The sequence below is a fragment of the Phenylobacterium sp. genome (assembly GCF_004297125.1).
Taxonomy (GTDB): domain Bacteria; phylum Pseudomonadota; class Alphaproteobacteria; order Caulobacterales; family Caulobacteraceae; genus Phenylobacterium.
In genome coordinates this window covers 1-56,122 of sequence record NZ_SCVD01000003.1, presented here as the reverse complement: position 1 = coordinate 56,122, position 56,122 = coordinate 1, and the positions used below count along the sequence as shown (strand labels likewise).

At 68.8% G+C, this 56,122-nt stretch carries 50 protein-coding genes, 2 tRNA genes and 1 riboswitch; of the genes, 19 read left to right on the top strand and 33 right to left on the bottom strand.

What is annotated here, in order from left to right; translation table 11 throughout:
* Positions 1-117 precede the first annotated feature (117 nt).
* Together EPO51_RS02450 and EPO51_RS02445 are read left to right on the top strand one after the other, a co-directional pair.
* Complete coding sequence (locus tag EPO51_RS02450) at positions 118-1,326, top strand: acyl-CoA dehydrogenase family protein (protein WP_293345619.1); 1,209 nt, start codon at positions 118-120, stop codon at positions 1,324-1,326.
* Positions 1,327-1,347: 21 nt separating this feature from the next.
* Positions 1,348-2,898 (top strand): AMP-binding protein, encoded by a 1,551-nt coding sequence (locus EPO51_RS02445; RefSeq protein WP_293345617.1) that lies wholly within the window; start codon positions 1,348-1,350, stop codon positions 2,896-2,898.
* A 5-nt stretch (positions 2,899-2,903) separates the two neighbouring features.
* On the opposite strand, the gene EPO51_RS02440 is transcribed toward EPO51_RS02445, so the two are convergent.
* From EPO51_RS02440 to EPO51_RS02420, 5 genes are all read right to left on the bottom strand, one after another.
* Positions 2,904-3,650, bottom strand: coding sequence for an SDR family NAD(P)-dependent oxidoreductase (locus EPO51_RS02440; RefSeq protein ID WP_293345615.1), 747 nt, complete (start codon positions 3,648-3,650; stop codon positions 2,904-2,906).
* 89 nt (positions 3,651-3,739) lie between these two features.
* Entirely contained in the window at positions 3,740-4,540 is an 801-nt protein-coding gene (locus EPO51_RS02435) for an SDR family NAD(P)-dependent oxidoreductase (protein WP_293345613.1), read from the bottom strand.
* 79 nt (positions 4,541-4,619) lie between these two features.
* Complete coding sequence (locus EPO51_RS02430) at positions 4,620-4,850, bottom strand: lipoyl domain-containing protein (RefSeq protein ID WP_293345611.1); 231 nt, start codon at positions 4,848-4,850, stop codon at positions 4,620-4,622.
* 9 nt (positions 4,851-4,859) lie between these two features.
* Positions 4,860-5,852 (bottom strand): alpha-ketoacid dehydrogenase subunit beta, encoded by a 993-nt coding sequence (locus EPO51_RS02425; protein WP_293345609.1) that lies wholly within the window; start codon positions 5,850-5,852, stop codon positions 4,860-4,862.
* Positions 5,849-6,850 (bottom strand): thiamine pyrophosphate-dependent dehydrogenase E1 component subunit alpha, encoded by a 1,002-nt coding sequence (locus tag EPO51_RS02420; RefSeq protein WP_293345607.1) that lies wholly within the window; start codon positions 6,848-6,850, stop codon positions 5,849-5,851. Before EPO51_RS02420 ends, EPO51_RS02425 begins: the two co-directional genes overlap by 4 nt.
* Positions 6,851-7,057: 207 nt before the next feature.
* On the opposite strand from EPO51_RS02420, the gene EPO51_RS02415 reads away from it, so the two are divergent.
* Both EPO51_RS02415 and EPO51_RS02410 read left to right on the top strand, forming a co-directional pair.
* Entirely contained in the window at positions 7,058-7,906 is an 849-nt protein-coding gene (locus tag EPO51_RS02415; protein WP_293345605.1) for an enoyl-CoA hydratase-related protein, read from the top strand.
* 142 nt (positions 7,907-8,048) lie between these two features.
* Positions 8,049-8,690: a TetR/AcrR family transcriptional regulator gene (locus EPO51_RS02410; RefSeq protein ID WP_293345603.1), complete on the top strand. Its 642-nt coding sequence runs from the start codon at positions 8,049-8,051 to the stop codon at positions 8,688-8,690.
* Between the two features lie 5 nt (positions 8,691-8,695).
* Here the strand turns inward: EPO51_RS02410 and EPO51_RS02405 are convergent, their stop codons facing one another.
* Genes EPO51_RS02405 through EPO51_RS02395 form a run of 3 tightly spaced genes read right to left on the bottom strand, consistent with a single transcriptional unit; the run spans position 8,696 to position 12,600 of the window.
* Complete coding sequence (locus EPO51_RS02405) at positions 8,696-10,120, bottom strand: MFS transporter (protein ID WP_293345601.1); 1,425 nt, start codon at positions 10,118-10,120, stop codon at positions 8,696-8,698.
* Positions 10,121-10,170: 50 nt separating this feature from the next.
* Positions 10,171-11,325 (bottom strand): alkene reductase, encoded by a 1,155-nt coding sequence (locus EPO51_RS02400; RefSeq protein ID WP_293345599.1) that lies wholly within the window; start codon positions 11,323-11,325, stop codon positions 10,171-10,173.
* 48 nt (positions 11,326-11,373) lie between these two features.
* Positions 11,374-12,600: a cytochrome P450 gene (locus tag EPO51_RS02395; protein WP_293345597.1), complete on the bottom strand. Its 1,227-nt coding sequence runs from the start codon at positions 12,598-12,600 to the stop codon at positions 11,374-11,376.
* A gap of 215 nt (positions 12,601-12,815) precedes the next feature.
* On the opposite strand from EPO51_RS02395, the gene EPO51_RS02390 reads away from it, so the two are divergent.
* A complete protein-coding gene (locus EPO51_RS02390; RefSeq protein WP_293345595.1) occupies positions 12,816-13,322 on the top strand; it encodes a nuclear transport factor 2 family protein in 507 nt (168 codons plus the stop codon).
* 37 nt (positions 13,323-13,359) lie between these two features.
* Here the strand turns inward: EPO51_RS02390 and EPO51_RS02385 are convergent, their stop codons facing one another.
* Entirely contained in the window at positions 13,360-14,109 is a 750-nt protein-coding gene (locus EPO51_RS02385; protein WP_293345593.1) for an SDR family NAD(P)-dependent oxidoreductase, read from the bottom strand.
* Positions 14,110-14,150: 41 nt separating this feature from the next.
* Positions 14,151-16,679, bottom strand: a complete 2,529-nt coding sequence (locus EPO51_RS02380; RefSeq protein ID WP_293345591.1) for a TonB-dependent receptor — start codon at positions 16,677-16,679, stop codon at positions 14,151-14,153.
* Between the two features lie 317 nt (positions 16,680-16,996).
* On the opposite strand from EPO51_RS02380, the gene EPO51_RS02375 reads away from it, so the two are divergent.
* Entirely contained in the window at positions 16,997-17,749 is a 753-nt protein-coding gene (locus EPO51_RS02375) for an SDR family NAD(P)-dependent oxidoreductase (RefSeq protein WP_293345589.1), read from the top strand.
* A 66-nt stretch (positions 17,750-17,815) separates the two neighbouring features.
* On the opposite strand, the gene EPO51_RS02370 is transcribed toward EPO51_RS02375, so the two are convergent.
* Positions 17,816-18,307: a nuclear transport factor 2 family protein gene (locus tag EPO51_RS02370; RefSeq protein WP_293345587.1), complete on the bottom strand. Its 492-nt coding sequence runs from the start codon at positions 18,305-18,307 to the stop codon at positions 17,816-17,818.
* 9 nt (positions 18,308-18,316) lie between these two features.
* Positions 18,317-20,284 (bottom strand): oxidoreductase, encoded by a 1,968-nt coding sequence (locus EPO51_RS02365; RefSeq protein WP_293345585.1) that lies wholly within the window; start codon positions 20,282-20,284, stop codon positions 18,317-18,319.
* Between the two features lie 257 nt (positions 20,285-20,541).
* Here EPO51_RS02365 and EPO51_RS02360 point away from each other — a divergent pair, with 257 nt between their 5' ends.
* Positions 20,542-21,444, top strand: a complete 903-nt coding sequence (locus EPO51_RS02360) for an NAD-dependent epimerase/dehydratase family protein (protein WP_293345583.1) — start codon at positions 20,542-20,544, stop codon at positions 21,442-21,444.
* A 40-nt stretch (positions 21,445-21,484) separates the two neighbouring features.
* Here the strand turns inward: EPO51_RS02360 and EPO51_RS02355 are convergent, their stop codons facing one another.
* From EPO51_RS02355 to EPO51_RS02345, 3 genes are all read right to left on the bottom strand, one after another.
* A complete protein-coding gene (locus EPO51_RS02355; protein ID WP_293345581.1) occupies positions 21,485-23,458 on the bottom strand; it encodes an oxidoreductase in 1,974 nt (657 codons plus the stop codon).
* 23 nt (positions 23,459-23,481) lie between these two features.
* The gene (locus tag EPO51_RS02350) at positions 23,482-24,480 is read right to left on the bottom strand and encodes an NADP-dependent oxidoreductase (RefSeq protein WP_293345579.1); all 999 of its coding nucleotides are present in this window, start codon (positions 24,478-24,480) and stop codon (positions 23,482-23,484) included.
* Between the two features lie 436 nt (positions 24,481-24,916).
* A tRNA-Leu gene (locus EPO51_RS02345) sits at positions 24,917-24,999 on the bottom strand.
* Between the two features lie 156 nt (positions 25,000-25,155).
* Between EPO51_RS02345 and EPO51_RS02340 the strand changes: the two genes are divergently transcribed.
* Positions 25,156-26,388 carry a glycosyltransferase gene (locus EPO51_RS02340; protein ID WP_293345577.1) on the top strand — a complete coding sequence of 411 codons (1,233 nt, stop codon included), beginning with the start codon at positions 25,156-25,158 and terminating at the stop codon, positions 26,386-26,388.
* On the opposite strand, the gene EPO51_RS02335 is transcribed toward EPO51_RS02340, so the two are convergent.
* The 3 genes from EPO51_RS02335 to EPO51_RS02325 are packed head-to-tail and all read right to left on the bottom strand — an operon-like array spanning position 26,385 to position 28,622.
* A complete protein-coding gene (locus EPO51_RS02335) occupies positions 26,385-26,717 on the bottom strand; it encodes an I78 family peptidase inhibitor (RefSeq protein WP_293345575.1) in 333 nt (110 codons plus the stop codon). The genes EPO51_RS02340 and EPO51_RS02335 overlap by 4 nt on opposite strands.
* Entirely contained in the window at positions 26,714-27,172 is a 459-nt protein-coding gene (locus tag EPO51_RS02330; protein WP_293345573.1) for a DNA polymerase III subunit chi, read from the bottom strand. Before EPO51_RS02330 ends, EPO51_RS02335 begins: the two co-directional genes overlap by 4 nt.
* Before the next feature lies 1 nt (position 27,173).
* A complete protein-coding gene (locus tag EPO51_RS02325) occupies positions 27,174-28,622 on the bottom strand; it encodes a leucyl aminopeptidase (RefSeq protein ID WP_293345571.1) in 1,449 nt (482 codons plus the stop codon).
* A gap of 126 nt (positions 28,623-28,748) precedes the next feature.
* Between EPO51_RS02325 and lptF the strand changes: the two genes are divergently transcribed.
* The 6 genes from lptF (at position 28,749) to rsmA (ending at position 36,743) form a co-directional block, all read left to right on the top strand.
* Positions 28,749-29,891 carry an LPS export ABC transporter permease LptF gene (lptF, locus tag EPO51_RS02320; RefSeq protein ID WP_293345569.1) on the top strand — a complete coding sequence of 381 codons (1,143 nt, stop codon included), beginning with the start codon at positions 28,749-28,751 and terminating at the stop codon, positions 29,889-29,891.
* Complete coding sequence (locus EPO51_RS02315; protein WP_293345567.1) at positions 29,888-30,991, top strand: LptF/LptG family permease; 1,104 nt, start codon at positions 29,888-29,890, stop codon at positions 30,989-30,991. Before lptF ends, EPO51_RS02315 begins: the two co-directional genes overlap by 4 nt.
* Before the next feature lie 196 nt (positions 30,992-31,187).
* Positions 31,188-33,500 carry an LPS-assembly protein LptD gene (locus EPO51_RS02310; RefSeq protein ID WP_293345565.1) on the top strand — a complete coding sequence of 771 codons (2,313 nt, stop codon included), beginning with the start codon at positions 31,188-31,190 and terminating at the stop codon, positions 33,498-33,500.
* Positions 33,501-33,542: 42 nt separating this feature from the next.
* Entirely contained in the window at positions 33,543-34,904 is a 1,362-nt protein-coding gene (locus EPO51_RS02305) for a peptidylprolyl isomerase (protein WP_293345563.1), read from the top strand.
* 13 nt (positions 34,905-34,917) lie between these two features.
* Entirely contained in the window at positions 34,918-35,922 is a 1,005-nt protein-coding gene (gene pdxA / locus EPO51_RS02300; protein ID WP_293345561.1) for a 4-hydroxythreonine-4-phosphate dehydrogenase PdxA, read from the top strand.
* Positions 35,919-36,743, top strand: coding sequence for a 16S rRNA (adenine(1518)-N(6)/adenine(1519)-N(6))-dimethyltransferase RsmA (rsmA, locus tag EPO51_RS02295; protein WP_293345559.1), 825 nt, complete (start codon positions 35,919-35,921; stop codon positions 36,741-36,743). Before pdxA ends, rsmA begins: the two co-directional genes overlap by 4 nt.
* A 47-nt stretch (positions 36,744-36,790) precedes the next feature.
* On the opposite strand, the gene EPO51_RS02290 is transcribed toward rsmA, so the two are convergent.
* The gene (locus EPO51_RS02290) at positions 36,791-37,747 is read right to left on the bottom strand and encodes an alpha/beta hydrolase (RefSeq protein ID WP_293345557.1); all 957 of its coding nucleotides are present in this window, start codon (positions 37,745-37,747) and stop codon (positions 36,791-36,793) included.
* Positions 37,748-37,963: 216 nt separating this feature from the next.
* Positions 37,964-38,089 (bottom strand): hypothetical protein, encoded by a 126-nt coding sequence (locus EPO51_RS02285; protein ID WP_293345555.1) that lies wholly within the window; start codon positions 38,087-38,089, stop codon positions 37,964-37,966.
* 75 nt (positions 38,090-38,164) lie between these two features.
* Between EPO51_RS02285 and EPO51_RS02280 the strand changes: the two genes are divergently transcribed.
* From EPO51_RS02280 to EPO51_RS02270, 3 genes are read left to right on the top strand one after another with little or no spacing between them, the layout of a single operon-like run.
* Positions 38,165-38,833, top strand: coding sequence for a DUF969 domain-containing protein (locus EPO51_RS02280; RefSeq protein WP_293345553.1), 669 nt, complete (start codon positions 38,165-38,167; stop codon positions 38,831-38,833).
* The gene (locus EPO51_RS02275) at positions 38,830-39,783 is read left to right on the top strand and encodes a DUF979 domain-containing protein (RefSeq protein ID WP_293345551.1); all 954 of its coding nucleotides are present in this window, start codon (positions 38,830-38,832) and stop codon (positions 39,781-39,783) included. Before EPO51_RS02280 ends, EPO51_RS02275 begins: the two co-directional genes overlap by 4 nt.
* Positions 39,764-40,783, top strand: coding sequence for a DUF2891 domain-containing protein (locus tag EPO51_RS02270; protein WP_293345549.1), 1,020 nt, complete (start codon positions 39,764-39,766; stop codon positions 40,781-40,783). The genes EPO51_RS02275 and EPO51_RS02270 overlap by 20 nt, the downstream gene beginning before the upstream one ends.
* On the opposite strand, the gene EPO51_RS02265 is transcribed toward EPO51_RS02270, so the two are convergent.
* The 8 genes from EPO51_RS02265 to lon form a co-directional block, all read right to left on the bottom strand.
* Positions 40,780-42,705 (bottom strand): flavin-containing monooxygenase, encoded by a 1,926-nt coding sequence (locus EPO51_RS02265; RefSeq protein ID WP_293345547.1) that lies wholly within the window; start codon positions 42,703-42,705, stop codon positions 40,780-40,782. The genes EPO51_RS02270 and EPO51_RS02265 overlap by 4 nt on opposite strands.
* 81 nt (positions 42,706-42,786) lie before the next feature.
* Entirely contained in the window at positions 42,787-43,704 is a 918-nt protein-coding gene (locus EPO51_RS02260; RefSeq protein ID WP_293345545.1) for an aldo/keto reductase, read from the bottom strand.
* Positions 43,704-44,594, bottom strand: coding sequence for an alpha/beta hydrolase family protein (locus tag EPO51_RS02255; RefSeq protein ID WP_293345543.1), 891 nt, complete (start codon positions 44,592-44,594; stop codon positions 43,704-43,706). The genes EPO51_RS02260 and EPO51_RS02255 overlap by 1 nt, the downstream gene beginning before the upstream one ends.
* A gap of 44 nt (positions 44,595-44,638) precedes the next feature.
* Positions 44,639-44,715, bottom strand: a tRNA-Val gene (locus EPO51_RS02250).
* A 35-nt stretch (positions 44,716-44,750) separates the two neighbouring features.
* A complete protein-coding gene (locus EPO51_RS02245) occupies positions 44,751-46,148 on the bottom strand; it encodes a peptide MFS transporter (protein WP_293345541.1) in 1,398 nt (465 codons plus the stop codon).
* A gap of 25 nt (positions 46,149-46,173) precedes the next feature.
* Positions 46,174-46,755 (bottom strand): TMEM165/GDT1 family protein, encoded by a 582-nt coding sequence (locus tag EPO51_RS02240; RefSeq protein ID WP_293345539.1) that lies wholly within the window; start codon positions 46,753-46,755, stop codon positions 46,174-46,176.
* A 90-nt stretch (positions 46,756-46,845) separates the two neighbouring features.
* Positions 46,846-46,945: riboswitch (yybP-ykoY riboswitch) on the bottom strand.
* Positions 46,946-47,033: 88 nt separating this feature from the next.
* Positions 47,034-47,309, bottom strand: a complete 276-nt coding sequence (locus EPO51_RS02235) for an HU family DNA-binding protein (protein ID WP_293345537.1) — start codon at positions 47,307-47,309, stop codon at positions 47,034-47,036.
* A 198-nt stretch (positions 47,310-47,507) separates the two neighbouring features.
* Positions 47,508-49,904, bottom strand: a complete 2,397-nt coding sequence (gene lon, locus EPO51_RS02230; RefSeq protein ID WP_293345535.1) for an endopeptidase La — start codon at positions 49,902-49,904, stop codon at positions 47,508-47,510.
* 350 nt (positions 49,905-50,254) lie between these two features.
* On the opposite strand from lon, the gene EPO51_RS02225 reads away from it, so the two are divergent.
* Positions 50,255-50,998, top strand: a complete 744-nt coding sequence (locus EPO51_RS02225) for a class I SAM-dependent methyltransferase (RefSeq protein ID WP_293345533.1) — start codon at positions 50,255-50,257, stop codon at positions 50,996-50,998.
* 288 nt (positions 50,999-51,286) lie between these two features.
* Entirely contained in the window at positions 51,287-52,252 is a 966-nt protein-coding gene (locus EPO51_RS02220; RefSeq protein ID WP_293345531.1) for a zinc-dependent alcohol dehydrogenase family protein, read from the top strand.
* 25 nt (positions 52,253-52,277) lie between these two features.
* On the opposite strand, the gene EPO51_RS02215 is transcribed toward EPO51_RS02220, so the two are convergent.
* From EPO51_RS02215 to EPO51_RS02195, 5 genes are all read right to left on the bottom strand, one after another.
* Positions 52,278-52,664: a VOC family protein gene (locus tag EPO51_RS02215; protein WP_293345529.1), complete on the bottom strand. Its 387-nt coding sequence runs from the start codon at positions 52,662-52,664 to the stop codon at positions 52,278-52,280.
* A 24-nt stretch (positions 52,665-52,688) separates the two neighbouring features.
* Positions 52,689-53,276 carry a 2-hydroxychromene-2-carboxylate isomerase gene (locus tag EPO51_RS02210; RefSeq protein WP_293345527.1) on the bottom strand — a complete coding sequence of 196 codons (588 nt, stop codon included), beginning with the start codon at positions 53,274-53,276 and terminating at the stop codon, positions 52,689-52,691.
* Positions 53,276-53,998, bottom strand: coding sequence for an SDR family oxidoreductase (locus EPO51_RS02205; protein WP_293345524.1), 723 nt, complete (start codon positions 53,996-53,998; stop codon positions 53,276-53,278). Before EPO51_RS02205 ends, EPO51_RS02210 begins: the two co-directional genes overlap by 1 nt.
* Positions 53,999-54,037: 39 nt before the next feature.
* Entirely contained in the window at positions 54,038-55,363 is a 1,326-nt protein-coding gene (locus EPO51_RS02200; RefSeq protein WP_293345522.1) for a DHA2 family efflux MFS transporter permease subunit, read from the bottom strand.
* A 119-nt stretch (positions 55,364-55,482) separates the two neighbouring features.
* Positions 55,483-56,122: AAA family ATPase (locus tag EPO51_RS02195; protein WP_293345520.1), on the bottom strand; the 640-nt coding region annotated here is incomplete at its 5' end.

Sequence of the window (56,122 nt, the reverse complement as noted above, 5' to 3'; positions counted from 1 at the left end):
TATTATTTGGTTGGTGCGAGGTCGGCCGGACGCTAGATGTCCGATGGTGGGTCGGTGTCGCACCGACCGGGGCCTGCGGCCGCGCCAGCGGCGTGCTCCCGAGGAAGGAATGAGGGTATGGCGTTGAGATCCTCGGACGACGACGAGGCGTTCCGCGACGAGGTGCGGGCGTTCCTGGAGGCGAAGTTCACGCCCGAACTCCGCGCGCTGACCGCCCGTCAGGCCGGCGTCTTCGCCGATGGCGACCTCGCCCGGCGCTGGCATCGGATCCTGTTCGAGCGGGGTTGGATCGCGCCGGCCTGGCCGACCGAGTACGGCGGCCCGGGCTGGACCCCGCGTCAGGGCGCCATCTTCCAGGAAGAGTGCGCGCGGGCCGGAACGCCTCGCTTGCCGGGCATGGGTCTCAGCCTCTGCGCGCCGGTCATCATGCGATACGGGACCGATGCGCAGAAGGCCTTCTTCCTGCCGCGCATGCTCTCCGGCGAGCACTATTGGTGCCAGGGATATTCCGAACCGCAGTCCGGTTCGGACCTCGCCTCGCTGCAAACCCGCGCGGTCCGTGACGGTGACGACTACGTCGTGAGCGGATCGAAGATCTGGACGACCCACGCCCAGTTCGCGAACTGGATCTTCCTGCTGGTCCGCACCTCGACCGAAGGCAAGCCGCAGGCGGGCATCTCGTTCCTGGTCTCGCCCATGGATGCGCCGGGGATCTCGGTGCGCCCCATCATCTCCATGTCGGGCGAGCACGAGGTCAACCAGGTCTTCTTCGACAACGTCCGCGTGCCGGTGGCCAACCGGATGGGCGCGGAGAACGAAGGCTGGACCGTCGCGAAGTACCTGCTCGAGTTCGAACGCGGCGGCGGCTCCTCCGGCGTGCCGCTGTCCGTGGCGCTGGAACGCCTGGTGGACATCGCGCGGAACCAGCCGGCCGACGGAGCGGCGTCGCTCTATGAGGACCCGGTCTTCCGCCGTGACCTGGCGCGGCTCGAAATCGAGGTCATGGCCCTGGCCTGGACCGAGCGCCGCCTCGCCGGCCGTCGCCGGGACGGGGAAAGCATCGGGAACGCCGCCGCGTCGCTGAAGAAGCTCTGCGCGAGCGAGCTGGGGCAGAAGATCGAGGACCTCAGCATGCGCGCCCTGGGGCTCTACGCCCTCCCCGACCAGCGCGGCGCCCTGGGGACCGGGGCCAATGAGTCCCCCATCGGTCCGGAATACGCCGTCACCCCGACGGCGCGGTTCCTGAACGGCCGCGCGAGCACGATCTTCGGCGGCTCGAGCGAGGTGCAGCGCAACATCCTGGCCCGGGTCGCCCTGGGTCTTTGAACGAACGCAGGACGGTCCATCATGTCACTCGCAGCCGCGGAGAATGCGCGCCGCAAGCCCCAGGAAATGGCCCTGGCGGACGAGCGTTTCTCCCTTACCTGGTCCGACCTCGACGCCACGTTGAACCGCGCGGTCAACGGCCTGCTCGCACGCGCCGCCGGCCCCGCCGGCAGGATCGCCGTCTTTGCCCCGAACAGCGCCGAAGGCGTGATCGCCTATCTGGCCGCGCTGCATGCCGGCGTGTCCAGCGTCCCGGTCAACTTCCATTTCACCGCCGATGAAGTCGCCTACATCCTCGAGGATTCCGGCGCCGACACGCTGTTCGTGGGGCCGGAAACCGCTGAAGTGGGCCTCGCCGCGGCCGCCAAGGCCGGCGTCGGGATGGTGATTGGCTGGCGCACGCCGCCCACGCCAGGTCTGGTCTCCTGGGACACCTGGCTTGCGGAAGCGTCAGATGCGGAGCCGCCGGCGGACATGCCGCCTCGTCCCCACCTGCACTACACCTCCGGCACCACCGGCCGGCCCAAGGGCGCCGAGACGCCCCCCACGATGTTCCCCGCGGGCGTCACGGTGGCCGAGGTCATCGGAAAGCTCCAGGCCCAGGTCGCGGGTTTGGGCGACCGCGCGCCGGGGATGGTCGTCAGTCCCCTGTACCACACGGGCCCACTCGGCTCGGTTCGCCTGCTGGCCGGCGGCATCTCTCTGGTAGTGCTTTCCCGCTTCGACCCCGAGCAGGTCCTGCGCGCCATCCAGGACTTCCGGGTCCGCAGCACCCTGATGGTGCCCACGCACTTCCAGCGCCTGCTGTCCCTCCCCGAGGCGATCCGGCGCCGGTACGACGTGTCCAGCCTCGTGGCGGTTTCGCACACCGGCGCCGCCTGCCCGCGCGACGTGAAGCGTCAGATGATCGACTGGTTCGGGCCCGTCCTGATCGAGGCCTATGGCGCCACCGAGGCCGGGACCACCAACATGATCACCTCCGAGGAGTGGCTGCGAAAGCCGGGTTCGGTCGGCAAGACCCTCGCCCCGTTCGAGCTGGTCGTGGTCGCCGACGACGGCGAGCGCCTCGGCGTCAACGAGGTGGGCCAGCTCTATTTCCGCGACACTACCGGCCGCGGGATCGTCTACCACAATGACCCGGAGAAGACCCGCGCGGTCCACCTCGAGCCCGGGGTCTTTACCCTTGGCGAGGTCGGCTACTTCGATGAGGACGGCTACGTCTTCATCACCGATCGCGTATCGGACATGATCGTCAGCGGCGGAGTGAACATCTATCCCGCCGAGACCGAGCAGGCGCTGCTGCAACATCCGGAGGTGGCGGACGTGGCGGTCATCGGCGCGCCCAACGCCGAGATGGGCGAAGAGGTGAAGGCGCTGGTGATGGCGCGCGATCCCGGCCAGCCGCCGTCGCCGGAGGAGCTGGACCGCTTCTGCCGCGATCGCCTGGCGGGGTTCAAATGTCCAAGGTCGTACGAGTTCCTCGCCGACATCGGCCGCAACGCCATGGGCAAGGTCAACAAGCGCGAGCTGCGGCGAAGCTATTGGCCGACGGAACGGACGATCGGCGGCTGACGCCCTCAAGCCAGGGTCGGGAACGGTGGGCTGACCGCCTGTGCGGGAGCGTCGGCCTTGAGCTTGAGACGCGTCTCGCCGGTGGCGCCCGTCAGCAGCAGGTCCACGACCTCGGCCGCCATCTGCTCCGCCGACATGGTCGCGGCCGTCCGGAATTCCGGGGGAAGCAGCGGACTGGCAAAGCCGCCCGGACAGATGGCGTTGATCCGCGTGCGGGCGTTCGCATAGGCCAGGGCGAGGCTCCGCACCAACCCGATCACGGCGTGCTTCGTCAGCGCGTAGACCGGATCGAACGGGATCGGGACGAGACCTGCGGCGGAGCTGGTGACGGTCACCGCCTCACCGGCGGCGGTGTTCATCCGCGGCAGCAGCGTCTGCAGCCCGAAGAAGACGCCGTCCACGTTGACCCCCACGACCTGCCGATAGCGATCCGGGCTCAGGGACTCCACGTTCGCCCCCGCCAGGCTCTCGCCCAGCCCTTGGGTCATGACGCCGGCGTTCAGGTGGGCGTAGTGGATCGGGCCGAACTCGCGCTCGATGTCGGCGACCACGTCCCGCCACGCCGACGGATCGGCCACATCGAGCCGCCAGAACCTTCCGCCGACCGCCGCGGCCGTCTTCCGGCCCTCGGCCTCGTTGACGTCCAGAACCGCAACCCTGGCTCCGCTCGCGGCGGCCATCGTGGCGACCGCTCGGCCCAGGCCGGTGGCGGCTCCCGTGACGAGCAACGTCTTCCCTGTGAAACCAGGCATGTGACCTCCACTTGGCGCTTGCGGGCGAACCGCATCCAACGCTGCGACACGCCGCTCATCCCTTGAGCGGGCGCAGGGCGACCCACGGGCTATTGCGCGAGGAAGCCGCCATCCACCACGAGGCTCGTGCCGCTCACGTAGGCGGCGTCGGCGGAAGCCAGGAACACGGCGGCGCCGACCACATCTTCCACCGCGGCAAGGCGGCCGAGGGGGATGCGCTCCCGCCAGCGGCTGATGAGGGGCGCCTCGTCCGTGATCACATGCTCGCTGATGGCCGTCGCCACCACGCCCGGCGCCAGGGTGTTCACCCGGATCCCTTCGCGCCCATAGTCCGCGGCGGCCGTCTTGGTCAGCCCTTCGATGGCGTGCTTGGCGGCCACGTAGTGGGCCGCGGAGTACTGGGAGCCCGTCGCCAGCGCGACCTGCCCCAGGACAGAGCCCATGTTGATGATGCAGCCGCCATCGGCCTGGGCCTGGAACTGCCTGATCTCGTGCTTCATGCAGAGCCACACGCCGCGGAGGTTGGTCGCAAGCACGCTGTCGAACTCTTCCTCGGTCAGCTCGGCCAGCTTGGCGCCCGCGGCGCCGAGCCCCGCATTGTTGACGGCGATGTCGAGACGGCCGAAGGCGGCCACGGTGCGGGCGACTAGGTCGCGGACCTGTTCGCCGTCGGCGACGTCGCACGTCACGAAGACGGCCTCTCCGCCCGCCTGCCTTATATCCTCGGCGACGGCTTGCCCGACCTCCTCACGCCGGCCGCAGATGGCCACCTGCGCGCCCTGGCGGGCGAACCCCGCCGCGATGGCCTGACCCAGACCGCTGGTGGCCCCCGTCACGAGCGCCACGCGACCCGCAAGCCGGCCCTCGCCCGCACCGCTGTTGTTCGACATCGGCATCCCCTTCGCGAGGGAACATCCCCCTTTGACCAGAAACTTCGGCGGCGACGCCTCGGCGGGTTCGCCGCCCGGTTCAGCCGATTGTCCCGATCAGCTCGCCGACCGGGTAGATCTCCTCCTCGACGCCGATGATCTTCAGGACGCCGTCCGCCGGCGCGTCGACGTCCTGGGCCGTCTTCTCGCTCTCGAGGGTGTAGAGGAGATCGCCTTCCCGCACGGCGGCGCCGTCCTTCACATGCCAAGCGACGAGCTTGCCCTCACTCATGCCCGCGCCGAGGCCAGGGATCCGAATTTCAAAGCTCATGTGGTTTCTTCAGCCCAGGGTTTTGCGAATGGCGGCCGCGATCTCGTCGCGGCTGTAGAGCCAGGCCTGCTCGAGCGGCGGCGAGAACGGGACCGGCGAATACTTGGACCCGACCCGTCCGACCGGCGCCTTCAGCTGGCTGAACAGCTCCTCATGGATCCGCGAAGACACCTCGGCGCCCACGCCGAACGCCTTGACGGCTTCGTGCACGACGACGGCGCGGTTGGTCTTGGCGACCGAGTTCAGCACGGTCTCGGCGTCGAAGGGGGCGATGGTGCGCAGGTCGATGACCTCCACGCTGACCCCCTCCCCGGCCAGGGTCTCCGCGACGGCGGCGACTTCCAGGACGGGCCGGCCGTAGGTGATCACGGTGACGTCGGAGCCCTCGCGCACCACCTTGGCCTTGCCGAGCGGGACCTTGTAGCCGGCCTCCGGCGGCGCGCCCTGGGCGGCGTACATGGCCACGTTCTCGATGAAGAGCGTGGGATCGTCGTCCTCGATCGCCGACAGCAGCAGGCCCTTGGCGTCGGCGGGGTTCGAGGCGGTCACCACCTTCATGCCCGGCACATGGGCGAACCAGGCCTCCAGCATGTCGGAGTGCTGCCCGCCGAAGCCGACGCCGGCGCCGGTGCCGCAGCGGATCGTCAGGGGGACGGACGTCAGGCCGCCCGACATGAAGCGCAGCTTCGCGGCGTGGTTGACGATCTGGTCCATGCAGACGGTGAGGAAGTTCATGAACATGATCTCGGCGACCGGCCGCATGCCGGTGATCGCCGCCCCCACGGCGGCGCCGATGATCGCCTGTTCCGAGATCGGCGTGGAGCGGACCCGGCTCGCGCCGTACTTGGCCGACAGGCCAAGCGTCGCCTTGAAGACTCCCCCGCCCTGCTCGTCGGCAACGTCCTCGCCCAGGACGAAGACGTTGGGGTCGGCCGCCATGGCCTCGTCGAGGGCCATGTTGATCCCTTGCGAGAAGCTGATCGTCTTGAGGGGCGCGTTCACGCGGCGATCTCCTGGCCCAGTACGTCTTTGCGGATCTCGCCGATGTCCGGATAGGGACTGGAGAGGGCGAACTCGACCGCTTCGGCGATCACGCCGTCGATGGCCTGCTCGATCCCGGCGAGGGTGGCCTCGGGCACCTGCAGGTCGAGCAGCTTCTGGCGCAGCCTGGGCACCGGGTCCTCGCGGACCGCCTCCTCCTGAAGCGCCTTCGGAACATAGCTGGCGTTCGAGCCGAACACGTGGCCCAGCATGCGGTAGGTCATCGCCTCGATCAGTGTCGGCCCACCGCCGGCGCGGGCCCGATCCACGGCCGCCTTGGCCGCCGCGTACATCTCGGACGCGTCGTTCCCGTCGACGCGGACGGCGTTCATGCCGTAGCCCGGCGCGCGATCGACGATCCGGCCGGCGGACGTGCTATCGGCGAAGGCGGTATGCTCGCCGTAGCGGTTGTTCTGGCACAGGAAGACCACCGGCAGCTTCCAGATGGAGGCCATGTTCATGGCTTCGTGGAAGGCGCCGATGTTGGTGGACCCGTCGCCGAAGCAGACGACGGTGACGCGGCCGTCCCCCTTGAGCAGCGACGAGAGCCCGAGGCCATTGGCGATCGGCAGGCCCGAGCCGACGATGCCCGTGGTGACCATCACGCCCGTTTCCGGGTGGGTGATATGCATCGGGCCGCCCTTGCCCTTGCAGGCGCCCGTGGCCTTACCCGTGAACTCCGCCCAGAGAATCTTGGGCGGGATTCCCTTGGCCAGCTGGTCATGCACGCCGCGATAGGTGGTGACCAGATAGTCGTCGGGGCGCAGCGCCGTCATCATGGCCGCCGAAACGACTTCCTGGCCGCGGACCGGGTAGTAGACGAGCCGCAACGTCCCGCTCATCAGCAGGGCGCGGAACTTCTCGTCGGTCCGGTTGATCAGCGCGGTGCGGCGGTAGATCTCGAGCAGGGTGTCGGTGTCGACATCCGCCGCATCCGATGCGGCCTTGGCCAATCCCATCGCGTTTCCCCTACAGCATATTGAGCGGCGCTTCCGCCCTCCAGGCGACGGCGCGCCGGCATCCCGAGAGGGCCAAGTTTGCCTTTCCTCGTCAAGGCAAAAGATGCAACCTGCACTAAATTTGAGACGCCAGCGGCCACTTCGAGCTTGAGCTCGCTGCGGATAGCGGCGCACGTTGAGCGGGGGCGAGATGAGGACGACAGCAGCATGACCGAACAGCGCGACGCCGAGGCTCCCCTGCTGCTCACGGACACGCCTGCGCCGCTGGTCAGGCGCCTGACCCTCAACCGGCCGCACAAGCGCAACGCGCTCTCCAACGCCCTGCGCGGCGAACTGTTCGCCGCGCTGGAGGCGGCCGACCGCGACCCCGACGTGCGCGTGATCGTGATCCGGGGCGCCGGGTCCTGCTTCTCCTCCGGCTACGACCTGGCCGGCGTCGGCCGGACGCCGTTCCATACGGCCGGGGGCCAGGGCCACTGGGCCCGTCACGTGGTGGAAGGCTGCTTCCGGATGTGGGACCTGTCCAAGCCGATCATCGCCCAGGTCCACGGCTGGTGCCTGGCCGGCGGGTCTGAACTGGCGGTGGCCTGCGACCTGGTCTACGTCGCCGAGGACGCGCAGATCGGCTATCCGGCCGTGCGCACCATGTCCCCGCCCGACAATCAGTACCATGCCTGGCTGATCGGCATGCGGGCGGCCATGGAACAGATGCTGACCGGGGACGCGATGTCGGGCGTCGAGGCGGTTCGCCTGGGGTTCGCCAACCGCGCCCATCCGGAGGACGAACTCGAGGCCGCGGTTCTGGCCATGGCCGAGCGGGTCGCCAAGCTCGACCCCGAACTGGCTCAACTCAACAAGCGGCTCGTCCACCGCCAGATGGAGGCCATGGGGATGCGCGCCGGACTTCGCGCCGGCGCCGACCTCCACGCACTGGGATGGCACACCCCGGCCAGTCGCGCCTACATGGCCGAGCTTCGCCAGGGCGTCACCAAGGCGCTGACGTCGCGTGACCAGACGTTCGGCGACTATCGCACCGAACAGGCGCCGGATCGCTGAGGGGATTCCCGGAACCCGCGTTGACAGGCGGCTCGCGGGCGGCAACCTCAGCCGGATGGCACGCCGGCTACCCGATTCGGAACCCGCCGCTGAACCCGACAGCGCAGAGGAACCACCCCGCCGCAAGTATGCGAGCGCGCTCATGCGCGACCGGCGGGACCGGATCCTCGCGGAGGCCCAGCGCCTGCTCGACGAGATGGGGGTCGAGGGGTTCACCATTCGCGAGCTCAGCCGACGGGCCGATGTGGCTCAGCGCACGCTCTACAACGTGTTCGGCAGCAAGGAGGAGATCGTCGCCGCCGCGATCGACGAGCATTTCGCCGAGCTGGTGCGCGAAGTGCGGCCGACGCCCGCCGACACCCTGGAAGAACAGCTGGTGGGCATCCGCGACATCGCCCGCGCCACCATCAGCCTCCGGCGGTACGCGACCGCCATGGTCGGGGTCTTCTTTTCGCCGACGGTCGACCGGCGGATCTACGATTCCCTCTACCGGATTTCCCAGGGGAGCGGCGACGGCTGGAGCGGCCGCGCCGAGAAGAGCAAGCTGGTCGTGAAGATGGCGCCCGCCAATCGCGCGCGCCTGAACAACCTCATCGTCAACCAGTCCTACGCCAACGTCACCGACTGGGCGGCGGGGCGGATCGGCGACGAGGAGTTCGTCGTCCGGGCCCAGCTCTACTTCCTGAGTTGCATACGCGCGTACCTGCGCGCCTCGCACCGCGCGGAAGCCGACGCCCTGATCGCGGAGCTGCTCAAGGACGACGGCGCTCCCACTGCCGCCTGACCGCCTCAGGGCTTGCTGGCGCCGGGCTCCACCGCATGGACCTCCGCGGTCATGGTCTGGAGGATCGGGGCTTCCACATAGGCGGCCTCCCGCGCGTCGAGGGCCTGCTTGATCTCGGCGTGTCGCTCGGCGGTCAGGCGATAGCCGAGGCAGCAGAAGGCCCCCAGCATCACGAAGCCCACAGGCCCGGCGATCGAGGCGATCTCGAGCCCGCGCAAGGCCGCCGCGTCGTTCAGGCTGCCGGCCTTCGCGTCGTAGCCGATGCGGTCGAGAACGGTGAAGGTCAGGAAGATCGAGAACGCCCCCGCGGCCTTGGTGGTGAGCGTGGTGATCGCATAGAGCAGGCCCGCGCGTTCCTGCCCCTGTTCGAGCCGCAGCTCGTCGCTGACGTCGGCCGTCATGGCCCTCAGAAGCGCGGAAAACGCGGCGTTGAAGAAGCCCATCATGAACATCACCACGATGGCCTGCGGCATGGCGCCCCTGGGCGACACGACGATCGCGCAGAGGGTGACGGCATAGCCCACCGCCGCGACCATCAGCGCCCGATGCTTGGACCAACGCACGGCCAGCCGGCTGACCAGCGGGGCGCCTGCAAAGCCGGCCGAGATCGACAGGGCCAGCAGGATGTTGGCCTGGGCCAGGGAGAAGCCGCGCGCATCGATCAGGAAGAAGAGCACCGTCGCGCTCAGCCAGCCGGGTCCCAGGGACAGGCAGAAGTCCGCGACGATGATCCGAAGCATGCTGGGCCTGGACACCAGGTCCCAGTAGTCGCGCAGCCGGAAGTGTCGCGCCTCCAGGTTCGGTCGGATACGTTCGGGGATGCTGACCGCCATCAGGCCGACGGTTATCGGGGTGGCGAAGATGATCATCCACCCCATCGTGCTCACGGCCTCGGCGTCGGAGCGGCCCGCCGCTTCCAGCGCGACGGGCGCCAGGAAGACCGAGAGCGACCCCGCGATCCCCAAGGCCGCCATCAGGCCGAACAGGCGGGATCGCTCGTGGTAGCTCGGCGCGATCGTGGCGGCCCAGGCGGCGTGCGCGAGCTGCAGCGTGGACATGCCCAGGTAGAGGACCAGGAGCCAAACGATCAGAGTCACCATGGTGACGCCGGCAGGATCCACGAACAGCATGTAGACGGCCAGCAACACGATGGGGATGCCGGCGAGCATCCACGCGCGGTAGCGTCCGAGCACCGTGCGCGTGCGGTCCATGGCCAGGCCAAGGAGGAGGTCGACCGAGATGTCGAGCAGCCGCACGATGGCGAACGCTCCGCCGACCGCCGCCAGGCTGATGCCGACATGGCTTGCGAAGTGACGTGGCAGGTAGATGGCGATCGCCGTGGCGATGGCCGCGACGGGCATGCCGGCCGCCGAAAAGAGCAGGACGCGCGGCAGTGTCAGAGCACGTCCGGCGGGGCTCGCGGTCGACATTCGTCATTCCTCCCGGGCGCTCTTGAGGCGCCTATGGCTTTACAGGGCTCTCAGAACGGGGTCGGGTACTCGTCGACCGGCACGACGCCTTCCAGGGGGCTGTCCTCGTAGCGCGGGTAGTCGGTGTAACCCTCCGCGCCCTGCGTGTAGTAGGCTTCCAGCCTGGGCCGCTCGAGGGGCCAGCCGTTCTCGTAGCGGCGTTCGAGGTCCGGATTGGCCATGTAGCCCTGGCCGAAGCCGATGAGATCTGCGGCGCCGCTGGCCACGGCTTGCGCGCCGCGCGCCCGCGTGAAGCCGACGACCGCCATGAGCGGCCCGTCGAACGCGGCCCGCATCGTCCCGAAGACGTCCCACTGGATGCCAAAATTGCCCACCTGAAGATAGGCGATCTGCCGCTTGGAAAGCTCGCGACCCACATGGGTGTACGTGCCGACGGGATCGTCGTCGAACACGTCGTGAAAGGTCCAGCCGGGGCTCACCTTCACGGCGACGAAGCCGGGCCCCTTGACCTCCGACATGGCGTCGACACAGGCGAGCAGGAAACTCGCCCGCTTCTCGATGCTGCCGCCGAATTCGTCATCCCGCTGATTGGTGTTCGGCGTGAGGAACTGCATGGGCAGATAGCCGCTCGCGGCATGGATCTCCACGCCGTCGAAGCCCGCGCGATCCGCCATCTGGGCGCAGCGCTTGTAGTGGTCGATCACGTCGTAGACTTCGCGGGCGCCGAGTGCGCGGGGCGTCGGGTACGGCCGTTTCGGGCGCGGGCAGCTTACCGTGTAGTGGCGCGCCGTCGGGTCGGGTCGAACGGCCGAGGCGGAGATTGGCGTGGCGCCGCCGGGCAACATCAGCGGATCGCTGAGCCGCCCGACATGCATGATCTGGGCGAAGATCGCGCCGCCCTCGGCATGCACCGCGTCGGTGACGCGCCGCCAACCCAGGACGTGCGACTCCGTGCAGAGGCCCGGGCTGAACAGATAGCCCTTGCCCATGTCGTCCGGGTAGATGCCCTCGCTGACGATGAGGCCCGCCCCGCTCCGCTGACGATAGTATTCGACGTTGAGATCGTTCGGCGTCCCGTCGAGGTCGGAGCGCTGCCGTGTGCAGGGCGCGAAGGCCAGGCGGTTCCGGACCTGGATGCGGCCGACCTGCAGCGGCTTGAAGAGCTCCTCCACGGGAGGCCGTGCAAGCGATCCGATGCCGTTCATCCCGGCGTTCTCCCTCAGTGCCTTTGCCGATCCGGCGTCCGTGCGTGGTCAGACGTCCCAAGCCACCGGAAGCGCCCGGATGCCCTGCAGGACCGGGATCCGGGTCTCGGGGGTGGGTTCGCCGTCCAGGCGCAGGTTCGGAAGACGGTCCATGAGCACCTCGAGGAAGAGCCCTCCCTCGATGCGCGACAGCGGCGCGCCGCGGCAGATATGGATGCCGTAGCCGAACGCGAGATGCTTGCGGATCTCCGACATCTCGCGATCCAGGTCGAACTTCTGCGGCTCGGGGAACACGTTCGGATCGAGGCTGCCCGCGCTCCACAGCATCATCACCTTCGTGTCCGGCTTCAGCTTCAGCGGACCGATCTCGGTCGCCTCGTTGTTGGTCCGGAAAAGGCCGTGGACCGGGGCGTCCACCCGCAGGCATTCCTCGATGGCCACCGGGATGAGGTCGCGGTCGGCCTTCACGCGCTCGAACAGCTCCGGCGCCTGCAGAAGCCTGTGGAGCAGGTTCGACAGCATGATCGTCGTGGTGCCGCTGCCGGCGGTCAGGAGGAAGCTGCAGAAGCCGAGGATCTTCTCGTCCGTCAGCCGCCGCCCATCGAGTTCGGTGGTGATGAACTTGGTGAGCAGGTTGTCGTCCGGCTTGGCCTCGCCGCTTGCGAGCCTGCGCCGGGTTTCCGCAAGGTGGTCCGCCAGGAAGTGGGTGGACTCGTTCGTGCGCACCGCGGGCGCCTCGCGGCGCAGCATCTGGCCGACGCCGACGACGAAGCCCTCGCGGAAGCTGGTCATGAAGTCGGCGTCGATCTCCTTGCCGAACATCTTGAAGATCACCCAGAGCGGCAGCGGCTCGGAGATCTCCTTGTGGATGTCGCAGCCGCCCTTGGCGAAGACGGCGTCGATCCGTTCGTTCAGGTACGCGCGGATTCCCGGGATGAAGGATTCGAAGTAGGCCTTGCTGAACGCCTTCCCGACCAGCTTGGCCTCGAAGGTGTGCTCCGGCGGATCGACGCTGACCAGCACGCCCGGCGTCTCCGGCGACTGATACTGCAGACCCGGCCCGTACTTGCTGCTCCACTGCTGCGACTTCACGCAGGCTTCGACGATGTCCTTGTGGGCCGCCAGGGCGAAGAAATCTCCGTCCGTCGAATGGGCGTAGGGGCAACCGCTCTCGTGGAGCTCGCGGTAGATGCTCTTGTAGTTCCGGGCAAATTCCTCGGAATTGAAATCCAGCTCCCTCACGCCCTCGACGGGACAGGTCTTCAGGTCTTCCATGTCGCGTTCCTCTGCGTGCTCTATCGACCACGGCGCACCCTGCCGCAGCCTGGCGAGTTGAATCCGAGGGCCCGGACGGGCCGGAACTCCGTCGCTGACAGAACTAAAAACTATCACACGTGTCAATGTCTAAGCCTGCTTTAAGCTTGCAGCACGTGCTATTTTTGTTTCAATGGCGAATGGCCCAAGCGCCCCTAGAAGCCGGAGGAACCCGAATGTCCGCACGCGCCCCGCTCGACCTTGAAACCCTCCTCGCCCGCGCGGAGATCAGCGACGTCGTCCTTCGCTACGCCACCGGCATCGATCGCCGCGACTGGCCGCTGTTCCGCTCTTGCTTCACGGATCAGGTCGAGCTGGATTTCACGAGCTGGAGCGGCGGCGAAGTCCGATCCTCCGACGCTGACGAGTGGGTCGCCGGCGTCGCGGCCGGCCTCTCCGGCTTCGACGCAACGCAGCACATCAGCAGCAATCACGTCCACGAGATCGACGGGGATCGGGCGACCTGCGTCTCGTACATGATCGCCCATCACCATGCCGTGGATGCGGGCGAGCGCCTCATGCACAAGATCGGCGGCTACTACACGAACCGGCTCCGCAGGGGCTCCGACGGCTGGCGCATCCACGCCTGCAAGCTCACGGTGACCTGGGAAATGGGCGACCGGGCCAAGCTCTTCGGGATCTCCCAGCAGAGGTGGCAGGCGCGGAACGCCGCCCCGGCTTGAGGACGGCGTCAGGGGCGAGCGGCGCCGGCCGCCGCCCTCACCAGTTGTGCATGCCGCCGTCCGCGTAGAGCACCCCGCCAGTCATGTAGGAGGCGCGGTCGGACGCGAGGAACGCCGCCACGGCGGCCACCTCCTCCGCCCTCCCCCGGCGCTTCAGGGCCGTGCGTTGCGCCATCAGGTGGTCGAAGCCCTGAACGGACTCCGGCGTCGACTGAAGCCGCTCCAGAAGCGGTGTCTCGGTCACCCCCGGCGACAGGAGGTTGACCCGCACCCCGCGGGGCGCGAGATCGCTGGCCCAGGTCCGGACGAAGGCGCGCAGCGCCGCCTTGCTCGCGGAATAGACGCCGCCGCCCGGCAGGACGATCGTGTCGGCCACCGAGCCGATGACGATCACGGAGGCGCCCTCCCGCAGAAGCGGCAGCGCCTTCTGGGCCGTGAAGAACACGCTCTTCACGTTGAGGTCCATTAGGGCGTCGAAGGCCTCCTCCGTGCAGCTGTCCAGCGGGCCCCCGCCCGTGGACCCGGCGCTGCAGACGAGGATGTCCAGCCCGCCGAACTGCTTGCCGACCTCCCCGAAGGCGCGCTCCAGGTCGGTCATTCGCGTGACGTCCGCGGGGATGCCGATCGCGCCGGCGCCCACCGCGGCGGCGGCGGCGTGGACCACCGCCTCCCGCCGGCCCACCACCGCGACCCTCGCCCCTTCCTGCGCCAACGCCTGGGCGATGGCGAGGCCGATGCCGCTGCTGCCGCCGGTGACGACCGCCGTCTTGCCTTCGAGCATAGACATACTGTCCCTCGACTCCCTCACTGCGGCGGCAGCCTCGCCCCTTAGAACCGACGCGTCAGCTGCAAGGTGACCTGGCGCGGCGGCTGCAGGACCGATTGCAGGTCGCCGGAGGTCGCCGTGAACAGGCCGAAAGGCTTCTCGGTGGTCGGCACGGGGAACCAGATGTCATTCGCCAGGTTTGTCCCGATGAGCGCCGCCTCCCAAAGCTTGTCCGGCGAGGTGACCCGGACCGAGGCGTTGAACACGGAGTGGGCGTCGCCGCCCAGGGCGTAGCGGATCCGCCGCGGCGCCCGGCTGTAGAAATACCAGTCCGCGGTGGCGTCGAGCTCCCAGCCATTGGTGAGGGTCTGGCTATAGGTGGCGCCCAGGTTCGCCTGCAGCGGAGCGCCTCCGTAGCGGGTGCCGCTCAGATACTGCTCGCCCGAGGTTGTCCCGGGGATGGCGTAGCAGAGGTATTCCTGGCGTTGCGCGGTGGGGACCGTGGCGAGGATCGGGCTCCCCTGCGGGCAGGGGCCCGACGAGTAGGTCGTGTACTTCAGATCCGTGTAGGCGATCGAGCTGCGCAGCTGCAGGCGCTCGGTGGCCCGGTACTGCAGCTGGAGTTCGGCGCCCTTGCTCTTCGATCCGCCCGCGTTCTGGATGAGGAACGACAGCGTGGTCGGGTCGAAGGTGGTCACCTGGAGATTGCTGAACTTGTAGCTGTAGACCGCGAAGTCCAGCAGCAGGCGGCGATCGAAGAGGAAGCCCTTAAACCCGCCCTCGAAGCCCTTCACCTTCTGGGCGTCATAGGTGAGCAGATCGTTCTCGCATCCGATCACATTGGTCGGAGCGCGGGTCTGGCAGATGCCGTGATAGTTGACGACGTTGCCGGGGTTCTGGATCCCGGACGAGAGGAAGCCCGTCTTGTAGGCCGCGTAGACTGTGAGGTCGTCCTTAGGCTTCCAGCTCAGCGTCACTTCGGGCGAGACATTGTCGTTCTCGACCTCGGGATGGTAGCGGTAGCCCGCAGGCGAGAAGGACGCGATGCGGTTCATCACCGAGCCGATGTCCGTCTTCTTGTGCTCCTCCGTCCAGCGGGCCCCGCCGGCGAGTTCGAGCTCCGGCGTGATCTGCCAGCGCGCCTGGGCGAACAGCGAATAGACCGTGACGAGGTTGCGGGCCGTGAACAGGGCGGAATTGTACTTGCCGACGTAGCCTGACGGGTCGACGCCGGGCGCGACCACCAGGGGCGCCTGCGCCGCCGTGATCGGGCCCAGGGGCGCGATCTTGTCGGTGTTCATCCAATCCCGGAGTTCGTACTGGTAGAGGCCGCCTACGGAGAAGTTGAACGGGCCGTCGAAGCTCGAGACCGCCCGGAATTCCTGTGAATACTGGCGGTGCTCGTCGCGCTGCCCGTCCGTGGCCTGGGCCCAGACTGTCCCGTCGTAGTTATCGTAGGCCTTGTTCAGGCTGTAGTAGAAGCCGGTGACCGAGGTGAAGGCGATCGAGCCCCGCACGTAGTTGAGCTGGACGCTCGAGACGATGTTGTCGGTCTGCTGGGACGCCTTGTCGCCGAACGCGTAGAGGAAGTTGTTGGTGATATCGGCCGGCGACGCGCCGTTGGTCCTGTGACGGTCGGCGACGCAGTTGGCTTGCGGATCCGCCACGCCGAGGGCGATCGGGTTGGGCGGTCGGCCGCATTGGACCACTTCGTTGTACACGGACCCTCCCTGGTCCCATTCGCGGGAACCCAGGAGCTTGAAGGTCGCGTTGAAGTTCTCGGTCGGTTCGTAGGCCAGGGTGAAACGCGCCACCTTCTGGCGCGTGCCGGGCCCCTTCCGATAGTCCGCGCCAGGCAGGGTCAGGTTGCGCGCACCCCCGGCCGCGGGGTTGGGATCGAAGGGATCGGCGATCGGACTGGCGTCGTTGTAGATGTATCCGCCGTACATGTGGCTCCAGCGGCCCGCGAGCCGCATCGACAGCACGTCGGAGATCGGAACGGTGACGGCCCCCTCGATCTGGGGCGTCTCGGTCCGAAACTCGTATCCCGCCCGGACATAGCCCTCGAATTCGCGCCCTGGGGTCTGGCTCGTCACCGAGACCACGCCCGCCGGGCTGTTCTTGCCGAAGAACAGGGCTTGCGGCCCCTTCAGCACTTCGACCCGTTGAATGTCGAACAGTCCGACCGTGGCGATCCGGCCGCGGGTGATCTGGACGCCATCGATGTTGATCGCGACGGGTTGCTCGTTCCCGTAGTCCGACGCCAGGTTGCCGACGCCGCGGATCGAGAAGGCCGCCCCGTTGCCGCCGCCGCCGGCGCGCGACAGGGTGACCCCCGGCACATTGGCGGCGACCGTCGCCAGGTCGGTCGAATTGTAACGCTGGACCCCCTCCGCATTGAGCGAACTGGCGGCCACGGGCACGTCGATCAACCGCTCTTCGCGCTTACGCGCCGTGACGACCACCTCCTCGACCTGAAGGCCGGTCGACGCGCTGGCCTGCGCCAATGCGGGCGTCGCAGCGAGCAGGCCTGCAACGCTACCGCCGCAAAGCAGGGCCGTGCGGATAGAGATCGCCAGGATGCGAGTCACAGTTTTCCTCCCCTTGCCCCTTTAGGGGCGGATGCCGTGCCTGCGGGACGTTTCGCCCGTCAGACGCTACGATTGCCAGCGAACTACGCCGCCTGAAAGTGTATCGTGTGCTACAATCTGCGTCGCGGCTCCGCTGTCAAGCATTTTGCAGCGTGTAGCAGATTGTGATCCTCCCCCCGGCTTCCCGGCACGACAGGCTTTGGATCTCATAAATTAGCACATATGCTACTCTTGTGGTTGACCCGCGACGGTCGTTCAGCCTGAATGAGCCCCCGAGCGCGATGTCAAACCGGCCGCCGCGACGAAGGAGGAAATCGATGGACATTCACGGGCGCAGCGCGCTGGTTTCAGGCGCGGCGGCGGGCATCGGGCGGGCGACGGCCGTCGCCCTGGCCGAAAAGGGCGCCGCCAAGATCCTCCTGGTGGACATCGACGAAGCGGGCCTCAAGCAAACCGCTCAACTCGTCGAAGGCGCGGGGACCAAGGCCGTCATAAGAGTCGTGGATGTCACGGACAGCGAAGCCCTGGCCAAGCTGTTCGGGGACGCCGAACAGGACGGGGGCCTCGACATCGTGTTCAACAACGCGGGCATCCTGTCAGGACCGCCGGCGTTCCCGGACACCCCCCTGAAGCGCATCCAGCTGTTGATCGCCATCAACTTCACGGCGGTCCTGGAAGCGACCTGGCACGCCATCCAGATGATGAAGCGCAAGGGCGGCGGAGGCGTGATCATCAACACGTCCTCGACGGGCGGCCTCAACCCCTACCTTTCCGATGCGCCCTACGCCGCGACCAAGGCCGGCGTGCTGATGTTCAGCCGGTCATGCGGCCCCCTGATCGAGACCGACGGCATCCGGGTGAACGCGGTCTGCCCCGGGGTGACGAACACGCCGATCCTGGCCAAGACCGGCGGCGACAAGGTCGCCGATTGGCTCGAGCCCCTGCTGGCGCAGATCAAGGTCTTGCAGCCGGAAGATATCGCCGACGCCGTACTTGGACTGATCGAGGACGACACCCAGAGCGGCGAGTTCGTCGTCGTGCAGAACGAACGCATCGCGGAGACCGCCTGAGGGCGCGGGGTAGCCGGGCAAGGTTCGCGGGACGGTTCGGCATAGAACCGTCCCAAGACATCCTCTTCAGGGGCGCGCCGAGGGATCGTCCTCGCGTCGGCCGCCCGCCGGGAAGTAGGCCGCGCCACGCCAGTCCGGCGCGCGGCCGAGCGCGCGCGACACGTCCAGCACCACCCGGCGATCCGCGATCAGCCAGACCCCGTCGCGGCGTTCGAAGCGGTCGAGATAGCGGCCGCACACGAGCGCGTGGGCGGGACCTGCGTCCGTCGCCTCCGGATGAAAGGCGATGAAATAGCTTTCGACCTCGGCCTGATCGCCGACGCGTTCGATCAGGATGTTGGTGATGTGGTGCTGACCGATCAGGGGCACCTGGTCCATGTTGGGGACCAGATAGGCGGCGAACTCTCTGCCAGGCCCGGTCCAGGCGCCGTGCGCGTCCACCGCGTCCGGATGGTAGACGCTGGCGATCAGACCCGTGTCTCCCCGGTCCACGCCGCGGCAGTAGCGGAACAGCACCTGCTGGATCTGCAGATGCGCGGAGATTTCTTCCAGGTCCACTCGATCCTCCTAGGCGATGGCTGCGGCCGCGCGATGGCCTTCATGCACGGCGGCTTCCAGGAACCGCGGGGCGTTGGCGTCTCCGACCACCGAGACCATCGCCGCGCCTCCGACAAGGTCGTCATAGAGGGTTCGGTTCGGGCGGTTGGGCGACACGAAGACCACGATGTCGGCCGGGACGATCTCCAACCGATTGTGGGCGGCGGCCAGATAGGTCGGCGCGAGCGAGACTGTGCGTCCCTCGAAGGCGACCGCACGCGTGCGAAGCCGCAAGGTGAAGTCGCCCTTGCTCAACCGCTGCAGCGCGGGCTCCGGCATCAACGCCGTCTCCACGCCGGGCGCGAAGCTGGCGTGGCGCGAGACATAGGTGACGGCAAGCCCCTGGCCGACGAGATGCTCGGCGGCCGACACCCCTTCGTAGTGACCGACGTCATCGACGACGACGGCGGCCTGGCCCCATTGGCCACGCCCCTCGGCGAAGAGGTCGCTGGACGAGACGACCCTTGGGTCTTCCGCGCCGCGCATGGGCTCTCCCGGGTTCGACGCCTGGACGCCATCGAGCCGGGGCGTCGATCCCGCCGCGACGATCACCGCGTCCGGCGCGAGCGCGCGCACATCATCGGCGTCCGCGAAGGTGCTCAGCCGGACCTCGACGCCGAGCCGGTAGACCTCGGACTCGAGCCAGCCGAGGTAGTCGCCCAATCCGTGCCGGGTCGGGGCCCGCGCGGCGAGCCTGAGGGTTCCACCGAGCGCAGGCTGGGCCTCGAGCAGGACGACGGCGTGGCCGCGCAAGGCGGCCACGCGCGCGGCCTCCAATCCGGAGGGCCCGCCGCCCACGACCACCACGCGCCGCCGCGCCGCCGCCGGAGTCAACCGGTCGTCGCCCAGGCGAAGCTCGAAGCCTGCCCCAGGGTTCACGACGCAGGCGACCCTGTGGCGCGGGCCGAGCAGATTGCCGACGCATCCCTGGTTGCAGGCGATGCAGGGGCGCACTTGGTCGACCCTGCCCTCAAGGCTCTTTCGGACGAGGTGGGGGTCGGCGATATGGGCCCGCGTCATGCCGACCAGGTCGGCCTGGCCGGCGCGGATGACCTGGTCCGCCTCCTCCAGGGTCCTGAAGCGACCTGTCACCAGGGACGGGGCGCCGAGCTTCGCCGTCACCTGCGCGTTCTGCGCCAGCTCATAACCGGCCGGCTCGTGCATGCCGCCGATCATCTTGGCGAAGCTCTGGTAATTGCCCAGCGAGAGATCGACGAAATCGACAAGCCGCTCCGCCTCGAGCCATTGGGCCACGCGGAGCACGTCGCCGGCCCCGATTCCCCCGGCCGTCTCATCGGGCGCGAGGCGCACGCCGACGGGATATCCGGGCGGGGTGGCGGCGCGCACCGCGCGCATGATTTCCAGGATGAACCGCGCGCGGTTCTCGATCGGCCCGCCGAACTCGTCCTCGCGCGTGTTGACGGCCGGCGACAGGAACTGGGCCGGCAGGTAGCCGTGGGCGCAGTGGATCTCGAGCCCATCCAGACCCCAGGCCACACACTTGGCGGCGGCGTCGGCATAGGCCGCCACGATCTCATCGATCATCCCCCTCGTCATGGGGATCGTCGGCACGCCGGTCAGGACGCCGGGCCGATCCGAGGGACCCCAGGGCGGGGACCCGTCCAGCGGCAGGCTGTTCTGGCCGCCGTGCCAGACCTGCTGGAAGAGGCGCATGCCCGTCGGGCGAACCGCGTTCACGAGCTTCTCGTAGCGGCCCGGCATCTGCGGGTCGAAGGTGTTCAGCCCGGCCGGGCTGGTCGGATGGACCGAGAGGATCTCGATGATCGACAGGCCGACGCCGCCCTCCCCCCGTGCGAGGTGATAGGCGATCAGGTCTTCCGACATCGGTCCCATGCCGGTCGCATGGGCGGTCCGCACCACGCGGTTCTTCAATTCGACGGCGCCGATTCTGATAGGCCGCGTCACGTGCGTGAGCATCGCGCTCAGCTCCCCTCGCCTGTTCGCCGCCAGGCCGATCCGAAGTGTTCCGGCGGGCCATCCGCCGCGCGCCGGGGCGCGCGGAAACCGTGAAAAGCAGCCTAGGGGAAGTGGCCTCGCCATCAACCCATTTTTGCAACACGTGCTATTTCCTAGGTCCAGCGAGTGCGCTACGACTCCGCTTGAAGAGACGCCGGACGGGCGCAGAGCTTCGCCGCCGCGTCGTCGGCGACGCTCCGGAAATGGTGGAGGATTCAATGCGGGTTCTGGTGATCGGCGCGGGGGGATTTCTCGGCTCGGCCGTCGCGCGGCGACTGGCGGCGAGCGGGCATGAGGTCCACGCCCTGGCGCGGGACGCCGGGAAGGCCGCGGCCTTTCAGGCCAAGGAATACACGCCCGTCATCGGCGATTTCGGCAGCATCGAGCTGCTCGCAGCGCTCGAGGGCGTCGACGGCGTCGTGAACTGCTCGTCCATTCCCTTCGACCAGGAGTGGCCGTCGGTCGCCCCGATCCTCGAGCGGCTCGGCGGGTCGCGGAGGCCTTTCGTGCAGACGACGGGGACGGCGGTCCTCTCCATCGAGACCCCCCACGGAGAGTGGCGGGAAGAGACCTTCGCCGAGGACGACCCGTTCACACCGCCGGATTGGATCGCGATCCGCACGGTGACCGAGAGAAACGTCCGCGAGGCGGCGGCGCAGGGCGTCCGGGCAATGGTCGTGCGGCCGCCGATGATCTGGGGCCACGGCGGCAGCGCGCAGATTCCGGCGATGATCGAGTCCCTGAAGACCACGGGCTCGGTCTGCTACCTGGGCCAGGGCCTGAACCTCTACACCCACGTCCACGTCGACGATCTGGCGGAGATCTATCGTCTGGCCGTGGAAAAGGGGGCGGCGGGCGCGCTCTATCACGCCGTCTCGGGCGAAACGAGCTGGCGCAGCATCGCGGAAGCCATAGGCCGCGCCACCGGAAGTCCCACCCGGAGCGTTTCGCTGGAAGAGGCGCGTCAGATCTGGGGCGATTTCCGCGGCCCGCTCTTCTTCGGGGTCAGCAGCCGCTCGCGCGCTCCCCGGACCCGCAGTGAACTGGGGTGGAGCCCGACGCATCTGGATGTCCTTGCCGACGTCGAGACCGGGTCCTACCGGCAGGCGGCAGCCGCTTAGCCGGCCCGGGTCCCGGCGGCCGCCGCCACCATGGTCGCGGTCACACCAGCGACCCAGCCACGTGACCTTCGCGGATCGCGGTCGGGATGAACCGCGGCGCGTTGGCGTCGCCAACGACACGCGCATCGACGCCCGCAGCGACCAGCTCATCGTACAGGCCGCGGTTGGGTCGGTTCGTGGAGACGAAGACGACGGTATCGGCCGGAAGCTTGACGGTCCGATTGCTGCCCATGGGCAGGTACGTCGGCCCCACGACCACGCCGTCCGGCTCCACCGAGATCGCCCGGGTGCGGGTGTGCAGCGTGAAGTGGCCCTGGTCCAGCCGCTGCAGCGCCGGCGCCGTCATCAGCGCGCTTTCCACCAGGGGCGCGAAGGCGATGTGACGGGTGACGAAGGCGACGTCCACCCCCTTCGCCACCAGATGTTCGGCGGCCGCCACCGCCTCGTAGTGGCCCAGGTCGTCGATCACCACCGCACTTCGCCCCGGATCGCGCGAGCCGGCGAGGAAGAGGTCGTTGGACGACAGGACATTCGGGCGATCGATGCCCTGGACGATCTCGCCGGGGTTGGACGCCTGCACGCCGTCCAAGCGCGGGGTCGAGCCGGTGGCCACGATGACGCGGTCCGGAACCTCGGCCAGGATGTCGTCGAGTTCCATGTAGGCGCCGGTGCGAACCTCTACCCCCAGGCGGAAGATCTCGTCCTGCATCCAGAAGGTGATGTCCCTGATCCCTCCCCGGTGCGGTGCGGCGCCGGCGAGCTTGACCGTTCCGCCGAGATTGGGCTCGGCTTCGGCGAGAACCACCTTGTGACCCCTGAGAGCCGCCACCCGGGCGGCCTCCATGCCCGCAGGACCACCGCCGATCACCAGCACCTTGAGCGGCGTCGGGGCCGGTTGAAGGCGATCGTCGCCCAGCTTCAGCTCGTAGCCCACCGCCGGGTTGACGGCGCAGCCCATTCGATGCGGCGGCGCGAGCAGTTGGCCGATGCAGCCCTGGTTGCAGGCGATGCAGGGGCGAACCTCCTCGGGGCGCCCCTCGAGACTCTTCCGAACGAGGTCGGGGTCGGCCACCGTGGCGCGCACCATCCCGATCAGGTCCGCCTCCCCGGCGCGGATCGCCTGGTCGGCCTCCTCCAGGGTCCGGAAGCGTCCGATCGCCATGGTGGGCACGGTGAGCGGTCGGGTGATCGGGGCCGTCGTGACGAGTTCGAACCCGGCTGGCTCATGCATGCCGCCGATCATCTTGTGCATCGTCTGGAACGTGCCCGAGGAGACGCTCACATAGTCGACGAGGCCGGCGGCCTCGGCCATCGTGGCGACGGCGAGGTTGTCGCCGACGTCCACGCCGCCCTCGAGCAGGTCCGGCGACAGACGCAAGCCGACGACGAACGTGCTCGAGACCGCAGCGCGGATCGCCCGCAGCGCTTCGAGGATGAACCGCGCCCGGTTCTCGAAGCCGCCGCCGTAGTCGTCGTCGCGCACGTTGGCATAGGTGGACAGGAACTGCTGCGGCAGGAACCCGTGCCCCGCATGAAGCTCCGCGCCTTCGCCACCCCAACCCTCCACCGCCGCCGCAGTCCTGGCATAGCCCTCGATGACGGCGTCGATCATCGCCTTGGTCATCGGAATCGGCGGTACGCCGGACTCCGATCCGGGCACGTCGGACGCGCCCCAGGGCGGAGACCCGTCAAGCTGGCGACCGTGGTGGCCCGCATGGAAAAGCTGCTGGAACACGCGCATCCCGTGAGGACGCATCCGCTCCATCATCTTCGGATACCGATCGGCCAAGCTGGGGTCGATGATGTTCAGGGTCGAGATCGAGGATGGGTGGACCGACATCGCCTCAAGTACGGTGAGCCCGACGCCGCCCTTGGCCCGCGCCTCATGATAGGCGATCAGATCGTCGCTCAGCGTCCCCCCGCCGATGGCCGTGCTGTGCGCGGTGCGCACGACGCGGTTCTTGATCTCGACGGCGCCGATGCGGATTGGCGTGTGGACGTGCGTGAGCGCCATGGGACCCTCCCAGTGAGGCCGTTTCAGATGCGGACGATCAGCTTCCCGACGTTCTCGCCCTCGAACAGGGATGCGAACGCGGCCGGTGCATTCTCGAGACCCTCGACGACGGTCTCCTTCCAGCGGAGTTCGCCCGACTGCAGCAGCCCGATGAGGGCGGCTGCGATCTCCGGCCCGCGAGGCGCCGCCAGGCCGGCATTGAAGCCGGTGACGACCAGGCCCTTCTCGATGATGGTGAAGAAGTCGGCCGGGCCGGCCCGATAGTTGTCGTCGTTGTACTGGGAGATGGCGCCACAGAGACCGATGCGGCCGCCCGGCCGCATCGCGCCCAGGGCCGCGTCCAGGGTAGCCCCGCCCACGTTGTCGAAATAGCAGTCCAGCCCGTTGGGACACTCGGCCTTCAGGAACGCGCCGACGTCCTGACGGCGGTAATTCACCGCGCCATCGAGGCCGAGCTCGTCCTTGAGCCAGGCGACCTTGTCGTCGGAACCGGCGCTTCCCAGCACGCGCACGCCGCGCCGCCGGGCCAGTTGGCAGGCCAGCGATCCCACCGCGCCGGCGGCCGCGGAGACGAACAGGGTCTCGCCGGCGACGGGGCGGAGCACCTCTTCAACGCCGGGGTAGGCCGTCATGCCGGACAGGCCCAGCACCCCGAGATACCAGCTCGGCGAGATGTCCGAGACCGGCAGCGCCTGGAGGTCGGAGGCCGGAGCCACGAACCGGTCGCGCCAACCCTTCTGACTCAGCACCAGCGCGCCGGCGGGCATGGCCGGCGCACGGGACTCCTCCACGACGCCGACCGCCGCACCGAACATGGGGTCGCCCACGGACAGGCCTGGCCGCACGCCCTTCCGACCCGTGAGGGGAAGACGCATGTAGGGATCCACGCTCATCCACATGTTCCGCACGCGAACATCGCCGTCCTGCAGCGCCGGCAGGGGCGTTTCCGCCATCACGAAGTCGTCCGCCGAGACTCGATCGCCAGGCATCCTGGCCAGGCGGATCTCCCGCGCGAGGCTCATCCGCGAGCGCTCTGCGACCCGGCGTCGGGCTCGGCGTTCATTCCCGAGAACGATGGATGCGGCATTCGATGTTCCTGATGTGAGTGGCGCCCGGCGCCCGCCTCGGCGACAACCGCATCCGACAGAAAACTATCACGTGTGTCAATCTATAGCGCCGCTGGAACGCCCAAATCTTACACCGCGATGTGCAATTTGCGCGGGAATGAAGCCTGCGGTGGCGGGTTGCGCCTAACCGGCGGACCCGAGCTGGCGGCGCGTAACAGGTCGCGCACACACGACTTCAGCGGACAACGATCCATAGCCGCCTATAGCAGCACTCATTATTCGCATGCATTGCAACTTTACAGGAGATGACCGACGGGAACCCACCGAGGGGGGACCAGCCCTGCGCGTCGCTCGCTCCGACGGTCCCATCGTCGTCTTCGCGACACTTCGATGGTGCGGGCGGAGGGACTCGAACCCCCACGCCGAAGCGCTTGGACCTAAACCAAGTGCGTCTACCAATTCCGCCACGCCCGCACAGCGTCAGGCTCTATAGCCGGGCCGATCTCGCGCGCCAACCACGGCGCCGCGCGACCGGACGGCGGGTCCTTGGCCCATCTCTCCGGCCCGGCGAGGCGTCGCGAGCGAAGGCGGGGGCGTGACAGGCTTGAGCGCGCCGGGCAGAAGACGGCCATGTCGAGCGGCGTCCTCTTCGTCCACAACAACTTTCCCGGCCAGTTCGCGGACCTCGCCCAGGTGTTGCTGGCGCGCGGGGTTCCCTGCGCGGCGATCGGGCAAGGCCATTCGCCGGGCCTCGCAGGCGTCAGGATCGCGCGCTACGGCCTGCCGCGGGGCACCACGCCAGGCATCTTTCCGCTGGCCGTTCGGGCCGAGGCCGACCTGATCCGCGCCAGCAGCGCTTTCAGGGCCGCCCAGGCGCTGAAAGAGGCCGGCTGGGATCCGGCGGTGATCGTCGGCCATCCCGGATGGGGCGAGATGACGTTCCTGGCGGACGTCTTTCCCGACGCGAGGACGGTGGCTTTCGCCGAGTTCTACTATCACGGCCGCGGCTACGACGTGGGCTTCGACCCCGAGTTCCAGCCTTTCGACCAGGACGCCGTCCTGCGCGCCGACGCCAAGAACGGGATGATGGCGATCGCCTACGCCAACGCCGACGCCATCGTCGCCCCCACGCCGTTCCAGGCGGCCAGCCTGCCGCGCCGGTTCCGCGACGCCACGCGGATCTTCCACGAGGGGGTCGACATCGAGGCGATCCGACCGGCGCCCGCGCAGCCCTTCGAACTGCCGGACGGCCGCGTCCTCGCGCCGGGCGCCCCCGTCATCACCCATGTGAACAACCACATGGAGCCGTTGCGCGGGCTGCATACGGTGGCGCGCGCCCTGCCCCGCCTCCTGGCCGAGGTTCCGGACGCCCACGCGATCTTCATCGGCGATCCCAACAAGAAGCCCTACGGCGGGAGCCCGCCCGAGGGGATGACCTGGCAGGAGGTCTGTTTCCGGGGCGTCGACTACGATCCGGCCCGCGTCCATTTCCTGGGCCAGGTTCCGCATGCCCGGATGCTGGCGGCCCTGCGCCTGGGCGTCGTCCACACCTACTACACCTATCCGTTCGTCCTCTCGTGGTCGCTTTCCGAGGCGATGGCGTCGGGGTGCTACGTGATCGGCTCGGACACCCCGCCGGTGCGCGACGCCATCCAGGACGGCGTGAACGGCCGCCTGCTGCCGTTCTTCGACCACGACGCGCTGGCGGGCGCGCTGATCGACGCCTGCCGCAATCCCGAGGCCAAGGCGCCGCTGCGCGCCGCCGCGCGGGCGACGGCGGAGGCGATGTTCAGCCGCGCGAAGGGCCGCGAGGCCTGGCTGTCGCTGCTGCGCGAACTGGGCGTGGCGATCGCGCCGGCCTAGCCGCAGCGGACTTCCTTGATCAGGCCGGTCTGGGCGTCGAAGAAGAAGTTCAGCCGGTTCGGGTTGAAATCCATGGTCACCGCGCAGGTGGTGCAGGCCACCCGCTGCAGCTCGGGCCGCACGGGCACCGGGATCTCGGAGCGCGGGCGGCCGACCAGGTTCTGGACCTCCTTGGCCCCGCAGGAATCCGCCGAAGGTTGCGGCCCGGGGTCGGTGGGCGGCGGCGGAGCGACCGCCGGCGGCGGGGGCGGCGGGGGTGCGGACGGCGGCGCCGTGGAACAGCCCCCCAGCCCCAGCAGGACCCCCGCCATGACGGTCGCGCGCCTCATGCCTGCTTCTCCCAGCCTCTGGCCTGCTGCTTCCAGTAGGAGACCGGCAGGCCGCGCGCCTTCACGGCGCTCCACTGCGTCCGGGCGTTCCGGAGCTGGTCCTCGTCGCCGCCGTCGAACAGCACGACGCAGCGCTGGTACCCGGCAAGTTCACCCGGCTCGGCGCCATCCACCAGGAACAGGGCGTCTGCGGCGTTGGGGTTCTCGGTCCCCGTGGTCAGCAGGATCGGCTGGCGCGCCGCCCCCGGATCGTCGGCCGGGGCGTGCGGCAGGAAGCTCTCGTCGCGATAGCTCCAGAGCCAGCCGTCCAGGTGGTCGATCCGTTCGGTCATCGACGAGCGGACGATGGCCTTCCAGCCCTTTTGCAGGGTCTTCTCCAGCAGCTCCGGCAAGGCCTGGTCCAGCCCGGTGCGTTCCAGGTGGTAGAACCAGACCTCGCAGGCGCCCTCGGCCACGTCAGCCCTCGTACTTGTCCTGCACCATCCGGTTCAGCAGGCGCACGCCGAAACCGGTGGCGCCGTCCGGGCTGGTGGGGATCGACGAGGGCTTCTTCCAGGCGACGCCGGCTATGTCCAGGTGCGCCCAGGGCGTGCCGTTGACGTACTTCTGCAGGAACAGCGCCGCCGTGATCGAGCCGCCCGGCCGACCGCCGGTGTTCTTCATGTCGGCGATCATCGAGTCGATCTGCTTGTTGTAGGCGTCGGGCAGCGGCATCCGCCACAGGCCTTCGTCCTCGGCCTTGGACGCGGCCAGCAGGTTGGCGGCGAGGTCTTCGTCGTTCGCGTAGCAGCCGGCCAGGTCGTTGCCGATGGCGATGATGATCGCGCCAGTCAGGGTGGCCAGGTCGACCATGAACTTCGGCTTGAAGCGGTCCTGGCAGTACCAGAGCGCATCGGCCAGCACGAGGCGGCCTTCGGCGTCGGTGTTCACCACCTCGATGGTCTGGCCCGAGATCGAGGTCAGAACGTCGCCGGGGCGGTAGCTGTTGCCGTCCGGCATGTTCTCGACGAGGCCCAGGATGCCGACGGCGTTCACCTTGGCCTTGCGGCCCGCGAGGACGTGCATGAGGCCGGCCACGGCGCCCGCGCCGCCCATGTCCCACTTCATGTCCTCCATGTTCTCGGCCGGCTTGATCGAGATGCCGCCGGTGTCGAAGCAGACGCCCTTGCCCACGAAGGCGACGGGCTGGGCGGCCTTGTCGGCCGCGCCGTTCCACTTGATGACCGCGAGCTGGCTTTCCCGGATGCTGCCCTGCCCCACGGCCAGCAGCGAACCCATGCCCAGCTTCATCATCTCGGCTTCGCCCAGGATCTCGACCTCGAGGCCGATGTCCTCCAGCGCCTTCACCCGCCTGGCGAACTCGGCGGGATAGAGGACGTTCGGCGGCTCGGAGACCAGGTCGCGGGTGAAGCTGATGGCGTCGGCCAGGGCGGCCAGGGGCGCGAAGGCGGCCAGCGCCGCGTCGACGTCGGCGGTCGGGATCGAGGTCTTGAGGACGGACGGCTTCTTGTCCGCCGGCTCCTTGGTCCGATACTTGTCGAACCGGTAACTGGCGAGGCGCACGCCCAGGGCCGCGTGGGCCGCCAGGTCGGCGCCGCCGGCGCCCTCGACACGCAGCGTTTCCAGACCGGAGGTCTTCACGGCGTTGTAGGCGCTCGCCGCGGCGTGCTCCGCGCCGATGGCGCCGAACGCCTCGCGCTTGCCCGCGCCCACCAGCACCAGCCGGGCGGCGTCCACGCCCTGGGGCGCCAGGATGTCGAGGGTCTGGCCCTTGCCGCCGGTGAACCGGCTGGCCGACACCGCCTGGGCGACCGCGCCCTCATAGGTGTCGCCTTCGAAGACGATGCGGGCGACCGCGGCCTTGGCAGGGGCGCCTGCGCCGGTCGCGACGAATTCGATATCCATCAGTACTCTCTCTCAAGGCTCGGTCTGCGCGCCCACGGTCCGGTTGTGTGGCGCGGCGACGCATGGTTTAGAACAGGTCCGCCGCCGGGGCGCGTCTAATTCTCCGGGCTAGCCGTTTTTCGCAAGATGCGCCTGATCGACCGATATCTCCTGCGCCAGCTCCTGGGACCCGTGGTCCTGGCCACGCTCGCGCTCACCGCTGTCGCGCTGCTGAGCCAAAGCCTGGCCGGCCTCGACCTGATCGTGAACCAGCGTCAAAGCGCGCTCGTGTTCCTGAAGGTGACGCTGCTTTACATGCCGCAGCTGATCAACCTGATCCTGCCGATCGCGGTGTTCGTGGCCGCGCTGGTGGCCCTGAACCGTCTGCACACCGAGCAGGAGATCGTCGTCTGTTTCGCCGGCGGCATGAGCCGCTGGCGCGTGATCTCGCCGGCCATGCGGCTGGCCTGCACCATCGCCTTCCTGGCGCTCCTAATGAACCTGTTCGTCCAGCCGCTGTCGTTCCGCACCCTGCGGCAGGAGTTGTTCGAGGTTCGGACCGACCTGGCGGCCACGCTGGTCCGCGAGGGCGAATTCACCGAACCCGCCCCCGGGCTGACGGTCTATGCCCAGAGCGTCGATGGCCAGGGCAACCTGCGCAACCTGTTCATCCACCAGGTCAAGCCCGACGGCTCCACCACCACCTACACCGCCGAGAAGGGCCGCGTGGGCCGCGCCCAGGGCCGGCCGGCCTTGTTCATGGAGAACGGCTCGAACCAGGAGTTCTCCGGCCGCGGCGTGCTCAACTACCTGACCTTCCAGGAATACGTCTTCGACCTGGCGCCGATGGCCAACTCGGACGAGCTGATCCACTACAAGCCCTCGGATCGCTACCTGCACGAGCTGTTCTTCCCCGACCTGCAGCAGGACTGGGAGCGGCGGAACCGCCTGGAACTGCTGGCCGAGGGCAACGCCCGCCTGGCCTCGCCACTCTACAACATCGCGTTCATGGCGCTGGCCCTGGCGGCCATCATCGGTGGCGGCTTCTCGCGCCTCGGCTACGGGCGAAGGATCGTCGCCATCGGGGCGATCGCGGCGGGTGTCCGGCTGACGGGCTTCCTGGTCCAGTCGGCCTGCGAGGACAACGCCTGGCTGAACATCGCCCAGTACGCCGTGCCCCTGCTCGCCACCTGGGGCGCCATGGCGGCCATCTTCCGCCAGAAGGTCAGCCGCTACATCGACATCAGCCGGCCCCGCCCGGGGATCGCGCCGGCGGGGGTCAGGGCATGATCGGGCTGGGCCGCATCGAGCGCTACGTCGTCGGCTACATGCTGCTGGGCGTGCTGACCTGGCTGTCGGTGATCGCCTCGGTCGTGATCCTGATCCAGTTCGTGGAGCTGACGGGCCAGGTGGGAACCCGCGCCGAGGTAGGCGCCAACAGCATCCTGATGCTGACACTCCTCAGGCTGCCGTCCCTGCTTCAGATCCTGCTGCCGTTCGTCTTCCTGTTCGGCGGCATCAGCGCCTTCGTGGGCCTCAACCGGCGCAGCGAGCTGGTGGCGATGCGGGCGGCCGGCGTCTCGGCCTGGCGTTTCATCCTGCCATCGGCGGCGGGGGCTTTCCTGCTGGGCGTGATCGCGGTGGGCGGGCTGAACCCCGTGGCCGCGGCGCTCAACGCCCGCTTCGAGCTGGAGCGGTCCAGGTTGATGGCCAACTATCTCGGCGACCAGCCGCAGGACATATGGCTGCGCCAGGGTGACGACACCGGCCAGATCGTGATCCATGCCCAGGCCCGCGACACCCGCCGCGGCGTGGTGACCCTGCGCGGCGTCTCGCTGTTCATCTACGAGAAGAGCGAGCGTGGGACGCCGGTCTTCCGCCGCCGGCTGGAGGCGCGCGAGGCGACGCTGATGCCGGGCTTCTGGCGGCTGCGGGACGTGCGCGAAGCCACCGCGGGCGATTCGTCGGTCCGCTCGGATAGCCTTTCGATCCGTTCCACGCTGGATTCGGAGGCCGCCATGGAGCGGCTGGCCTCGCCCGAGGCCATCGCCTTCTGGCGCCTGCCCAAGGCGATCCAGCTCACGGAACAGGCCGGCTTCTCGGCCTCCGGCTATCGGCTGCGGTTCCACCAGCTCCTGGCGACGCCGCTGCTCTTCGCGGCCATGTCCGTCCTGGCGGCGGCGTTCTCCCTGCGCCTGACGCGCCTCGGGGGGCTGGCGGGGCTGGCCGGCGCGGGCGTGGCGCTGGGATTCGTGATGTTCTTCTTCAATCAGTTCGCCGGCGCGCTGGCCAAGGCCGACATCATCCCGCTTTTCGCGGCGGCCTGGGCCCCCGCCCTGGTCGCGCTGCTCGCGGGCGTGACCCTGCTTTGCTACACCGAAGACGGTTGAATCGTTTGCCTGCCGGGCGCTAGAGCCTGGGTCGGCAGGCTCGCTTTTCTTGCCTGAAGCGCATCCATCGCGCCAAACCGGTTTCCACTTTGGCGGGATGCGCTTTATGCATCGCAGGCCTGACACAATAGACGCCGCCGGGCGCTTCGCTTCGCGCCAGAGGGGATCGAGAGGGTTGATGAGTCCGCGCAGGCGTATGCCGCGAACCGCAGGCAAGCGCGCCCTCCTGGCCGGCGCTGCGATCGCATTCCTGTGGACCGCGCAAGGCCACGCCCAGGCGCCCGCCGCGCCGGCGACGCCCAGCGCCGACGGTCTGCAGAAGGACGAAATGTACATGGAGGCCGACGAGGTCGTCCGCGAGGACGACGCCGGCCGGACCACCGCCAACGGCAACATCGAGGTCCGCTACAACGGCCGCACCCTGCGCGCCGACAAGCTGGTCTACGACGACAAGACCGGCGTCATCCACGCCTATGGCCACATCGTCGTGGTCAATGCGGACGGCTCGTCCGAGTACGCCGACGAGATGGTGCTGGACGAGGACATGCGCGCCGGCGTCGCGCTGGGATTCTCGGCGCGCCTGCAGGAAAACGTCAAGATCGCCGCGGCCAGCGCGGCCAAGCGCAACGAGAACATCGAGGAGCTCAACAAGGCGATCTACACGCCCTGCGAGATCTGCGCGAAGGACGGCTCGCCCAAGACCCCCACCTGGTCGATCGCCGCCGAGCGGGTCGTGCGCGATAAGAAGCGGCGGATCGTCTACTACCGCAACGCCCGGTTCCGGCTGTTCGGCGTCTCGGTGCTCTATCTGCCGGTGTTCTGGCATGCCGACCCGGCGGCGGACCGGACCTCCGGCTTCCTCGTTCCCAAGGCCTCGGTGTCCGACCGGCGCGGCGTATCGTACGAACAGCCGTACTACTGGGCCTTCTCCCCCTCGGCCGACCTGATCATCAGCCCGCAGATCAACTCCAAGATCGCGCCCTTCCTGAACGGCGAGCTACGCAAGCGCTTCTATTCGGGCGATGTGGACATCCGGTTCGGCTACACCCACGCCCGCGACTTCGACGGCAAGGGCAACGAGATCGTCGGCACCAGCACCGACCGCAGCTACATCCTGGGCCGCGGCGCCTTCCGAATCGACGACAAGTGGCTCTGGGGCTTCACCGCCGAACGGTCGTCCGACGACCTGATCTTCGACAAGTACGAGGTCGGCAAGGTCTACGTCAGCCGCGGCCCCTATGTGGCCGACGACCGGCGGCTGATCTCGCAACTCTACACGATCCGCCAGGATGAACGGTCGTACTTCTCCGTCGCGGCCATGAGCATCCAGGGCCTGCGTCCCGGAACGATCGACCCGGTGACGGGCTTTGCGTTCGGCGAGAACGACCGGGTCTTCCCGGTGATCGGCCCGCTGATCGAAGGCCACTACGAGCCCGCGCCGAAGATCCTGGGCGGTCGCCTGCGGGTGCATACCAGCGCCGTGGTGCTGAGCCGCGAGCAGTCGCAGACCGACCTGACCCAGCGCCTGCCGGGCCTGGATAGCGCCCGGGCGACCGGTGAGGTGGATTGGCGCCGCGCCTTCACCTCCAGCGGCGGCCTGCGCTTCGAGCCGTTCGTGAATGTCCGCGCCGACGCCTACCGGCTGGACGACATCCTGACCGGCGTGGGCTCGGCCACGCGCAGCGACGACATGAGCCGCGCGCTCGCCACCGCCGGCGTCGACGTGACGTATCCGGTGTTTAAGCGCATCAAGGACGCGACCATCGTCCTGGAGCCTGTTCTCCAGGTGGCCGCTTCACCCAACGCCAAGCAGGTGGTGATCGGCCGCGACCCCACTACGGGCGAGAAGATCTACCTCAACGAGGACAGCGTCGCCTTCGAGTTCGACGAGACGACGTTGTTCCGGCCGAACAAGTTCCCGGGCTACGACCTCTACGAAGACGGCGTGCGCCTGAACGTCGCGGGCCGCGCCGGCGTGATGTGGGACGACGGCCGGCGGGCCAACTTCCTGCTGGGCCGCAGCTTCCGCACCGAAGAGAACGCGGTGTTCAGCGACCGCTCTGGCCTGCGCTCCAAGGCGTCGGATTGGATCGTGGCCGCGGACGCCCAGCCGATGCGCGGCGTGTCGATGTTCGCCCGCGCCCGCCTGGACAACGATACGCTCGACATCCATCGCCTCGAAGCCGGCGCCAACGTCTACAATAAGCACGGCAACGGCTTCGTCCGCTACCTGACCGACGACTTCGACATCAACGGCGTGAAGCGCGAGAACCTCGACGTCGGCGGCGAAATCTACATCGGCAAGAACTACGGCGTCAGCGTCTACGGCAACCGCGACCTGACCCGTGACGCCTGGGTGATCCGCGACTACGGCGTGTTCTATCGGGACGATTGCCTGCGGGTGGATGTGATCTATCGCCGCGAAGACACGATCATCGGTCGTCTGCTACCCAGCGAGTCGGTGTCCGTACGCCTAACGCTCGCCACATTGGGCGGCTCATTCAGGTAAGATGGCGGAACAATTGCGCCACACGAAGGAAGACTCTCGTCCATGATGCGTTATCTGACCGGTCCCACTGCGAGGAGCGCGGCCTTCGCCTGCGCCCTGGTCGCCGTGGCGGCGGCGCCCCAGGCCGTGGCGCAGCAACCGGCAAGCGAGGCGGTCGGCACAGCGCCGGCCGAGGACCCTGCCCCCGCCGCGCCGCGCGCGCCGCAGGGCCTCTCCGAATCGGTGGCGGCCGTGGTGAACGACGACATCGTCTCCACCTACGACCTGGCGCAGCGCATGCGCCTGCTGATCGCCACCTCGGGCGTGCAGCCCACTCAGGAAAACCTTCAACAGTTCCAGCGCGAGGCGCTGGTGTCCCTGGTCGACGAGCACCTGCAGTTCCAGGAACTGCGGCGCGTCGAGAAGGAACAGAAGATCGACATCCTCGCCGACGACGCGGAGATCAATGAAGAGATCGCCGAGATGGCGAAGGGCAACAACATGAGCCCCGAGCAGTTCATGGCGTTCCTGGCCTCACGCGGCATCGGGCAGGACACCCTGAAGCAGCAGCTCCGCGCACAGGTCAGCTGGTCGCGCTGGATCCAGGGCCGCTACGGCTCGCGCCTGCGCGTCGGCGACGACCAGATCGCCGCCACCCAGGCCCTGCTCACCGCCCAGGCCGCCAAGCCCCAGTACAACATCGGCGAGGTGCTGATCGACGCCAACCGGGTCGGCGGCATGCAGCAGGCCATGACCGGCGCCCAGCAACTGGTGACCCAGATGCAGCAGGGCGCCCCTTTCCCCGCCGTCGCCCGCCAGTTCTCGGCCCTGCCCACCGCGGCCAACGGCGGCGACGCCGGCTGGGTCAGCCCCGGCGAGATGCCGCCCGAGGTCCAGACCGTGCTCGAACAGATGCGCCCGGGCCAGCTCTCGCAGCCGATCCCGGTGAAGGACGGCGTCTACATCCTCTACCTCCGCGACAAGCGCGCCGGCGGCAACGCCACGCTGGTCAACCTGAAGCAGGTCGCCATCGGCCTGCCGCAGACCGCCACCCCCGACGACGAGACCGCGGCGCGGGCCAAGCTCGCGGCGATCAAGCCGCAGATCAAGGACTGCGCGGCCATGGACGCCGCGGCCAACCCCTCGCAGGGCGTCATTGCCGGCGATCTGGGCGAGGCCGAGGTCGCCGACCTGGCGCCGGCCTTCCGCGATGCGGCCGAGAAGCTGAAGGTGGGCGAGGTTTCCGACCCGATCCGCACGCCGGTCGGCCTGCACCTGATCGCCGTCTGCGGCCGCCGCTCGGCCGGCGCGGGCCAGGCCGACAAGGAGCAGATCGAGCGCCGCCTGCGCGGCCAGCAACTGAGCATGATCGCGCGCCGCTACATGCGCGATCTGCGTAACTCGGCGACCATCGAAACCAAGTGAGGCGCAGGCGGCGGTGAAGACGGGACCGCTCGCACTCACCCTCGGGGATCCCGCCGGCATCGGCCCGGAGATCGTCGTCAAGGCCTGGCGGGCGCTGCGCGCCGACGGGCCGGCGTTCTTCGTGGTCGGCGACGCCCAGGCGATCGCGTCGGCGCCCACCTCCAGCCGGGCCCTGGTGCGTTCGATCTCGAACCCGGACGAGACGCTGGCGGCGTTCCCAGACGCCATCCCCGTCCTGGACCTGCCTCTTCGCGGCCCCGTCGTGGCGGGCCAGCCGACGCCGGCCGCCGCCAGCGCCATCATCCAGTGGATCGAGACGGCCGTGGGCCTGGCGCTCTCCGGGACTGTGTCCGGCGTCGTGACCGCGCCGATCGCCAAGGCCCCGCTCTACGCCGCCGGGTTCAAGTTCCCGGGTCACACCGAATTCCTGGGAGAGCTGACCTCCGCCGCCAGCTTCGACGGCGCGCGCGGCCCGATCATGATGCTGACCGCCGCCGACCTGCGGGTCACGCTGGTCACGGTGCATGAGCCGCTCGCCAAGGTTTCCGGAAAACTCAGCATCCAGGCGATCGTCAACGCGGGCCTGGTCACCGCCCAGGCGCTGCGCAGGGACTTCGGGATCGCCAGGCCGCGCCTCGCCGTGGCCGGCCTCAACCCCCACGCGGGCGAGAGCGGGACGATCGGACGCGAGGAGGTCGAGATCGTCGAGCCGGCGGTCCGGGCGCTCAAGGACCTGGGCGTCGACGCCCGCGGCCCCTACCCCTCCGACACCCTGTTCCCGGCGGAGGTGCGCGAGACCTATGACGCGGCGCTGTGCCTCTATCACGACCAGGCCCTGATCCCGATCAAGATGCTGGACTTCTGGGGCGGGGTGAACGTCACCCTGGGCCTGCCCATCGTGCGGACCTCGCCCGACCACGGCACCGCCTTCGACATCGCCGGGCGGGGAATCGCGCGGCCCGACAGCCTGATGGCCGCCATCCGCCTGGCCGACGAGATCGCGCGGCGACGCCCTTGAGCCTCGACAGCCTGCCGACCCTGCGCGAGGCGCTCGAGGCCCATGGCCTGTGGGCCAGGAAGTCGTTCGGCCAGCACTTCCTGCTGGACCTCAACATCACCCGCAAGATCGCCCGGCTCGCCCAGGTGGGCGACGGCGACCACGTCATCGAGGTGGGCCCCGGTCCCGGCGGCCTGACCCGCGCCCTGCTCGAGACCGGCGCGCGCGTGACGGCGATCGAGAAGGACGAGCGGTTCGCCCCCCTGCTCCAGGAGGTGGCCGACGCCAGCGACCGCCTGACCCTGGTGTTCGGCGACGCGCTGAAGGCCGACGAGGCCGCCATCGCCGGGGACCAGCCCGCGCATCTTGTCTCCAATCTTCCCTACAACGTCGGCACGCCGCTGCTGATCAAGTGGCTGACCGGCCCGTGGACGCCGAGGTCACTGACCCTGATGTTCCAGCGCGAGGTCGCCGACCGGATCACCGAGGGACCCGGCGAGGACGCCTACGGCCGGCTGGGCGTCATCGTCCAGGCCACCTGCCGGGCCCAACGGGTGATGGACGCCCCGGCGCGCGCCTTCACCCCACCGCCCAAGGTGGATTCCGCCGTCGTACGGCTGGAGCCGCTCGCCAACCGGCCCAGCCCCGAACGTCTCGACGCCCTGCAGAGGATCACCGCCGCCGCCTTCGGGCAGCGCCGCAAGATGCTGCGCTCCAGCCTGAAGGTGCTGGGCGGCGAGGACCTGATCGCCGCCGCAGGCCTCGACCCCCAAGCCCGCGCCGAGGTGGTCCCGGTGGCCGGCTTCCTGGCCCTGGCCGACGCCTGGCTGACGCGCCGCTAACCGCCGCCGGCCAGGATGACGAACCTCAGGTCAGCGGCGCCGAGGGACTACTTCTTCAGGTGGCCTTCGAACCAGCCGACCATCGCATTCATGGCGTCGGTGGCGTACGCGTCGGTCTTGGCCGGGTCGCCCTTGACGTAGAAGTCGTGGTCGGCGCCCGGGTACATCTTCAGCTTGTTTTCCACGCCGGCCTTGTCGAGGGCCGCGTGCATGGCTTCGGCCTGTGAGGGCGGCACGCCCTTGTCGGCGTCGCCATGCAGGATCAGCGTCGGCGGATCGCGCGCATCGACGCTGAGGATCGGCGAGACGGACGGAAGGAGCTTGTCGTCGAACGCGATGGCGCCGCCCTTCGGGCGGCCCTGGAGGAGGGCCGCCAGGTCGGTGGGCGGGAAGTAGGCGACGACGGCTGCTATACGGTTGCCCGAACGCTCCAGCGGGTTGGCGGCCGTGGGGTCCCCGTCATCGGCCATCACGCCGGCGACGAGAGCGAGATGGCCTCCTGCGCTCGCGCCCCACGCGCCGATCCGCGCGGGATCGGCGCCGTAGTCAGCGGCGTGCAGCTTGATGTGGCGCATCCCGAGCCGGACGTCTGAGACCGCGTCCGGAACCTGGAAACGCGGCGCAGACGCGTGGTAAAGCGCGACCACGGTGAAGCCCTTGTCGATCAGCGCCTGATAGCGGGCCTGGCGTTCTTCCGGCGGGGCCCATGACGATCTCCAGCCGGCCGACACCATGTTGACCACAAGCGCGCCATTGGCCCTCTTCACCGGCTTGAAGACGTCGTAGGTCAGCGCCATGCCGTCGCGGTGGCCGTAGATGACATCCCGGACGTAGGTGGCAGTCTTTAGTTCCGCAGGCGTCGGCGCTCGCAGGGCGTTGCGAGGATAGCCGCTGAGCGGCGGGCCCGGGTCGGCGGGCGGCTGGGCCGGAACCTGCGCCACGGCGGCGGCGCCGGCGACGACCGCCAATACGAACGCGAGCGCCGCGCCCCAGAGCCTGTTCATCGACGGTCCCCCGGATGTCTTTCGTTCGAACCTAGCGGTAGCGAAGGCAGAGCGCCAACACCGTCGCGCTCATCGTCTGCCGACTTCAGGATGGAGTATTGGGCGGAAGTTCGCCGGCTTCGCCAATGGCTCAGCGCCGAGGTCCGCCAGGAACTGGATCTCTCGCCGCCCGCCTTCGGGCCTTCGCGGCTCAGAACGAGTCGGCCGGCGAGGTCGTCAGCCGTCCAGGGGGCCCTTGCGGCCGGGCGGGGTCCAGGGTGGCGGGTCGCTGGCGGGGAAGGATTCCTCGCCCGCCTCATCGACCTCGTCGTGGTCCCGGTCCGGATCGCGGGGCTGGCTCATGACCCCGGATTCTAGGCCGTTGCCCAAGCCGCCGCCAGCCGCTCCAATGGCCGCGGAATCGCTTGAGGGACCGGCATGCTGACGCTTCTGGGCGTGGCCACCGTGGTGGTCGGCTTCGCCGTGCGGCTGAACCCGCTGCTGGTCGTGACCATCGCCGCCTTCGTCACCGGCCTGGCCGCCGGCCTCTCGCCCGTCGAGGTGCTGGAAGCCTTCGGCAGGGCCTTCAACGAGAACCGCTTCGTCACCGCCGCCTACCTGGTCCTGCCGGTGATCGGGGTGGTCGAGCGCGCCGGGCTGCAGGAGCGCGCGCGGTCGCTGATCGCCCGGTTCAAGGGCGTGTCGGTCGGCCCCTTCCTGATCGGCTACCTGGCCTTCCGGCAGATCACCTCGGCGCTGGGCCTGACCTCGATCGCCGGCCACGCCCAGAGCGTCCGCCCCATGGTCGCCCCGATGGCCGAGGGCGCCGTGGAGGCGCGCACCGGCGAGCTCAGCGACCAGACCCGGCAGGACACCCGGGCCATGGCGTCGGCCACCGACAACATCGGCCTGTTCTTTGGCGAAGACATCTTCATCGCCATCGGCTCGATTCTGCTGATGGTGGGCTTCCTGGCCACCAGCGGCATCGTGATCGAGCCGCTCCATCTTTCGATGTGGGCCATCCCCACGGCGCTGGTGGCGTTCGTCCTGCACGCCGGCCGGCTGCTGCTCTTCGACCGCAAGCTGCGGCAAGGGCCAAGCGCATGATCAAGCTCTCCGCCGTCTACATCCTGTCCGGCCTGGTGTTCGGCGCCTTCGCGGTGCTGAGCGCCATGGACGCCAACAACAGGAAGCGCTTCGGCAATGCGGTCTTCTGGGGCCTGGTCGCGGTGAGCTACCTGGCCGGCGACCATCTGGGCGACCTCGGCAATGGCATCCTGGTGCTGGGCCTGGCCGCCATCGCCGGCTTCGGCCTGCTCGGCCGCGGCCAGCCCGCCACCACCTCGCTGGAGGAACGCAAGGTCCTGGCCGAGCGGTTCGGCGAAAAGCTCTTCATCCCCGCCCTCACCCTGCCCGTCGTGGTGGCGTTCGGCGTGCTGGTCCTGAAGCCGCTGGAGTTCGGCGGGACGCCCCTGCTCGATCCCAAGCAGGCGACGCCGCTCTCCCTGGCTCTCGCCGCGGTCATCGCGGTCGGCGTGGCGTTGATCCTGCTTCGCCAGCCGCTGATCAGCCCGCTGCAGGAAGGCCGCCGGCTGATGGACACGGTGGGCTGGGCCGCCTTGCTGCCGCAGATGCTGGCGGCGCTGGGCGCAATCTTCGCCCTGGCCGGCGTCGGCCAGGTGATCGGCGACCTGGTCACCACCTGGATCCCCATGGACGCCCGGTTGACGGCGGTGGCCGTCTACTGCCTGGGCATGGCCGGGTTCACGATGATCATGGGCAACGCCTTCGCCGCCTTCCCGGTGATGACCGCCGGCATCGGCCTGCCGATCCTGATCCACAAGTTCGGCGGCGACCCGGCCGTGGTGGCGTCGATCGGCATGCTCTCGGGCTTCTGCGGGACGCTGATGACCCCGCTGGCCGCCAACTTTAATCTCGTGCCGGCGGCTCTGCTGGAGCTGCCGGATCGTTATGCCGTGATCAAGGCGCAGATCCCGACGGCGCTTCCGCTGCTGATCGCCAACGTGGTGCTGATGTATGTCCTCGCCTTCCGTTAGCCGCCTCGCGCCGGAGCTGGCGTCGCAGTTCGCGCGCCTCGCGCTGGGCCACGTCGCCCGCGAATACCCGAACAAGATGGACCACGTCCTCGCCGGCCCTGAGGACGTGAAGGGTCCTCGTGACCTGCACCCGATCTTCTTCGGCAGCTTCGACTGGCACTCCTGCGTCCACGGCTACTGGACCCTGGCCACCGTCCTGCGCCTTTGCCCGCAGATCCCGGAGGCGCCCGCCATCCGCGACCTGTTCGACGACGCCTTCACCCACGCCAAGGTCGCCGCCGAGGTCGCCTACCTCCTGCGCCCGTCCGCCCGGGGCTTCGAGCGCCCCTACGGCTGGGCCTGGCTGCTGAAGCTCCAGGCCGAGCTCCTGCTCCACGAGACGCCCTGGGCGACGACGCACCGGCCCCTGGCCCAAGCCTTCGCCCAGCGGTTCCGCGACTTCCTGCCCATCGCCGCCTACCCGGTCCGCACCGGGGTACACTCCTCGACCGCCTTCGCCCTGGCGCTGGCCAGCGACTATGCGGCCGCCACCAGCGACGGCGACCTGCTGGCGCTGTTCGAGGCCAAGGCCCGTGACTGGTATCTCGCCGACCGCCACGCCCAGGCCTGGGAGCCGTCCGGCGACGACTTCCTCTCCCCGACCCTGATGACGGCCGAATGCCTGCGGCGCCTCCTGCCCGACAACACCTTCCAGACCTGGTTCGCCGACTACCTGCCGCACGCCGACGAGGCCCGGCCCGCGACCCTGTTCGCGCCGGCCCTCGTCACCGACCGCACCGACGGCAAGATCGCCCACCTGGACGGCCTGAACCTGTCGCGCGCCTGGTGCTGGCGCGCACTCGCCGCGGCCCTGCCCTCCGACGATCCGGCCCGGCCGGCGATGGAGGACGCCGCCGCGCGCCACCTCGCCGCCAGCCTGCCGCACGTGGCCGGCGACTACATGGGCGAGCACTGGCTGGCGTCGTTCGCCCTGCTCGCCCTCACCGCCGTTGACGCTTAGGCCACCGGCTCCGGCGTCTTCTCCAGGACGAAGTCGTCCGGATTCGGGGCCAGGGTGGCGCGCCAGTAGTCGATCAGGCCGAAGGGCCAGTTCTGGCTGACCCGGCCGAAGCTGTTCTTGTACCAGCTCGAAACCTTGGGCGAGCCCCAGGCCCAACCGGCGTTCGCCTCGTCCACCCGGCGGTTGAAGTCGTCATGCACCGCCGTCTTCACCTCCAAGGCGCGCGCGCCGGTGTCCGCCAGCAGCTTCAGGCAGCCCACGATGTAGCGGACCGAGCACTCGGAGAAGAAGATGATCGAGCCGTTGACCACGATGTTGGTGTTCGGGCCGTAGGTGATGAAGAAGTTCGGGAAGCCCGGCACGGTCATGCCCAGATAGGCCTTGGCGTCGCCGCCCCAGGTCTCGTGCAGGTCGCGCCCGCCCCGGCCCTTCACCTTCAGGTACGACAGGAAGTTCGAGGCCTGGAAGCCGGTGCTGTAGATCAGCACGTCGTATTCGTGCTCCACGCCGTCGGCCGTGACGATGCCCTTGGGCGTGATCCGCGCGATCTTCTCCGTGACAAGCTCGACGTTGTCGCGCTGCAGGGCGGCCAGCCACACGCCGTTGTCCAGCACCGCGCGCTTGCCGCCGATTGGGTATTTGGGCGTCACCTTGTCCAGCAGTTCGGGCCGCACGGTCATCTGCGCCCGGTACGATTCGATCACCATGTCGCGGAGCATGGCGTTTTCCGGGCCCACGGCGTCGGGGCCGCCGTTCCAGCTCGGATCGGACTTCACCATCGGCAGGAAGCCTTCGGTCGTGCTCCAGAACAGGTAGAACCGATACCACTTGTCGAAGTAGGGCACGTGCTCCAGCACCCACTTCATGTTTTCGGGCACGCTGTCGTGGTAGTGCGGGACCGGCAGACCCCAGGGCGGCGAGCGCTGGAACACGGTCATCTGCGCCACCTCCGGCGCGATCTCCGGCACGAACTGGTAGGCCGAGGCCCCGGTCCCGATCACGCCGACCCGCTTGCCTTTCAGGTCCACGTCGTGCCGCCATTCGGCGGAGTGGAAGGCCGGGCCCTCGAAACTGCCCACACCCTCGATGTCGGGCATCCGCGGCCGGTTGAGCTGGCCGACGGCGGTGATCACGGCGTTGGCCTCAATCACCTCGGTTCGGCCGTCCTTGCCCTTGAGCGTCGCGCGCCACAAGGCGCGGCCCTCGTCCCAGGCCACGGTCTCGACCAGGGTCTCGAAGCGGATGCGCTTGCGCAGGTCATACTTCGCCGCGATGCCGCGGAAGTACTCCAGCAGGACCGGTTGGGGCGAGAAGTGCTGCGGCCAGGCGTGGTTGGGCTCGAACGAGTAGCTGTACATGTGGTTCGAGTTGTCGACCCGGCAGCCGGGATAGGTGTTCTCGAACCAGGTCCCGCCCACGTCGGCGTTCTTGTCGACGATTTCGAACGGCACGCCGGCCTGGCTGAGCCTTATGCCGGCGAGCAGGCCGGTCATGCCCGCGCCAATCACCAGCACCTTCAGCCTGCGGGCGGCGGCCTGGAGCTGCGGCTGCTCGAACTGCGGGTCCTTGGTGCTCTTGCCGGCCAGGGTCAGCTCGTCGACCAGGAAGTCCACGTACTGCTCGGGGATCGGCGCGCCGGCGACGAAGTCCATCTGGCGGCGCAGGGTGGCCGTATCGGTGCTGGCCATCTGCAGCGGCTTGCCGCCCAGGTAGGCGCGGATCGCCTCGGCGGCGGCCTTGCGGGCCTCCTCCTGCCGCTCCGCAGGGATGCCGATGTCGTTGCGGTCCATCGAATTGTAGACCGGCGTCCACTCTGGCCGCAGCCAGCCGGTCTCGCCGGTCATATGCACCAGCGCCGTCAGCAGCGCCGGCAGATGGGCGTCCTTCAGCACATCCTCGAGGTTCTCGGGAACGTCGGCCATGGTGCTCCTGCCCGTAGGTTATCGTTGTTCTGGCGAGCAACATGACTCCCGCATACGGCTGGCGGAAGTCCTCACGTGACGTCAGGGGACACCCTTCTGTGCGGCATGGATGCGGGCGAGCACCCCGCTCGGCAGCGCCAGCCCGGAGGCCGCCAGGTTCTCGCGCAGGTGCTCCGGGCGGGTCGCCCCGAAGACGGCGGCGCTGAGGCGGGGGTTGGCCAGGACGTAGGCGAGCGCGGCCTGCGACCCGGTCACCTCCGGCAGGCGATGCAGGAAGCGGAAGCGCGCGCCGCGGCGAAGCTCTCCGCGGTGCTTGGCGAGGGCGCGGGCGGCGTACCAGAGGTCCTGCGGGCCGCGCAGGCGTTCCACCAGCGGTCGGGTATGACCCATGGCCAGCGGCATCCCGGCCAGCACGCCCTTCCCCGCCGCCGCGGCCCGCGCGATCAGCGGCTCCCGCTCCGGCCGCAGGACGTTGTAGTCCACCATCACGACGTCGACGCCCGGCAGGCCGATGGCATGGTCGATGACGGCCGGATCGAAGCTGTTCAGGCCGACGGCCCTGACCAGGCCCCGGGCCTTGAGCGCCGCCAGGGTCTCCATCGCCGCGTCCAGCTCGTGGACCGACGGGCCGTGGAGTTGCAACAGGCCCAGGGTCTCGAGGCCGAGGTTCCCGAGGCTTCGCTCGGCGCTGGCCGCGATGGCCGCCGGCGACATGTCCCGCGCGATCCGGCCGCCGCCGGCGTGGTAGGTGCCGGCCTTGGTGGCGATGACCAGGCGCGACCTGTCACCGCCTCTCAACGCCCGTCCCAACCGCGGTTCCGCCTCGCCCGCCGAGTAGCTGGCGCCGGTGTCGAACAGGGTCACGCCCCTATCGATCGCCTCATGGACCAGGCCGACGGCCGTGCGCTCGTCGAACCGCGGCTTGCCCCACCAGCTGGCGCATCCGAAGCCGAGTTCGGAGACGGTCAGGCCGGTGCGTCCGAGCGGGCGGTAGCGCATCAGCGCAGCCTGGCGGCTTCGCGCTCGATCGCTGGCGCGACGACGGTCTTCCAGGCCTCCGTCGTCGGGATCACCACGTCGTAGTGGGTCGCGCCCGGGATCGCGATGGCCTCGGCCTGGTCACCCGCCTTTCGGACGCGGGCCGTGTAGGCCTTTCCCGTCGCCGGGGGCATCACATGGTCCAGGACGCCCGAGATCATCACCACGCGGGCGCCGCTGGGCAGCAGCTCGGCGGGCGAGGTGTCGGCGTAGGCGTCGGCGCGGTCGGCCAGGCCGATGATCCTGGGGATCGGCTCCGGCCCGCAGGCCCCGGCGAAGATGTCGCCCTGGCCCTCCAGATCGCCGATGCCGCCCAGGCTGACCACGGTTCGGATCCTCAGCGGATCGCCCCGCCATAGCGGGCTCGTCTTCGGCAGCCGGGCCCGCGAAGCCGCCCAGAGCGCCAGGTGCCCGCCGGCGGAATGGCCCACGGCGAGCACCCGCTTCGTGTCCAGCCCGTACCTCGGAGCCTCGGCGCGGATGCGATCGACGGCATCGGCCACGTCCAGGAACGTGCCCGGATACCCCGCACCGGGCTCGCCCAGCTTGCGGTACTCGACGTTCCAGACGGCATAGCCACGCCGCGCCAGGTCGGCCGCCATGCCGCTGGTCTGCGGCAGGCCCTGATACTCCGCGAGATAACAGCCGCCATGGATCAGCACGACGACGGGATGCGGCCCCGCGCTCTTCGGCAGGAACAGCTCGACCGCCTGGGCCGGCGCGGGGCCGTAGGCGATGTGCGCATCCGCCTTCGCCTGGGGCTGGCTCATGTAGTCCTGGACGGTGGCGGGTTCAGCCATGGCCGCCGATGCGAACATCGCGCCCACGAGAACCGCGAGCCATGGCTTCATATCCTTCTCCCAGGCGCCGGCCGTAGCGCTCGTGGCGCGAAGGCTGGTGGGCGGCGAGGGGCTCGAACCCCCGACCCCCTCGGTGTAAACGAGGTGCTCTAACCAACTGAGCTAGCCGCCCGCAGGACGCTTCTAGATCAAGTTCTGTGGCCAAGCCTAGACCGCCCGTCCCCGCGCCTCGCTGGTGTTCTCGTGGCTGAGCCACTTGGCGAAGAACCGGCCGACGATGAGGAAGACCACGCCTGCCCCGGCAGCGATGGCCGCGTGCATCAGCCAGAACTGGCTGGCGGGCATCTTCTCCAGGAGGGTGCCCAGGATGCCGACCGTCTGGTTCCCGGCGAACAGGTGCAGGTAATAGATCCCGATGATCGTGCCGCCCATGGCCGCCGGGGCAGCGCGGGCGTAGAGCGCCAGCGAGACGGGCAGCATGTTGGCGAAGGCGATGCTGTTCAGGATGTGGAACAGCACGCACCACCAGATGGAGACCTTGGTCCCTGTCTGCTCGGCGATGATCGCGCCGGCGGCCAGCGACAGGACGCCGGTCACCGAGACGAAGGCCCCGATGGTCAGCTTGCCGATCTCGTCAGGTTCCTTGAAGCGTTTGGCCCACAGCCGCCAGAAGACGACCATGCCGGCCAGGAACGAGACCGACATCACGCTGTCGAGGGTGATCAGCCAGGTGGTTGGAACCTTGTCGCCGCCGAAGGTCAGGTCGACGCTGCGGTCGGCCCAGACCAGATAGGCGTTGAAGATCTGCTGGTTGGCCAGCACCGAGGCCGACAGCACCGGCAGCAGCAGGATCAGCAGGGCGACCGTGCGGCCCTCCCCCGGCTGCAGCTTCGGCTTGGCGACCTTCGCCTTGCCTCGCAGCGGCGGATCGGGCGGCAGGTGGCGGCGGCCGATCATGTAGATGACCAGGGCGATCAGCATGCCGATCCCGGCGACGCCGAAACCGTAGTGCCAGCCGACCTTCTCGCCCAGGGTGCCGGCGATCAGCGGCGCGGCGATCACGCCGGCGTTGATGCCCAGGTAGAAGATCTGGAACGCGTCGGCCCGGCGCAGGTCGCTGTCGCCGTAGAGCGACCCCACCTGGCCGGCGATGTTGCCCTTGAAGCAGCCGGTCCCCAGCACCAAGCATAGCAGCGCCAGTAGAAAACTGCTGTCGAAGGCCATCAGGAAGTGGCCCGCCGCCATCAGCAGGCCGCCCAGGATGATCGTCCGCGTCTTGCCCAACAGCTGGTCGGCCAGGATGCCGCCCAGGATCGGGGTCAGGTAGACCAGGCTCGAGTACAGCCCGAAGATCGCCGACGAGATCGCCTGCGTCGAGGCGCCCGGGTGGTAGACGAACTGGATGACGCGCTCGAAGGCGGCGAAGCCGACGATCTGCTCCACGTGCGGCGCCAGCAGCAGCATCTTGGTCATGTAGAGCACCAGCAGCGACTGCATGCCGTAGTAGGAGAACCGCTCCCAGGCCTCCGTGAAGGCCAGGAAGCCCAGCCCCTTCGGGTGGCCAAGGAAGGCCGTATCGCCGTCGCGGGCCGTGGTCGCAGTCATCGGATTCTCCAAACCCGGCGGGACCTTAGACGTGGAATCCCGGCTTAAGAAGCGCGGCTGCGAGCACCCACACGCCGATCAGCGCGAACACGACGGCGGCTGCGATCCGGACGTAGCGCAGGGGCACGATCCTGGTGGCCGCCTCGCCCAGGAACACGGCGGGCACATTGGCCAGCATCATGCCCAGGGTGGTGCCGGCGGCCACGACGAAGATGTCATGGAAGCGGGCCGCGAGCAAAGTTGTCGCGATCTGGGTCTTGTCGCCGATCTCCACCAGGAAGAACGCGACGAGGGTCGTCAGGAACACGCCGCCGGCCGTGCGATTGCCGGCTTCTTCGTCGTCCTTGTCGGGAATGAGCGCCCAGGCGGCCATGGCGACGAAGCCGACGCCGACCAGGATCTGAAACGCGGGCCCGGTGAGGTACTCCGCGACCACGAAGCCCAAGGTGGCGGCCAGGCCATGGTTCGCCAGCGTCGCGGCCAAGATGCCGAGGATGATCGGGACAGGGCGGCGGAACCGGGCGGCCAGGACGATGGCCAGCAGTTGGGTCTTGTCGCCGATCTCGGCGATGGCCACGAGGCCGGCGGAGATGAAGAAGGGTTCCAAGGGCGCACACTCGGGACGCGGCGTTCGACACGACGACGCAGATCCTCCGCCGCGCCCGTGGGCTATGGAGGCCGCATCGCCGGTCTCGCCAATCCGGACCTGGACGGTCCGCCGCACGCGCCATGGCCCGAAAGGCCAAGTCTGTTGACGCGGGCTCCGCTGTCTTGCGGACGGCTACTCCCCGAAGAGGCAGGCTTCCTAGCGCGCGCCGGCGCCCGGGCCAAACGAAAAGAGCGGCCGCGTCAGACGGCCGCCCCTTCCAGGTCCCCCCGATCGTTCTAGCTGTTCAGAGTGCTCTTCAGCGAGTCGCCGACGCGGAAGCGGCAGGTCTGCGTCGCCGGGCGCTTCACCTTCTCTCCGGTCCGCGGATTGCGCGCGATGCCGGCGGCGCGCTTCACGGGCACGAAGCTTCCAAATCCCACGAGACGGACCTCATTGCCCGCCTTCAGCGAGTGCGAGACGGACTCCATGAAGGCGTCGAGGGCTTCCTTAGCCTGCGCCTTGTTCAAGCCCGCCCTGTCGGCGATCGCCGAGACGAGTTCGGCCTTCGTCATATGTGTTTTCTCCCAGCCCAATTTTCATTTTTGGCGTGGAGGATCTTGGGCCGCGCCCGCCTACGCCTTGCTCGAATTCAGGCATGACAAAGCGTGGCCGTCAAACGGCAGCGGCGCGGGAATCGCTCCCGCGCCGCGCCTTGTCACAGAATTTGATCGCCGCCGACGCCAGGCCGGCGGCGATACCATGTTTTCGAACTAGTGGATGCCGATGGCGTCGGCCGCGTCGTCGTCAGGAACGGCGACGGCGACCGGAACCGGTTCGGTCCACTCGATCGCCACCGGCTGACGGGTCAGGGCCTTGGCCAGGACTTCATCCATGGTGTTGACCGGGATGATCTCCAGCGCCGACTTCACGTTCTCCGGGATGTCGGCGAGGTCCTTCTCGTTCTCCTGCGGGATCAGCACGGTCTTCACGCCGGAGCGCAGGGCCGCGAGCAGCTTCTCCTTCAGGCCGCCGATGGCGGTCACCCGGCCCCGCAGCGTGACTTCGCCGGTCATGGCGATGTCCGCCCGGATCGGGATGCCCGTCAGGACGGAGACGATGGCGGTGGCCATGGCCGCGCCGGCGGACGGGCCGTCCTTGGGCGTGGCGCCGTCCGGCACGTGGATGTGGACGTCGGTCCGCTCGAAGGAAGGCGGTTCGATGCCGAACTTCGTGGCCCGGCTGCGGACATAGCTGTTCGCCGCCGCGATCGATTCCTTCATCACGTCCTTCAGGTTGCCCGTGATGGACATGCGGCCCTTGCCGGGCATCTTGACCGCCTCGATGGTCAGGATATCGCCGCCGAAGTCGGTGTAGGCCAGGCCGGTGATGATGCCGACCGCGTCCTCCGCGTCCGTCTCGCCGTAGCGGTACTTCTTGACCCCGGCGTACTTCTCGAGCCGCGCATCGTCGATCGTGATCGAGATGAGCTTCTCGCGGCCCAGGTCACGCACGGTCTTGCGCGCCAGGTTGCCCAGTTCGCGCTCCAGGCTCCGGACCCCGGCTTCACGGGTGTAGTAGCGGATGAGGCCGCGGATGGCGTCTTCCGGCACCACGAACTCTTCCGGCGTCAGGCCGTGGTCCTTGGTCAGCTTCGGCAGGATGTGCCGCTTGGCGATCTCGACCTTCTCGTCCTCGGTGTAGCCGGGGATCCGGATGATCTCCATGCGGTCCAGCAGCGGCTGGGGCATGTTGAGCGAGTTGGCCGTGGTGACGAACATCACCGGCGACAGGTCGTAGTCGACTTCCAGGTAGTGGTCGCCGAAGGTCGAGTTCTGCGCCGGGTCCAGCACCTCGAGCAGGGCCGAGGACGGGTCGCCGCGATAGTCGGACCCCATCTTGTCGATCTCATCCAGCAGGAAGAAGGCGTTGGTCGACTTGGCCTTCTTCATCGACTGGATGATCTTGCCCGGCATGGAGCCGATGTAGGTGCGGCGGTGGCCGCGGATCTCGGCCTCGTCGCGCACGCCGCCCAGGGAGACCCGCACGAACTCGCGGCCGGTGGCCTTGGAGATCGAGCGGCCCAGGGACGTCTTGCCGACGCCGGGAGGGCCGACCAGGCACAGGATCGGGCCCTTCAGCGTGCCCACGCGGCTCTGCACCGCCAGGTACTCCAGGATCCGTTCCTTGACCTTGTCGAGGCCGTAGTGGTCCTCGTTGAGGATGTCCTCGGCCTTCTGCAGGTCGATGGGCTTCTGCTTGGCCTTACCCCACGGGATCGACAGCAGCCAGTCCAGGTAATTCCGGACGACCGTGCTCTCGGCCGACATCGGGCTCATGTTGCGCAGCTTCTTCAGCTCCGCCTCGGCCTTGGTGCGGGCTTCCTTGGAAAGCTTGGTCTTCTTGATCTTCTTCTCGAGCTCGAGCAGCTCGTCGCGGTGGTCGTCCTGCTCGCCCAGCTCGCGCTGGATCGCCTTCATCTGCTCGTTCAGATAGTACTCGCGCTGGGTCTTCTCCATCTGCCGCTTCACGCGGTTCCGGATCTTCTTCTCGGTCTGCATGACCGAGATCTCGCCCTCCATCAGGGCGTAGACCTTCTCCAGGCGCTTCACGACGTTGAAGACTTCCAGAAGCTGCTGCTTCTCGGCGATCTTCACCGACAGGTGGCCGGCGATGCGGTCGGCGAGCTCGCTGGGGTTGTCGATCTGCGGGATCGCGGCCAGCGCCTCGGGCGGCACCTTCTTGTTCAGTTTGACGTAGTTCTCGAACTGCTCGACGACCGCGCGGCTCAGGGCCTCGGCCTCGGGCGAACCCGCGCCGTCTTCCTGGACCATGGCGATCTCGGCTTCGTAGTAGTCGCCCGTCGTCGTGAACCGGGTGACGCCCGCGCGCGCCTTGCCCTCGACCAGCACCTTCACGGTGCCGTCGGGCAGCTTCAGCAGCTGCAGGATGGTGGCGACCACGCCGACGTCATAGATGGCGTTCGGCGACGGGTCGTCGTCGTCCTTGTCCTTCTGCGTCGCCAGCAGGATCTGCTTGCCCTCGGCGCGCATGGCTTCCTCAAGGGCGCGAACGGACTTCTCCCGGCCGACAAACAGCGGAACCGGCTGATGGGGGAAGACCACGATATCCCGCAAAGGCAGGATCGGGAGGATCTTGATCTCTGACATATTGCTCTAACTCCTGGCGGGCCTGTTTTGTCTCAGACCTCGCCTATCGGATCGCGGTCACTCAAACGATGCGCTTGAGTCGGACGACCCGTCGCCGGACCTCGGCGTTGGCTCGATGATTTATGTGGACGGTTTCGAACGCCTTTCAAGCGCCGCAAGAACCATGCGCGACACTGCGTCCCATCGCCCCACATATGTCAGCTTGAGCGGGAAGGACGCCGGGTCTAGCGCAAGCTCATGCCCCGAACACAACCGCCCAGATAGGGTTTCGCGCCGCTTGTCTCAAGTGTGTCCCTGCGGGGAGGGTTCGGCTTAGGCTCGGCTGGTCGCCGATCCAACCGGGAACGCCCATGAAACGCCCCCTCCTCGCCGCCCTGCTGGCCGCCGTCCTCGCCGCGCCGACGGGCGCCGGCGCCGCCCTGCCCTCGGCCGTCGTGGGCAATCCGGCCCGCGCCGCCGACGTCAAGAACGACGCCCGCCGCAAGGGGCCGGAGTTGGTCGCCTTCGCCGAGGTGAAGCCGGGTCAGAAGGTCTATGACCTGATCCCCGGCGGCGGCTATTTCACCCGGCTCTTCAGCCTCGCGGTCGGGCCGTCGGGCAGGGTCTACGCCGTCTGGCCGGACGAGTACGACAAGGTCTCCAAGCCGGACTCCGACGTGATGCGCAAGATGGCCGCCGCGGCGCCCTTCACCAACGTCCGCGTCATGACCCAGCCCGCGCGGGCGTTCAGCGCGCCGGAGCCGCTCGACCTGGTCTTCACGTCGCAGAACTACCACGACTATCCGGACCCCTTCATGGGCAAGGTCGACCCGGCCGTCCTGAACGCCGCCGTCTATAAGGCGCTGAAGCCTGGGGGCCTGTTCGTGATCGTCGACCATCGCGGCCGGCCAGGCACGGGCATGAAGGAGACCGACACCCTGCACCGGATCGACGTCGCAACGGTGAAGCAGCAGGTGACGGCCGCGGGCTTCCGGTTCGAGGGCGAGAGCAGGCTGCTGGCCAACCCGAAGGACCCGCTGACCGCCACGGTGTTCGACAAGTCGATCCGCGGGAAGACGGACCAGTTCGTGCTGAAGTTCGGGAAGCCGCGCTAGCGGGCGGGGCGCCTCGCGCTGCTCAGGCGGAGGGATCGATGTCGTGGAGCGGGGCTTCCACGTCGGGAATGGACATGGCAGCGCGTCAGGAACGGACCTGGCGGTATGGAGGGGTGAATGCCAGCCTGGCCGCCGGGCGAGATCGCGTCAGGGCTATCGTCGACATCGACAGGCCGGAACGCTTGGCGCATGACGGCCCGACGACGGGACGTCGGCAGAGGTCAGGGTCGAAGGTCAGCAATGAGAGCGTATCGCTTCGATAGCTTTGACAGTCTGGAAGAGCTTCGCTTGCGGGAGGAGGCCGACCCGGCGCCGCAGCGCGGCGAGGTGCTGGTGCGCGTACATGCGGTCTCACTCAATTTCCGCGACATCGCCATGCTGCGGGGGCGTTACCCGCGCAAGTGCGTTCCCGGCCTGATCCCGGTCAGCGACGCCGCCGGCGAGATCGTAGCGTTGGGCGAGGGCGTCCAGGCCTTCAAGGTCGGCGACCGCGTGCTGGGCGCCTTCCACCCGCGGTGGTTCGGCGGGGAGATGCCGTCGACGATCGCCAGCGACAGCTACGGGGCCGAGAGCGACGGCTGGCTATGCGAATTCAAGGCGATCAGCCAGGAGGCCGTGGTCCGCCTGCCCGAGGGCCTGTCCTACGAGGAGGCCTGCACGTTGCCATGCGCCGGCCTCACCGCCTGGACGGCCCTGACGGGGCCCGCGCCGATACGCGCCGGGCATACGGTGCTCGTACAGGGCAGCGGCGGCGTCTCGATCTTCGCCCTACAACTTGCTCGCGCCACCGGAGCCACGGTCATTGCCACGACCTCCAGCGCCGCCAAGGCCGACCAACTGAGGGCTTTAGGGGCGGCGGAGGTTGTGAACTACGCGGATGACCCGGAATGGGGAAAGGCGGTCCGCGCGCTGTCCGGCGGCAGGGGCGTGGACCGGGTTGTCGAAGTTGGCGGACCCGGCACCATCGCCCAGTCCCTCCGCGCGGTCGCGCTGGGCGGCGAGATCGCGTCCATCGGCTTCCTCAGCACCGAGAACCCTGGCATCGACTTCTTCCAGCTCAAAATGAGCGGCGCGAGCTTTCGCAATATCACCGTCGGTGACCGCGCTGGGCTGCTGGAGCTCACCCGCGTCGTCGCGGCCACCGGCTTGAAGCCGGTCATCGACCGGGTCTTCGCCTTCGGCGAGGCTCACGACGCCTTCAGCCACCTCGAACGCGGCGGACATATGGGCAAGGTCGTGATCCGCGTGAGCTAGCGATCGTGGGTTTGGGCACTCGCCCCTACCCTCGCGGCCGGTCGCCCTTCCAGTTGAGCTCGATGGTCACGCCGTTGGGGTCGCGGACGAAGATCTGTCTCACCGAGGTTCCGGGGGTGGTGGTTGCGCGGTGCTGGAGCCCGGTCTTCTCCACGCGGGCCAGGGCCTCGTCGTAGTCGGCGATGTCGAAGGCGAAGTGGTCCAGGCTGGAGCCGTCCGAGGCGGCGGCCGGGCGGTCGACCTGCACCAGATGCACCACATCCTTGTCGCCGGCGTAGAGCCAGGCGCCGGGGAACGGGAACGGCGGCCGCCAGCCCTCGGCCAGACCCAGGACGTCGACGAACAGGGCCTTGGTGGCCGCGAGGTCCGCCGTGCGGATGTTGACGTGGTCGAGGGCGCGGATCAGGGACATGGGCTCAATGTGGCCCCGTCGGGGTCACGCGGCCAGCGCCTCTTCCACCCAGTCCAGCCGGTCCTGGCCGAAGAACATCTCGCCGCCGACGAAGAAGGTCGGGGCGCCGAACGCGCCGCGGGCCACGGCGTCCTCGGTCGTGGCCTTGAGACGGGCCTTGACGTCGTCGCGCTCGATCAGGGCGCGGAACTCGTCGCCGCCGACACCGGCGCGGGCCAGAACCGGCGCCATTTCAGCCGGATCGCCCAGGTTCCTCGGGTCGCGCCACATGGCCTCGAAGACGGCGTCCAGATAGGCCATGAACCGCGGATCGTCCTGAAGCCCGGCCGCGCCGCGCATCAGATGCAGGGTGTTGATCGGGAAGAACGGATTGCGCTGGAACGGCACGCCGTGGCGCTGGGCGAAGCGGGCCAGGTCGACGCTGGTCCAGGCGCCCTTGGCCGGGACCTCGGCCGGCGAATGGTTGCCGGTCGCCTTGAACACCCCGCCCAGTAGGAAGGGCTTGTAGTCAACGGTGGCGCCCGTCCGCGCGGCGATCTCGGGCAGACGCTTGTAGGCGACGTAGCTGGCCGGGCTGCCGACGTCGAAGAGGAACTCCAGCACCTTGGCCATCAGAAGCTCTCCATCCAGGGCCGCAGGTCCAGCTCGTGGGTCCAGGCGTCGCGCGGCTGGGCGTGCAGCATCCAGTAGGCGTCGGCGATGTGGTCGGGGTTGAGGATGCCGTCCTGGTCCTTGAGCGCATAGCGGGCGGGGAAGTTCTCGGCGATCCAGGCGGTGTCGATCGCCCCGTCGATGATGGTGTGGGTCACGTGCAGCCCCTGAGGCCCCAGCTCGCGCGCCATGCTCTGGCTCAGCGCGCGCAGGCCGTGCTTGGCCGAGGCGAAGGCGGCGAACCCTTCCCGCCCCCGGATCGAGGCGGTGGCGCCGGTGAAGATGATCGTACCCCGCCCCCGCGGCGCCATGCGCCTGGCGGCCTCGCGCCCGGCCAGGAAGCCGGAGAAGCAGGCCATCTCCCAGACCTTGAAGAAGACGCGGCTCGTCGTCTCGGCGATCGGGAAATTGACGTTCGCCCCGATGTTGAAGACGCAGGCCTCGATCGGCGCGATCTTCTCCTCCACGGCGTCGAAGAGCGCGACCATCTGCTCCTCGTTGCGGGCGTCCACGCCGAAGGGATGGGCCCGACCGCCCTCGGCACGGATGGCCTCGGCCAGGGGCTCGAGCTGGTCGGCGTTGCGGCGGACGATCACCGCCTCGAAACCCTCGCGCGCGAACCGCTTGGCGATGGCGCCGCCCAGGGCGTCGCCGGCGCCGATGACGATGATCGACTTGCTCATGCCGCCATTAGATGACGATCATCATATTCCTGCAAGCCGTCAGGCGGGCTTGCGCGAGGGCCCCACCGTCAGCAGGGCGATCACCGCCGAGCCGACCGCCGCGGCCGCGGCGACCGTCAGGGCGATCCGGTAGCCGGACAGGATCGCCTCGGCCCCCGATCCGGCCAGAACGAAGCCCACCAGCGCCACGGCCAGCAGGCCCGCGATCCGGGCTACGGCGTTGTTGATCCCCGAGGCGGCGCCTTCGTGCTGGTCGGGCACGGCGCCCAGCACCGCGTCGGTGAGCGGCGCCACGGCCAGGCCCAGGCCCAGCGCCATGACCGCAAGGCCGGGAAACGCGCCCGTCCAGTAGGCCGCGTCCGCCGCCCGCCAGACCAGCAGCCCGAAACCCGCCGCTACCAGCACAGGGCCGGCGACCAGCAGCGTCCGGGCGCCGACGCGGGCCGCCAGCCGCCCGGCCACGGGCGAGAGCGCCGCCAGGCCCACCGACAGCGGCAGCAGCGCCGCCCCGGCGAGGGCGGTCGGATACTGGTGCACGCGCAGCAGCAGGAACGGCAGCAGGAACATCGCCCCGCCGAACGCTCCGTAGAGCAGCAGTGTGTAGGCGTTCAGCCCGGAGAAGGGCACGGACCTGAAGAGGTCCAACGGCATCATCGGGTTCCGCGCCCGGCGCTCGACGGCGAGGAACACCGCCAGTCCGCCCAGGCCCAGGACCAGGGCCGCCGGGATCGGCGGGCTCGTGAACCCCAGCTTCGGCGCGTCGGTCAGCGCCCAGGTGATGGCGGCCAGGCTGAGGGTGATCACGACCGCGCCCCGCCAGTCCACTGGCCCGGTCTGCTCGCCCTTGCTCTCGCGGGCGGCGGAAGCCACCAGCCAGATCGCCAGCGCCGCGATGGGCAGGTTGATCAGGAACACCGCCCGCCAGGAGACCGCGTCGGTCAGCCAGCCGCCCAGCACCGGCCCGACGGCGCTCATCAGCCCGCTGGCGCCCGCCCAGATCCCCACCGCCTGCCCACGCCCCTTGGCGTCGAAGGTGGCGCCCAGCAGGGCCAGGCTGGCCGGGGTGAGCAGGGCCGCGCCCATGCCCTGGACCGCGCGCGCGGCGATCAGGACCGGCAGGCTGGGGGCCAGGCCGCAGCCGAGCGACGCGGCGGTGAAGAGCACCACGCCCGCCAGGAACACCCGCTTGCGGCCATAGCGGTCGGCCGCCGCCCCGCCGGCCAGCACCAGGGCGCCCAGCAGCAGGGCGTAGGCGTTCATGATCCACTGCGCGGAGGCGACGTCGCCTTCCAGCTCAAGCTGCATGATCGGCAGGGTCAGGCTGACCGCCGACCCGTCGATGAAGGCCAGGCTGGACCCAAGCACCGTCCCGGCCAGAACGAGGCGGCGGGCCGCTTCGGGACGGTCCGAAACGACAGCGCCCGCGGCTCTTGCGGAGCCGCGGGCGCAGGGTTCGTGCAGATGGGCCACCGGCCCGGATCAGCTTAGGCCGCGCCGCCCTTGTCGCGGCGCTCGGCGTAGATGATCAGCGGCTGGGCGCGGCCTTCCACGACCTCGGCGTTGACCACCACCTCTTCGACGCCGTCGTAGGTGGGCAGCTCGTACATGGTCTCGAGCAGGATGCTTTCCAGGATCGAGCGGAGGCCCCGCGCGCCGGTCTTCCGCTGAATGGCCTTGCGGGCCACGGCGTTCAGGGCGTCGTCGGTGAAGGTCAGGCCCACGTTCTCCATCTCGAAGAGACGCATGTACTGCTTCACGAAGGCGTTCTTGGGCTCGGTGAGGATCTTCACCAGGGCCTTCTCGTCCAGGTCGTCCAGGGTGGCGATCACCGGCAGACGGCCGATGAACTCTGGGATCAGGCCGAAGCGCAGCAGGTCGTCCGGCTCCACCTGGCGGAAGATCTCGCCCGTGCGGCGGTCGTCCGGATCCTGCACCTTGGCGCCGAAGCCGACCGACGTGCCCTGGCCGCGCGCGGAGATGATCTTCTCCAGGCCCGCGAAGGCGCCGCCGCAGATGAACAGGATGTTGGTGGTGTCGACCTGCAGGAACTCCTGCTGGGGATGCTTGCGCCCGCCCTGCGGCGGCACGGAGGCCACGGTGCCCTCCATGATCTTCAGCAGGGCC

What these genes read in the sequence shown, in the direction of transcription:
- EPO51_RS02450 (WP_293345619.1), top strand. Translation starts at nt 118, where the DNA reads ATGGCGTTGAGATCCTCGGACGACGACGAGGCGTTCCGCGACGAGGTG.
- EPO51_RS02445 (WP_293345617.1), top strand. Translation starts at nt 1,348, where the DNA reads ATGTCACTCGCAGCCGCGGAGAATGCGCGCCGCAAGCCCCAGGAAATG.
- EPO51_RS02440 (WP_293345615.1), bottom strand. Translation starts at nt 3,650, where the DNA reads ATGCCTGGTTTCACAGGGAAGACGTTGCTCGTCACGGGAGCCGCCACC.
- EPO51_RS02435 (WP_293345613.1), bottom strand. Translation starts at nt 4,540, where the DNA reads ATGTCGAACAACAGCGGTGCGGGCGAGGGCCGGCTTGCGGGTCGCGTG.
- EPO51_RS02430 (WP_293345611.1), bottom strand. Translation starts at nt 4,850, where the DNA reads ATGAGCTTTGAAATTCGGATCCCTGGCCTCGGCGCGGGCATGAGTGAG.
- EPO51_RS02420 (WP_293345607.1), bottom strand. Translation starts at nt 6,850, where the DNA reads ATGGGATTGGCCAAGGCCGCATCGGATGCGGCGGATGTCGACACCGAC.
- EPO51_RS02415 (WP_293345605.1), top strand. Translation starts at nt 7,058, where the DNA reads ATGACCGAACAGCGCGACGCCGAGGCTCCCCTGCTGCTCACGGACACG.
- EPO51_RS02410 (WP_293345603.1), top strand. Translation starts at nt 8,049, where the DNA reads ATGCGCGACCGGCGGGACCGGATCCTCGCGGAGGCCCAGCGCCTGCTC.
- EPO51_RS02405 (WP_293345601.1), bottom strand. Translation starts at nt 10,120, where the DNA reads ATGTCGACCGCGAGCCCCGCCGGACGTGCTCTGACACTGCCGCGCGTC.
- EPO51_RS02400 (WP_293345599.1), bottom strand. Translation starts at nt 11,325, where the DNA reads ATGAACGGCATCGGATCGCTTGCACGGCCTCCCGTGGAGGAGCTCTTC.
- EPO51_RS02395 (WP_293345597.1), bottom strand. Translation starts at nt 12,600, where the DNA reads ATGGAAGACCTGAAGACCTGTCCCGTCGAGGGCGTGAGGGAGCTGGAT.
- EPO51_RS02390 (WP_293345595.1), top strand. Translation starts at nt 12,816, where the DNA reads ATGTCCGCACGCGCCCCGCTCGACCTTGAAACCCTCCTCGCCCGCGCG.
- EPO51_RS02385 (WP_293345593.1), bottom strand. Translation starts at nt 14,109, where the DNA reads ATGTCTATGCTCGAAGGCAAGACGGCGGTCGTCACCGGCGGCAGCAGC.
- EPO51_RS02375 (WP_293345589.1), top strand. Translation starts at nt 16,997, where the DNA reads ATGGACATTCACGGGCGCAGCGCGCTGGTTTCAGGCGCGGCGGCGGGC.
- EPO51_RS02365 (WP_293345585.1), bottom strand. Translation starts at nt 20,284, where the DNA reads ATGCTCACGCACGTGACGCGGCCTATCAGAATCGGCGCCGTCGAATTG.
- EPO51_RS02360 (WP_293345583.1), top strand. Translation starts at nt 20,542, where the DNA reads ATGCGGGTTCTGGTGATCGGCGCGGGGGGATTTCTCGGCTCGGCCGTC.
- EPO51_RS02355 (WP_293345581.1), bottom strand. Translation starts at nt 23,458, where the DNA reads ATGGCGCTCACGCACGTCCACACGCCAATCCGCATCGGCGCCGTCGAG.
- EPO51_RS02350 (WP_293345579.1), bottom strand. Translation starts at nt 24,480, where the DNA reads ATGAGCCTCGCGCGGGAGATCCGCCTGGCCAGGATGCCTGGCGATCGA.
- EPO51_RS02340 (WP_293345577.1), top strand. Translation starts at nt 25,156, where the DNA reads ATGTCGAGCGGCGTCCTCTTCGTCCACAACAACTTTCCCGGCCAGTTC.
- EPO51_RS02335 (WP_293345575.1), bottom strand. Translation starts at nt 26,717, where the DNA reads ATGAGGCGCGCGACCGTCATGGCGGGGGTCCTGCTGGGGCTGGGGGGC.
- EPO51_RS02325 (WP_293345571.1), bottom strand. Translation starts at nt 28,622, where the DNA reads ATGGATATCGAATTCGTCGCGACCGGCGCAGGCGCCCCTGCCAAGGCC.
- lptF (WP_293345569.1), top strand. Translation starts at nt 28,749, where the DNA reads ATGCGCCTGATCGACCGATATCTCCTGCGCCAGCTCCTGGGACCCGTG.
- EPO51_RS02315 (WP_293345567.1), top strand. Translation starts at nt 29,888, where the DNA reads ATGATCGGGCTGGGCCGCATCGAGCGCTACGTCGTCGGCTACATGCTG.
- EPO51_RS02310 (WP_293345565.1), top strand. Translation starts at nt 31,188, where the DNA reads ATGCCGCGAACCGCAGGCAAGCGCGCCCTCCTGGCCGGCGCTGCGATC.
- EPO51_RS02305 (WP_293345563.1), top strand. Translation starts at nt 33,543, where the DNA reads ATGATGCGTTATCTGACCGGTCCCACTGCGAGGAGCGCGGCCTTCGCC.
- EPO51_RS02290 (WP_293345557.1), bottom strand. Translation starts at nt 37,747, where the DNA reads ATGAACAGGCTCTGGGGCGCGGCGCTCGCGTTCGTATTGGCGGTCGTC.
- EPO51_RS02285 (WP_293345555.1), bottom strand. Translation starts at nt 38,089, where the DNA reads ATGAGCCAGCCCCGCGATCCGGACCGGGACCACGACGAGGTCGATGAG.
- EPO51_RS02280 (WP_293345553.1), top strand. Translation starts at nt 38,165, where the DNA reads ATGCTGACGCTTCTGGGCGTGGCCACCGTGGTGGTCGGCTTCGCCGTG.
- EPO51_RS02275 (WP_293345551.1), top strand. Translation starts at nt 38,830, where the DNA reads ATGATCAAGCTCTCCGCCGTCTACATCCTGTCCGGCCTGGTGTTCGGC.
- EPO51_RS02270 (WP_293345549.1), top strand. Translation starts at nt 39,764, where the DNA reads ATGTCCTCGCCTTCCGTTAGCCGCCTCGCGCCGGAGCTGGCGTCGCAG.
- EPO51_RS02265 (WP_293345547.1), bottom strand. Translation starts at nt 42,705, where the DNA reads ATGGCCGACGTTCCCGAGAACCTCGAGGATGTGCTGAAGGACGCCCAT.
- EPO51_RS02260 (WP_293345545.1), bottom strand. Translation starts at nt 43,704, where the DNA reads ATGCGCTACCGCCCGCTCGGACGCACCGGCCTGACCGTCTCCGAACTC.
- EPO51_RS02255 (WP_293345543.1), bottom strand. Translation starts at nt 44,594, where the DNA reads ATGAAGCCATGGCTCGCGGTTCTCGTGGGCGCGATGTTCGCATCGGCG.
- EPO51_RS02245 (WP_293345541.1), bottom strand. Translation starts at nt 46,148, where the DNA reads ATGACTGCGACCACGGCCCGCGACGGCGATACGGCCTTCCTTGGCCAC.
- EPO51_RS02235 (WP_293345537.1), bottom strand. Translation starts at nt 47,309, where the DNA reads ATGACGAAGGCCGAACTCGTCTCGGCGATCGCCGACAGGGCGGGCTTG.
- lon (WP_293345535.1), bottom strand. Translation starts at nt 49,904, where the DNA reads ATGTCAGAGATCAAGATCCTCCCGATCCTGCCTTTGCGGGATATCGTG.
- EPO51_RS02225 (WP_293345533.1), top strand. Translation starts at nt 50,255, where the DNA reads ATGAAACGCCCCCTCCTCGCCGCCCTGCTGGCCGCCGTCCTCGCCGCG.
- EPO51_RS02215 (WP_293345529.1), bottom strand. Translation starts at nt 52,664, where the DNA reads ATGTCCCTGATCCGCGCCCTCGACCACGTCAACATCCGCACGGCGGAC.
- EPO51_RS02210 (WP_293345527.1), bottom strand. Translation starts at nt 53,276, where the DNA reads ATGGCCAAGGTGCTGGAGTTCCTCTTCGACGTCGGCAGCCCGGCCAGC.
- EPO51_RS02205 (WP_293345524.1), bottom strand. Translation starts at nt 53,998, where the DNA reads ATGAGCAAGTCGATCATCGTCATCGGCGCCGGCGACGCCCTGGGCGGC.